Below are 57,671 nucleotides of genomic sequence, written 5' to 3' on the forward strand. Positions count from 1 at the left end.
ACGACGCCCCAGCGGGGGCAGCGCTGCGCTGCTTGGGGGGCTACACGCTGCCCCCGCTGCCACGAGGCGGTGTCATTTCTATTTGGCGGGGAATGTGTCTTTTCTAACTGGCGGCAACACGGTGGACGCGCGATATGGCGGTTGAACGGCTGTTGGCGATCATGGCGCGCCTGCGCGATCCGACGCGCGGTTGCGAATGGGACGTTGCCCAGACCTGGGCGACGATCGCGCCCTATACGATCGAAGAAGCCTATGAGGTTGCCGATGCGATCGCGCGGAACGATGCGGACGATCTGAAGGACGAATTGGGCGATCTGTTGCTGCAAGTCGTGTTCCATGCGCGGATCGCGGAGGAAGCTGGTGCCTTCGCCTTTGCGGATGTCGTCGCCGCCATCAGCGACAAGATGGAACGGCGCCATCCGCACATCTTCGGCGATGCGTCGCAGAGCCCCGGTTGGGAGGAATTGAAGGCCGCGGAACGGCGCGACACGACGCAAGACGACAGCGCGCTTGCCGGCGTCGCGGCGGGTCTTCCCGCTCTGATGCGCGCCGTAAAGCTGCAAAAGCGCGCCGCCCGAACTGGGTTCGATTGGCCCGACCAGACCGGCGCCATTGCGAAGATCATGGAGGAAATCGAGGAAGTTAAGACGGCTTCCGACGATCAGCGTGAGGACGAGATCGGCGATCTTCTGTTCGCCGTCGTCAATTGGGCACGGCATTTGGGCGTTGATCCCGAGGCTGCCTTGCGATCGGGCAACGCCAAGTTCGAGCGTCGCTTCCGGGCCATGGAAGCCCTGGGCGGCGAAGCGTTCGCCGCACTGAGCCTCGATGACAAGGAAGCGCTCTGGCAGCAGGTCAAGCGCGGCTGAGCCGGTTCATCAACGCTGGAGAAAGCGTTCGTAGTCCCGCTCGGCGAGCCGAACCTCGTAGCGGGTCGACAGCCCCTCGCCCTCTTCTTCCTGCCCAAGGACTTCGCCATGCGCGTGCAACCATGCGGCGCCCGCGCCGTCTCCTGCCGGAAGCGTGATCCAATAGCGGCGGTGGCCGGCGGTCAGCTTCGCGGCGACCTGCGCGATAAGCTGGTCCACCCCTTCCCCATCCAGTGCGGACAACGCGACGACATCATCGCGGCGCGCCGCTTCCACCAGCACGTCCTCATGCTGGTCCGCATCGAGCAGATCGAGCTTGTTCCACGCCTCGAACCGCGGCGTTGTTTCGGACACGCCGAGGTCAGCGAGAACGGCTTCGACGTCGGCGCGCTGCGCCTCGTTGTCTGGATGGGCAATGTCACGAACGTGGATCAACAGGTCGGCCGATACCACCTCTTCCAACGTCGCCTTGAACGCTGCGACCAGCTGCGTCGGCAGGTCGGAAACAAAGCCGACGGTGTCGGACAGGATGGCCTTGTCGATGCCGGGTAGCGAAATCTGCCGAAGGGTCGGGTCGAGCGTAGCGAACAGCAGATTTTCCGCCATCACGTGCGCGCCGGTCAGCCGGTTGAATAGCGTCGACTTGCCGGCATTGGTATAACCGACCAGCGCGATCACCGGCCAGGGCGCGCGCTGGCGCCGTTCGCGGTGCAGCCCACGGGTACGACTGACCTGTTCGAGTTCGCGCCGCAGCCGTGCCATGCGATCGCGGATCAGCCGGCGGTCGGCCTCGATCTGCGTTTCGCCGGGGCCGCCGAGGAAGCCGAAGCCGCCGCGCTGCCGCTCGAGGTGGGTCCAGCTCCGCACCAGCCGGCCAGCCTGATAATCGAGGTGGGCGAGCTCGACCTGCAACCGCCCTTCGGCCGTGGCGGCGCGTTCGCCGAAGATTTCGAGGATCAGGCCGGTGCGGTCGATCACCTTGGCCTCCAGCGCGGTTTCCAGGTTGCGCTGTTGCACCGGCGTCAGGCTGGCGTCGAAGACGACGAGGTCGGCTTCGTCCTGCCGGACCTGCACGGCGAGCTGCTCTACCTGACCGCTGCCGATCAGCGTCGCTGGCTTGGGCTGGCGAACGCGCACGGCCACCTTGTCGGTGACGACGAGGCCGATCGCGGCGGCGAGACCAGCGGTCTCCTCCAGCCGCCCCTCGGCATCGCGATGCGCATCGCCCTGATCGGGCAGCACGATCAGCGCGCGACCGCCACGGGCGAACTCGTCACGGTCACGGTTGAAGCCGGTGCTCATCGCTTATTCGTCCGTCTCGCCCTCATCGGCGAGGTTGAGCGCGCGCGACGGCTGGATGGTCGACACCGCATGCTTGTAGACGAGCTGCGCCATGCCTTCCCGCTGGAGCAGCATGCAGAACAGGTCGAACCCGGCGATCTGGCCCTGTAGCATAACGCCGTTGATCAGGAACATCGTTACCGAATCTTCGGATTTGCGCACTGCGTTGAGGAAAATCTCCTGCAACAGCGGTTGCTTGCGCTGCGCTTCTCCCACGGATTCGATGATCCCGGCCAAGTCCATCGGGCCTGATGGCATGATCGTGGAGATGGCGTGCTTGTAGATCAGCTGGGACTGGCCATCGCGGCGAAGCAGCACGGAGAAATTGTCGAACCAGGTGACGATACCCTGGAGCTTGACGCCCTTCACGAGGAACATGGTGACCGGGGTCTTGGAGCGGCGCAGCGAATTCAGGAACAGGTCCTGCAGCGAGCCTTGCTTTTCGGCCATGAGTTGAGCCTTTTTCCGTTATTGGCGGGACGTTCGCCCGCTATCGCGCCGTTTCCCGGCGTCGGGATCGCCACCCATGATAGGCAGCGACCCCGTATCTATGAACGAAGGCCCGTGCCGTAAAGGCGTCAATCCTCGCGCACGTCGGTAATGCCGAGCAGCTTGAGCTTACGGTGCAGTGCCGATCGCTCCATCCCGATGAAGCTCGCGGTACGGCTGATGTTGCCCGAAAAGCGGCGGATCTGAACGCGGAGATACTCGCGCTCGAACGTCTCGCGGGCTTCGCGTAACGGCGCACCCATGATCGCGCCGCCACCCCCACCGGCCAGATCGCCCTGATCGCCCAGGACTTCGGCGGGCAAGAGATCGAGGTCGATACGGCCGATGCGATCGCCCGGTGCGAGGATGATCGTACGCTCCACGACGTTGCGCAGCTGGCGGACGTTGCCGGGCCAATCATAGCTTTGCAGCGCGACCATCGCGTCGGGTGCGATCTCGGGGGTCGGTACGCGGCGTTCGGAGGCGTAATGCGCCATGAAATGCTCGACCAGTGACGGAATGTCCTCGCGGCGTTCGGCCAGGGCCGGCAGCATCACCGGCACGACGTTGAGGCGGTAGTAGAGATCTTCGCGGAACCGCCCCTCGGCAATCTCCTGCGTCAGGTCGCGCGAGGTGGCGGACACGACGCGGACATCGACCTTGACCGTTCGGGTGCCGCCGATGCGGCTGAAGCTTTGATCGGTCAGCACGCGCAGGATACGCGCCTGCGTCGCGATCGGCATGTCGGCGATTTCGTCGAGGAACAACGTGCCGCCATGCGCCTGTTCGAGCAGGCCCGGCCGGACGAGGTCGCCCCCCTCCTCCACGCCGAACAGTTCCTCCTCGACGCGCTCCGGCGTCATCCGCGCGGCGCTGACGATGACGAAGGGAGCCTCGGCGCGATTGCTCCAACCGTGGAGCAGGCGGGCGGCGACCTCCTTGCCGACGCCGGCCGGCCCCATGATGAGCACGCGGCTGCCGGTCGCGGCGACGCGCTTCAGCGTAGCGCGGACGCCGTTGATCGCGCCCGAGCGGCCGGTGAGGTCCGTCTCGCGACCGGCCGAGACGCGCAGGCTGGCAAGTTCGCGACGCAGGCGTTCGGTTTCGGTCGCGCGGGCGACCAGCAGCAGCAGCCGCTCCGCCTCGAACGGCTTTTCGATGAAATCGCTGGCGCCGCGCCGGATCGCAGCGACGGCGGTGTCGAGATTGCCATGGCCCGAGATGACGAGCACGGGGATCGAGGGATCGCGCCGCTTGATCTCGTCGAGCAGCTCGAGACCGTCAAGGCGAGAGCCCTGAAGCCAGACGTCGAGCAGCACGAGCGACGGGCGTCGGGTGGCGATCGCCTCCAGCGCGGCGTCGCTGTCTGCGGCCGAGCGCGTGTCATAGCCTTCGTCCTCCAGAACGCCGGCGACCAGTTCGCGGATATCGTGTTCGTCGTCGACGACGAGGATGTCGAGCGCCATAATCTCTAATTCCGATTGCGTGTGAGTGCAGCAAGCTGGCCGGCACCGTCATGTTCGGTCACCGGTTCGGGTGGGGCTGCCCCCTGATCGAGCGCCGCGAGGGCCGCGGCATCGAATGTCATGCGCACCACGGTGCCGCCGCCATCGCGATCGGCAAAGGCCATGGTGCCGAAATGGTCCTCGACGATCTTCTTGACGATCGCGAGGCCCAGGCCCGTGCCGCGGGCGCGGGTCGTCATATAGGGTTCGACGATCCGATCGCGATCTGGCGGCAGGCCGACGCCCGTATCCGCGACCTCCACGACGATCGTCGTGCCGTCCTCATGGATACCCATGGTGACAGCGCCACCGCCATCCCCCTTGCTCTCGATCGCCTCGACGGCGTTCTTGACGATATTCGTGAAGGCGCGGCCGAGCTGGTGACGGTCGCAGACGAGCTGCGGGGCGGGAAAATCGTGGTCGAGCGTAAAGCGGATCGCGGGATGCGCGACCTCGTGCAGGAACAGCGCCTGGCGAGCGATGTCGACGAGCGATTCCTCGCGGAACACGGGCTTTGGCATGCGGGCGAAGGACGAAAATTCGTCGACCATCCGCCTGAGATCGCCGACCTGCCGGACGATCGTTTCGGTCAACCGCGCGAAGGTTGTATCCGCGGGATCGATCTTGCTGCCGTAGCGGCGTTGCAAACGCTCGGCGGCGAGCTGGATCGGAGTCAGCGGGTTCTTGATCTCATGCGCGATACGGCGCGCGACGTCCGACCACGCCGCGCGGCGCTGATCGAGCAACTGCTGCGTGATATCGTCGAAGGTCAGGATGGGCCCCGCGTCCGTCCGTGCGATCCGGACGGCGAGCGTCCGCGTCTCGCCGCCGCGCACGACCTGCACGATCGCCTCGCGCTGGCCACTCGCCACCAGATCGGCAAGTTCGGGCGCGATGAGGGCCAGCGGCTGCCCGACGACGCTGTCGATGCCCGTGCCGATCAGCTCGGACGCCGAATTGTTGGCGATCCGGATCGTACCGTCTTCGCCCGAGGCGATCACGCCCGCCGACACGCCGGCCATCACCGCCTCGATCAAGGCGCGGCGGCTGTCAGCCGCTGCGTTGGCCTCGACAAGCGCCTTCGTCTGTTCTCCAAGCCTAGTAGTCATGCGATTGAACGCACGGGCAAGCAGTGCGATTTCATCGGAAGATCGCGGCGTCGCGACACGCGAACTCAGATCTCCGCTCGCGACCCTGTCTGCCGCCGTGACGAGCTCCCCAACGGGATCAGCCAACCAATCCGCAACGCGAAGGGCAATCCACATTGCAAGCCCGACAATCAGCAGAGCCACCGCGAACAGCGCGAAATTAAAACGCAATTGCAGGGTTCGAGCACGTTCTTGCAAACTATCATATGCCGCCAGCTGCTCGGTCGCCGCACGGTTCTGGTTATTAAGGAACTCTACGTTGTTAGGCGTGGCGACATACAGGAATATGTTTCGCGATCGATCCACCGGGGTGACGACCCATAACGATTTCGAATCGAAGTTCGTATAAGAATCGCGACCGACAAGCCTATTGAGCACCTCGCCCGACACCCGCTGTTTGAAAACGTCAGGTGTCGGAACTTCATAGCCATACAACGGCTCCATCGTCTTTCCATCGACGATCTGAAATAGAAGTGACTCATAAAGTGATCTATTATAGGTCTGCCGTAGAAAGTATTTTCCTAAAACAGAATTATTGCGTGGAATAGTAGGGAATTCGCCGCGAATATCCTCTGCCATAGTGACGGCTTCACGGGTCCAGCGTTCGATGACCAAGTCTTGGCCCTGCTTTGCCAATGCCATCGTCGTATTGAAGGCACTGCGGGCACGCTCCGATCCCCAAAACTGAATGCCCGATTGAAACAGAATTGAGGCGGCAACCACGGCGAGAACGATCGGAACGCTCGCCATCAAAGAGAAGATGGCAACCAGTCGTACATGCAGACGCCCGCCGCCTTCAAACGCAGAGCGGGCAGTTCGACGAAGTGCAATCCGACGGCCCGCCAACGCGACGAGCAACACCGCCCAGACGAGATTCGCCATAAGCAGCGATGCCGCCACGGCCGGGCTTAGCAAGGAAATTCCGGACCCGCTTCGCGTAATCAATTGCCACGACGCGAGCAGCGTAAGCAGCGCCGCCACGAGCACCAGCGTTTCCACCGCGGGCGTGACGCGCCACCGTCGGTGGGATAGGGTATCATTCAAATCGGGCGTGGGGGCCGCGTGCATTCGTCCCTCCGTACAACGCGGATTGTTGCACGGAAACCACATAATTGCCGGTTGCGGTGGTTTGGGGCCACAGTACGATCAAGTGCGGCGGTCAGCCACTACGGATCAATCGTCGCCCTTGGCGCTGATCCCCAGCGTATCCAACCGCTTGCGCAGCGTATTGCGGTTGAGACCCAGCGCCCGCGCCGCGCGTAGCTGATTGCCGTCGTGGCGGGCCAGCATCGCTTCGATCAAGGGGCGTTCCACCTCTCCGATGACGCGATCGTACAACGTGCCATCGTCCAGGGCGCCGGGACGCTCGCGGGCGATCCGTTCGATCAGGTGGCGTACCGCCTCGGCGATCCCCGCGTCGGGCAAATCGATCTGTCCGCCCGGCACACCGATCATGTCGCGGATCGTCGCCGGATCGATCAGCTCATCGCGCGCCAGCACCGCCAGCCGGCGCATCAAATTTTCGAGTTCGCGGACGTTACCTGGCCAGTCATAGGCCGCGAGCGCGGCTTCCGCCTCCGGCTGCAACTGACGACGGGGCAGCCCCTGGGCGACAGCGCTGTCGAGGAAGTGACGCGCGAGCAACGGAATGTCCTGTCGCCGGTCACGCAGCGCGGGCAGCACGATGGGGACGACGTTCAGGCGGTAGAACAGGTCCTCGCGAAATTGGCCCGAAGCAACCTGCTGCGTAAGGTCGCGATTGGTGGCAGCTACGACGCGAACGTCGGCCCGCATCGTTCGAGCACCGCCGACCGTGGTGAACTCCCCCGACTGGAGTACCCGAAGCAAACGCGTCTGCGCGTCCATCGGCATGTCGCCGATCTCGTCGAGGAACAAGGTGCCGCCCGCGGCCTGTTCGAAGCGGCCGGCGTTGCGCTGGCCCGCGCCAGTAAAGGCACCACGTTCGTGCCCGAACAATTCCGCCTCGATCAACTCGCGCGGGATGGCGGCCATGTTGATCGCGACGAACGGCGCCCCCCGGCGTCGCCCGAGATCGTGGATCGCACGCGCGACCAGTTCCTTGCCCGTACCCGATTCGCCCGAGATCAGCACGGTCAGGTCCGTGGCGACGACACGGGCGATGACCCGGTAGACGTCCTGCATCGCCGGCGAGCGGCCGATCAGGGGGAGCTCGGGGTCCTCCCCCTCCCCTTGCGGCGGCATCGCCGCGTGCCGGACCAGCGCACCGGCGACGGCGCGGGTGAGATCGTCGAGATCGAAAGGCTTGGGGAGATACTCGTACGCGCCAACCTCATTCGCGCGCACTGCCGTCGTCAGCGTATTCTGCGCCGACAGGATGATGATCGGCAGATCGGGGTGGCGCGCATTGACCTCTGCCACATGAACGATGCCGTCGCCGTCCGGCAGTACGACGTCGGTGATCAGCACGTCCGGCAGCCGCTGAGCCAGCGCACGATCGGCCTGCGACAAAGTCTCCGCCGTCTGGACGTCGTGTCCGGCGCGACGCAACGCTTGGGCGACGACGGTGCGGATCGCAGCGTCGTCGTCGACGACCAGAACGCGGCTCACTGGGCGGCCCGTGGCAGCAGGAGGCGCAGGGTCGTCATCTCAGGGAATCCTTCACGGGCATATTGAACGATCCCGCCCATGTCGCGCATCAGTTTGTCGACCAGCGCGAGGCCAAGCCCCTGCCCCTCCGGCCGGCCCGAGATGAACGGATCGAAGAGATATTCGGCAATGTCGGCGGGGGCGCCGGGGCCGTTATCGGTCACGCAGATCTCGATCGGCAAGGGCACGCGCGGGCCTCCCCGCGTCGCCGCTACCGACATGCCGTGGCGATAGGCGGTAGTGATGACGATGCGGGGATCGGCGACGGTCCGCGTCGCCTCCGCGGCGTTCTTAAGCAGGTTGATCAGGATCTGGAGCAAGGCATCGCGATTGATCGCGGCATGCGGCAGAGAGGGATCGAACCGCTCCTCCATCGACACGCCGCGGGCAAAGCCGGCTAGCGCCAGCCGGCGGGCATGGCCGATCAGGGGATAGATATTCTCCGACTGGATCGGCAGCGGGCGCGTGTCGCTGAAATCCTGCATACGGTCGATCAGTGCCGCGATGCGATCGACCTCGGTCACGATCAGCGTGGTCAGTTCGCCGGCATCGAGCAATTGCGCGGCGCCGCGGATGCCCGACAGCGGGTTCTTGATCTCATGCGCCAGCATCGCCGCAGCGCCGCTCGCCGCGCGGGCACTGGCCCCGCGTCCGCCAAGCTGGCCGACGCTGCGCGTACCCGCGACGCTGTGCAGCGTGATGGCGCGCCAACCGGGATAATCGGCGAGCTGCGCCTCGGAAAAGTCGACACGGATCTTGGGGCCGTGCGGCGTCGCAATCTCGGCATCGTAGACGGCAAAGCCGTGCCCCGCCTGCCGATCGCCAGCCGTAGGGCGTGGCAGGATCGCCGATAGCGGCTGCCCGCGCATCACCCGTTCGGACAAATTGAGCAGCAGCTCCGCCTGGGCATTCCCGTGCTGGATACGGTCTTCCCCATCGATCACGAGCACGGCGACAGGCAGCGCCGCGAACAGCTCGGCAAAGCCCGGACGGTCCGTCACAATCCTGTCAGGCGGCCTGGCGGACGGCCGCAGGGGGCTGATTACGGTATGGCGCGTAGAAATCGGCGAGCATCGCCTTTACCTTCGCGGCGCTCGGCTCTTGGTTCACCGCGTTGCGGAACTCGGCTGATCCAGTGAGCCCCTTGGTATACCAACCGATGTGCTTGCGCGCCATGTTGACGCCGGTCATTTCGCCATAATGGTCGAGCATGGCATCGTAGTGCTCGACGATGACGCGATATTGTTCGTCGAGTGACGGGTCGGGGAGCCGCTCGCCCGTCGCAAAATAGTGCATCACCTGCCCAAGTATCCACGGCCGTCCATAGGCGCCGCGGCCGATCATGACGCCATCGGCGCCGGACTGATCGAGGGCGTCCACCGCATCGTCGATCGTGCAGATGTCACCATTGGCGATCACCGGCAGGTCGATGGCATCTTTGACCGAGCGAATAAAGCGCCAGTCCGCCGATCCCTTGTACATCTGGTTGCGGGTGCGCCCGTGGACGGTGATGAGCTTCACCCCAAGATCTTGCGCGATCCGCGAAAGTTCGGGCGCGTTGAGGGTGTCGTGGCACCAGCCCATGCGCATCTTCAATGTCACCGGGGCTTTTACTGCTTTTACCACGGAATCGATCAGGGCGGCGGCGAGTTTCAGGTCGCGCATCAGCGCCGAGCCGGCGTCGCCGTTCGTCACCTTGCGGACCGGGCAACCCATGTTGATGTCGATGATCGCCGCACCGCGATCTTCCGCGAGCTTCGCCGCTTCGCCCATTTCGTACGGGGTGCAGCCGACGAGCTGCATCGAGACCGGCTCTTCCGACAGGTGCCACGCGGCCTTCTGGAGCGACTGCCGCGTCTCGCGGATCGCCGCCTGGCTCGCGATCATTTCGGTGACGTTGAGACCGGAGCCATAGCGGCGCACGAGCGTGCGGAACGGCATGTCGGTGACGCCGGTCATCGGCGCCAGCACGACGGGCTGGTCGATCCGGATGGGACCGATCTGAATGGGCGTGAGATGGGCCATAAATCTGCCTGAAAAACGGGCAGCCCTTACCGTCCTATGCCCGCTCTGGCAAGCATGGCAGGTCTGCGCTAGGCGGCGGCCATGATCCAGGAGCAACGGACGGTCGCGCTGATCGTGGCGGCGGGCAGCGGCTCGCGCGCCGGTGGTGCCATCCCGAAACAATATGCCCACGTCGGCGGCAAGGCCTTGCTGGCGCACGCCTATGCCGCCTTTGCCGGGCACCCGGCGGTGGACGAGGTGGTGGTGGTGATTGCCGCGGGAGCGGAGCCGCTGGCAGCCGCCGCCCTTGGGCCGGTGCGTATGATCGTCGGCGGGGCGACGCGGCGCGAGTCGGTTGCGCGCGGGCTTGCAGCGATCGAGACCGACAGGGTGCTGGTCCACGATGCCGCGCGGCCCTTCGTACCGGCGAAGGTGATCGACCGGATATTGGCCGCACTCGACACCAATGAGGGGGCGATCCCCGGCCTTGCCGTTGCGGACACGCTGGTCCGCGACGGTTCGGTCGTCTCGCGCGACGGGCTGTTCCGCGTCCAGACGCCGCAGGGCTTTCGCCTGCACGCGCTCCGCGCCGCCCATGCGGAATGGCCGGCCGATGAAGAGGCGACCGACGATGCGCAAATGGTGCAGCGGCTTGGCGGGAGCGTCGCTTTGGTGCAGGGCGATGCGATGCTCGACAAAGTGACGCATCCGCAGGACTTCGCCGCGGCCGAAGCCAAAATCGCCTGGGAGACGCGGAGCGCGTCCGGCTTCGATGTTCATCGGCTGGAAGAGGGCGAGGAATTGTGGCTGGGTGGCGTGCTCATCCCGCATGACAAGGGTTTGTCAGGACATAGCGATGCCGATGTCGGCCTGCACGCGCTGACCGACGCGCTGCTGGGCACGATCGCGGCGGGCGACATCGGCACGCACTTCCCGCCGAGCGACCCGCAGTGGAAGGGCGCCGACTCCGCGCAATTCCTGCAACATGCCGCCAGCTTGATCGTCGATAAGGGCGGCCGCATCGACTTCGTCGACCTGACGCTGATCTGCGAGGCCCCGAAGATCGGACCGCACCGCGAGGCCATGCGCACGCGCATCGGCGCGCTGCTCGGGCTGTCGGAAGACCGCGTCAGCATCAAGGCGACGACGACGGAACGGCTGGGCTTTACCGGCCGCGGCGAAGGCATTGCCGCGCAGGCGGTAGCCACCGTGAGCCTGCCGCGATGAAGACCGCGCTGCTCGCCGTCACAGCCCTGCTCGCAGCCGCGCCCGCCGAGGCGCAGAGCCGCTGCATCACCACGCCCGAGGCGGAGGCGATGACGCTGGTCGCCTTGCCCGATATCATCCAGCAGACCGGCATCGTGTGTTCGACGCGCTTGCCCGCAACGAGCCTGATCCGGCGGACCGACAGCGACTTTTTGGCGCGCTACCAGTCCGCCGCGGATCGGGCGTGGCCCAACGCCCGTGCCGCGATCGTCAAACTGTCCGATCCGATGATCGATTCACTGCTGCAATCCGAATTCGCCCGGCCGCTGTTGACGGCGGCGCTGGCACCGTTGCTCGTCGGCCGGATCAACCCCGCCGATTGCGGGACGATCGACCGCTTCGTGACGCAGCTCGCGCCCCTTCCCCCGCAGAATACCGCGGGGGTCATCGTGACGACTTTGCGCTACTTCAAGGCGGAAAAGGCGAAGGGCAAGGCGATCAACGTGCCCGACCTGCCGCTCTGTTCGGAGGCGCGATGATGGACAGCCTGCTCCCCGCCGAACTGATCGATGCCGCACGCCGTGTCGTGGAAGCGAACCGCGCCGCCGGACGGACCGTGGCGCTGGCCGAAAGCTGCACCGGCGGGCTCGTTGCGGCGGCATTGACCGAAATTCCCGGTTCGTCCGACGTCTTCGGCGCCGGCTTCGTCACCTATTCGAACGAAGCCAAGATGCGCCTGCTGAAGGTCAATTCCGACGTGCTCGAGACATTTGGCGCGGTGTCGATCGCCGTCGCCTGGAGCATGGCACAGGGCGCGCTCGCCAATAGCGACGCCGATGTCGCGGTAGCGATCACCGGCATCGCCGGTCCCGGTGGCGGATCGGAAAAGAAGCCCGTCGGCACGGTCGTTTTCGCCCGCGCGGAGCGGGGCGGCGACCCCGCGAACGTCCATGCCGACCGCAAGCAGTTCGGCGACCTGGGGCGCGGTGGAATCCGCCTTCAGGCGGCGCTGGTCGCGCTGGAACTGCTGCTACCGTAAAGGACGCGGGCGCGGTCTTCGAACGCGCCGATCATCTTCCGGAGCGCGACGCCGAAGACCTGCCCCGCCAGCATCTCGAACATCCGGTTCTTGAACTGGAAGTCGACGCTGAAATCGACCGCGCAGCCGCCCTCCTCCGGCCGGAAACGCCAATCGTTGTGCAGGTACTTCAGCGGCCCATCGATATACTCGACGTGGATGCTGCCCGGGCGCTGCTTTTCGACCTTCGACGTGAAGGTTTCGCGCAGGCCCTTGAAGCCGACGATCATGTCGGCGAGCGTCGCGGTGTCGCTGTCCTGGCGCACGCGCATCGCGCTGACCCAGGGCAGAAATTCCGGATAGCGCTTCACATCAGCGACCATGTCGAACATCTGTTCGGTCGAATACGGCAGATGCCGCGTTTCCGAATGCTTAGGCATGGACGGCGAGCTTGGCCTCACGCGCGGCACGCATCTTCGCGAAATCGTCGCCGGCGTGATAGCTGGAGCGGGTCAAAGGCGAGGACGCGACAAGCAGGAAGCCCTTGGCCCGGGCGATCGCGGCATAGCTGTCGAACGCCTTGGGCGTGACGAATTCGGCGACCTTCGCATGGCGCGGCGTCGGCTGAAGATACTGGCCCATGGTGAGGAAATCGATGTCGGCCGAGCGCATGTCGTCCATCACCTGATGCACCTCGAGCCGTTCTTCGCCCAGCCCCAGCATGACGCCGGACTTGGTGAAGATCGACGGGTCGAGCTTCTTGACGCTCTCCAGCAGCCGGATCGACGCATAATAGCGCGCGCCCGGACGGATCGTCGGATACAGCCGCGGCACGGTTTCGAGATTGTGGTTATAGACGTCCGGCCGCGCGGCGACGATCGCCTCGACCGCCGCTTCGTGCTTGTTGCGGAAGTCCGGCGTCAGGATCTCGATCGTCGTTTTCGGATTGGCGCGGCGGATCGCCTCGATCACCTTCACGAACTGCTTCGCGCCGCCATCGGGCAGATCGTCGCGATCGACCGAGGTGACGACGATATGTTCGAGGCCCATCTGCGCAGCCGCATCGGCGACGTTGTTCGGCTCCATCGGATCGACGGCGCGCGGCATGCCGGTCTTCACGTTGCAGAAGGCGCAGGCGCGCGTGCAGGTATCGCCGAGGATCATGACGGTCGCATGCTTCTTCGACCAGCATTCGCCGATGTTCGGGCAGGCGGCCTCTTCGCAGACGGTCGTCAGGCTCTTGGACCGCATCAATTCACGCGTCGCGGCGAAGCCGGCGCTGGTCGGCGCTTTCACGCGGATCCAGTCGGGCTTGCGCTGGCGTTCGGGGCGGGCCACCGGAGTCATCTCGTTCATTCGGGCGAGATAGCGATGTCGGGCGGATGGAACAACCATCGCTCGATTGTGACGTTGCTTTGCTGACGCGCCCGGGCGGGCACCAGTCGGCCGCAAACGCGTTATCCCCGCCGAACCGGACCTAGACCATAACGGAGGCACAATGACCGACTTTTCCGACATGATTGGTGGCTATCATCGGTTTCGCGACACCGGCTGGTCGGAACAGCGCGAGCGCTGGAACGAGCTGAAGGACGGCCAGAGCCCGAAGGTGATGGTGATTGCCTGTTCGGACAGCCGCGTCGATCCGTCGCAGATCTTCGACACGTCGCCCGGCGAAATCTTCGTGGTGCGCAACGTCGCAAACCTGGTGCCGCCCTATGAGGTCGGCGGCGGCTATCACGGCGTGTCGGCGGCGCTGGAGTTTGCGGTGACGCAGCTCGAAGTGCCCGAGGTGCTCGTGATGGGCCACGCATCGTGCGGCGGTTGCAAGGCGGCGCTGACCCATGGCTTCGAGGATGCGAAGGCTGGCGAGGGCAAGTTCATCTCCGACTGGGTCGGCATGCTGGACGCCGCACGCGAGCGGGTGATCGCGAAGCACGGCGATGGCCCGGACGCTTCGCGCGAGATGGAGCATGAGGCGGTGCGCGTCAGCCTGAACAACCTGCGCACCTTCCCCTTCGTGGCAAAGCGCGAGGCGCAGGGCACGCTGAAGCTGCGCGGCGCCTATTTCGCGATCGCCGACGGCGTGCTGCACGTGATGGACGACGACGGCGTGTTCGCGCCGGCCTGAGCCCGAATGAGCCCTCTCCCGACAGCGTCGGGAGGGGGCTTACAGCGAACGCGCGTAGATCACGTCATCGCACAGGGCGCTGCCGACGCGATATTGGCGCGCGCCGACGACCTCGAAGCCTTGCCGTTCGTAAAAGGCGCGCGCACGGGCGTTACGGCCCAACACGCCGAGCAACAGGCGTGTTTTGCCCATCGCAATGGCGTCAGCGATGGCCCGTTGCATGAGGGCGCGACCAAGGCCGGTGCCTTGTGCGAGTGGCAAAGTGTAAATGCGGCGCAGCTCGATATCGCTGCCGTGCGAAGCGACCGGCAAGTCGAGCGTGGTGAGGACGCTATAGCCGACAGGGGCGGCGCCGATCGGATGTTCGGCAAGCGTGACGACGCTGCCGGGATCGCCGATCCATGCGGCAAAGGTCGCAGGCGCGCTGTTTTTCGCGACGTGCGCGACGATGTCGGCGCCATCTAGGATGCCGGCGAAGGTCGCCAGAAAGCTGGCGCCGGCGACCAGAGCGGCCGCGGGCGCATCCTCGACGGACGCACGCCGCAGCCGCCAGTCGGTCATCAGCCGACGATCTCTTCGGGCTTGAAGAAGTAGGCGATCTCGATTTCGGCGTTTTCGTCCGAATCCGAACCGTGGACCGTGTTCGCCTCGATCGACTCGGCGAGCTCCTTGCGGATCGTGCCGGCCTCGGCATTCGCCGGGTTCGTCGCGCCCATGATGTCGCGGTTACGCTGCATCGCGTTCTCGCCCTCGAGCACCTGCACGACGACCGGACCCGAGATCATGAACTCGACCAGATCGTTGAAGAAGGGGCGCTCCTTATGGACCGCGTAGAAGCCCTCGGCCTGCTCGCGGGTCATGTGGATACGCTTCGACGCGACGACGCGCAGACCGGCGTCTTCCAGCATCTTGGTGACCGCGCCGGTCAGGTTGCGGCGGGTGGCATCGGGCTTGATGATCGAAAAGGTACGGGTCGCGGCCATGATGGTCACGGGCTCCTGTGATTTGGGAGGGGTTTGAAAGTGGCGCCGCCCTAGTCGCGGGGCGGCGGCTTTGCAACCGCTTCGGGTTCAGGCGGCCTGTTCCCAACGGCCGGTATCGGACTGTTTCCAATAGCGCCGCTCCACGCCGTCGCGGCCGCCGAGCGCACGCCACGCCTCCCGCGCGGCGCCGATGTGCTCGTCCTCGAAGAAGTGGAAGGCGCGATCGAAGGCCAATGCGTCGTCGCGCCACTGGCCATCGACCAGCGCGACATGGCGGGCCTGGTTGGTCGAGGTGACCGCAGGTGCGAGCAGCACCGGCTGGACGCTGTCGTCCCCAGCCCCCGCCTGTGCGTGCGGCAGGAAGCTGTCGGGGCGGTAGGTCCACAGCAGGCGGTCGAGATCGGCCCGTTGCTCGTCCCGCGCGGTGACGATCAGCAGACGCGCGCCGCTTTCCACGACCTTTGCCGCGATCTGCGGCAGCGCGCGGTCGAGGGGCGTGGCAGTGAGGTGGTAGAAGTCGACCTGCATGCCGGGGGTGTAGCCTGCCGGAGGGCATGGCTCCACCCCCGCATCGCTCAGGTTTATCTTTCGAAATGCTCCGCAACGAGGCGGTCGAGCAGCTTCACGCCATAGCCCGTCGCGCCCTTGTCATAGGTCGCGGCAGCCTTGTCGCTCCACACCATGCCGGCGATGTCGAGGTGCGCCCACTGCACGCCCTCGTCGACGAAGCGCTGGATGAACTGCGCCGCGGTAATCGAACCAGCGCCGCGCGGGCCGACGTTCTTCATGTCGGCGATCGGGGAATCGATCAGCTTGTTGTACGTGTCCGACAGCGGGAAACGCCACAATTTGTCGCCGGTCGCGGTGCCGGCGGCGAGCAGCTTGTCGGCGAGACCGTCGTCGTTGGAGAACAGGCCGCCATATTCGTTGCCCAGGCTGACGATCATCGCGCCGGTCAGCGTGGCGAGATCGATGATGGTCTTCGGCCGGAACGTCTGCTGCGTCCAGGTGATCGCATCGCACAGCACCAGCCGCCCTTCAGCATCGGTGTTGAGGATTTCGATCGTCTGGCCGGACATGGAGGTCACGACGTCACCGGGGCGCTGCGCATTGCCGTCCGGCATGTTCTCGACGAGGCCCATCACGCCGACGACGTTGACCTTTGCCTTGCGCGCGGCGAGCGCCTTCATCGTCCCCGCGACGGCACCGGCGCCGCCCATGTCCCACTTCATGTCTTCCATGCCCGCGCCGGGCTTCAGCGAGATGCCGCCGGTGTCGAACGTGACGCCCTTGCCGACCAGCGCGAGCGTGGGATCGCCCTCGCCTACCCCGTTCCACTTGAGCGCCAGAATGCGTGCGTCGCGCACCGAACCCTGGCTGACGCCGAGCAACGCGCCCATGCCGTGTTCGCGCATCTCGTCCTCGCCGAGGACGATGATCTCGAGGCCCAGCCCCTCGACCGATTCGCGGACCTGCTCGACGAAGGTTTCGGGGTAGAGGATGTTGGGCGGCGCGGCGACGAGGTTGCGGGTAAGTTCGAGGCCCTGCGTCACGGCGTCCTGCGCGGCCCATGCGGCATCGGTGCCGTCGGGTGCCCCGGCGATCGTCAGCGTGGTCAGGCTCACCTTCTGCTTGTCGCTCAGCTTGGTGCGATAATGGTCGTAGCGCCATGCGCGTTGGGCGGCGGCGGCGGCGAAACGCGCGGCGGCCTGCGGGGTGGCGTCCGCGCCGCTCAGGTCGGCAACCAATTCGGTCGCGCCAGAGGTCAGCAACCGCGCGACCAGCGCGCCGCCCGCCTTGCTCCAGCCGGCTTCGTCACCACACCCGACGCCGACCAGCAGCAGCTGCTTCGCCTGACCGTCGTCCGCGACGAACAGTTCGACGATGGCCCCCGCCTCGCCGTCGAACCGTGCCGCCTTGGCCGCGGCATCGGCGATCGCGCGATGACCTTCACCCAGACCGCCCCATTGCCCGCGACCGACAGCATCCTTGTCGATTGGAAGCGCCAGAATGGCGGGCGCGCTCGGCGCAGTGGAGGTGAAGGCGATCTGCATCTTTCGACTTTCCGACAACGACTATGACCATGCCCGATCTAGGATCGCAGGCGGTGAAGCACAACGATTGCAGGTGCGCATCAGGGGTGCGATAGGCGGCAGACGTGCGGCGTCGATCAGGGCGAGGCCGCGGTGTACGGAAAAGGGTGCCGGGATCATCGTGTTGCGTTTCGACCTACTGGCCGGCTGTGCGCTCGCCGCAACCCTGTTCGCCGGATCGGCGCATGCGCAGGACCTGCAGAGCCGCCCCGTCGCGCCGCCGTCCTCCAGCGATCCGGCTCTGTCTGCGCCTGCGGCCAAGCCCAACGATGCCGAACAGGTGCAGTTCAGCGCCGGCAGCCTGGAATATGATACGAACACCGACATCGTCACCGCGCTGACCGACGTGCGGATGTTCCGGCAGGGCGATCGGCTGCGCGCCGACAAGGTGGTGTGGAACCGAAAGACGGGGCGCGTCGTCGCCACCGGCAACATCGCGGTCACCAACCCGGAGGGCGACGTCGCCTACGGCGATTCGATCGAGCTGACCGATTCGATGAAAGACGGCGTCGTCGAGAATATGCTTGTCGTGCTGGAACAAGGCGGGCGCATGGCGGCCGAGCGCGGCCAGCGCTACGCCGACGGCACGCTCCAGCTCGACAAGGCGGCCTATACGCCCTGCACGGTCACCAATCCGCAAGGCTGCCCGAAGGAGCCGTCGTGGAAGATCACGGCGATCCGCATCACCTATCGCCCGGATCGCGAGCGCGTGTATTTCGGCGGCGGGCAATTCCATCTGTTCGGCCTGCCCGCGCTTCCCCTGCCCGCCTTCTCGCTGCCGATCGGCGGCAAGGCGGAGAGCGGTCTGCTGGCGCCCGATTTCCAGCTCGATCGCGTCAACGGCCTCGAACTGGTCGCGCCCTATTATTTCCGGCTCGCGCCCAACAAGGGCCTGACGCTGACGCCGCACGTCTTCTCGGCCGTCTTGCCGATGATGGAGGCGCAATATGAGGCGCTGGGCACCAACGGCGCCTTCCGCATCACGGCCTATGGCACCGAAAGCCGGCGCAGCGACGATCTGGTCACGATCACCCCGACCGATACCGAGCGCGCCTTACGCGGCTATATCGATGGCGTCGCGCGCTACCAGCTGTCGCCCTATTGGAGCGTCAGCGGTTCGGTGCGCCTGGCGAGCGACCGCACGTTCCTGCGCCGCTACAACATCTCGCGCGACGACCGGCTGCGCACGACGGCATCGCTGGAGCGGATCGACCCCAATACCTATTTCGCGCTGACCGGCTGGTACGTGCAGTCGATGCGCGTCAACGATCCGCAGGGGACGCAGCCGATCGCGCTGCCCGAGCTCGATTTCCGCAAGCGGATGGACCTGGCCGGTGGGCGCTTGCAGTTGCAGGCCAACACGCTGGCCCTCACCCGCACCGCTGGACAGGATACGCAGCGTGCGTTCGTCGCCGGCCAATGGGACCTTCGTCGGCTGACCAATTGGGGCCAGGAAGTGACGCTGACCGGCTATGCCCGGCTCGACGCGTACAACACGCAGGATACGCAGCTGACCAGCGTCGCCAGCTATCGTGGGCTGGAGGGGTTCCAGACGCGCGCGATCGGTGCGGTGGCGGTGGATGTGAAGTGGCCGTTCGTCGGTAGCTTCCTGGGCGGCACGCAGCGCCTGACGCCGCGGGTGCAGATCGTCGGCGCGCCGCGGATCGCGAACCTCGCCGTACCCAACGAGGATGCGCGCGCCGTCGATCTCGAGGATTCGAACCTGTTCGCGCTCAATCGCTTCGCCGGATACGACCGGTTCGAGGACAGCAGCCGCGCGACCTATGGCGCGGAATGGTCGGTCGCGCTGCCCGGCGCGACGCTGGATGCGGTGATCGGCCAGAGCTATCGCCTGTCGGAACGGCCGACGATCCTGCCGAGCGGCACGGGCCTGTCGGATCGCTTTTCCGACATCGTCGGCCGCACGACGTTGCGCATCCGCGATTTCGTGTCGATCACGCATCGTTACCGCCTGGACAAGGACGGGCTGGCCGTGCGCCGCAACGAAGTGGATGCGACGATCGGGTCGCGCTCCACCTATGTCATGGCGGGCTATCTGCGGCTCAACCGCAATATCTTCCCCGAGATCGAGGATTTGCAGGACCGCGAGGAATTGCGCCTTGCCGGCCGCGTCCAGTTCGCCCGCTTCTGGTCGGCGTTCGGGTCGACCGTCATCGATCTGACCGACCGCAACGAAGACCCGTTGTCGCTGTCCGACGGATTCGATCCGATCCGCCACCGTATCGGTGTGCAGTACGAGGACGATTGCATCCGGCTGGGGGCGACGTGGCGCCGCGATTATCAGGATACGGGCGACGCCCGCTCGGGCAACAGCTTCCTGTTGACGCTGGCATTGACCAACCTCGGTCGCTAAGCCGAAGTTCAGCTGCGACGGGGCAAGACGGGCCGCAAGGCCGTGCTGCGGCGCGCCCGCGCTTTTTGGGGTAACGGAACGACGTGACGCACAATATTCGACGCAATCTCCGCGGCAAGGCCGTGCGCCTGCTCGGCTGGACCGCGCTGGCCGCTTTCAGCACCGGCGCGATCGCGCAGACGGTCGCCGACCAGCAGGTGCCCGACACGAACCTGAACATCCCCGCGAACCTGCAGATCTTCGGCAAGCTCGACCCTAACATCCGCAAGCCAACCGCGATCGTCAACGATACGGTCATCACCGGCACCGATGTCGACCAGCGCCTGGCGCTCACCGTCTTCAACAACGGCGGCCGCACGCCCCCGCCCGACCAGATCGACGAGTTCAAGCTCCAGATCCTGCGCCAGCTGATCGACGAGACGCTGGAAATCCAGGAGGCGAAGAGCGCCGAAATCACCGTGACGCAGGCCGAGCTCGACCAGAGCGAGGCGGGCCTTGCCAAGCGGTTCAATATGACCGTGCCGCAGCTGCGCGTCGCGTTGCGCAAGGCGGGCTCGTCCGAACGCTCGCTGCGTCGTGCGATCGAGGGCGAATTGGCATGGAGCCGTTACCTGCGCCGCAAGATCGAGCCGTTCGTCAACGTCGGCGACGAAGAAGTGTCGGCGATCCAGAAGCGGATCGAGGCATCGCGCGGCACCGAGGAATATAACCTCAAAGAAATCTACCTGAGCGCCAATGACGCGAATCGCGCGCAGGTGTTCGCCAAAGCCAAGCAGATCATCGGCGAAATCCAGAAGGCGCAGCAGCCCTTCGAACTGTTCGCGCGCAACTATTCCGAAGCGTCGACGCGCGGCGTCGGTGGCGATCTCGGCTGGATCCGCCTCGTCACGCTGCCGCAGCCGCTCGCCGAAGCAACGCAGCAGATGCAGGTCGGCCAGATCGCCGGCCCGATCGAAACGCCGGGCGGCTTCTCGATCCTGTACCTTACCGACAAGCGGACGATCGGTGCGGCCGACCCGCGCGATGCGAAGCTCAGCCTGAAGCAGCTGACCGTCGCCTTCCCGGCGGGCACGACGCAGGCGCAGGCCTCGGCACGCGCCGCGACCTTCGCCAAGACGGTCCAGTCGATCCAGGGCTGCGGCACCGTGGAAAAGATTGCTGCTGGCATCGGCGCCGAAGTGGTCGACAACGATTCGATCCGCATCCGCGACCTGCCCGCGCCGCTTCAGGAAATTTTGCTGAAGATGCAGGTCGGTCAGGCGACCCCGCCGTTCGGTTCGCCGACCGAGGGCGTGCGTGCACTGGTGCTGTGCGGTCGTGACGATCCGCAGGCCTCCGTGGTGCCGGGCGCCGCACAGATCCAGGGCCAGCTGGAGCAGCAGCGCGTCAACCTGCGCGCGCAGAGCAAGCTGCGCGACCTGCGTCGTGACGCGGTCATCGAGTATCGTTGATATGACGGACGGGGCGGCGCTGGCGATTGCGATGGGCGACCCCGCGGGGGTCGGCCCGGAGATCATCGCCAAGAGCTGGGTGGTGCGCACGCTGCGCAGCCTGCCGCCCTTTGCGATGGTCGGCGATGCCGGCGCCGTTGCGCGTGTGTGGGATGGCCCGATCGAGGTGATCGACAACATCGCCGAGGCGCCCGTCGTGTTCGATCGGGCGCTTCCGGTTTTGGCGGTCGAGCCCGCGGGAGACGTGGTGCCGGGCACGGCAACGGTCGCCGGTGCGCGGGCCGCGCTGAGCGCGCTGGAATGCGCGATTGCGCTTGCACAGCGGGGCGCAGCGAAGGCGTTGGTCACGGGACCGGTCTCCAAGGCGCAACTCTACGGCATCGGCTTCAATCAGCCAGGGCAGACGGAATTCGTCGCCGAACGCTGCGGCGTGGCGGCCGAGGATGCGGTGATGATGCTGGCGGGGCCGTCGCTGCGCGTCGTGCCGCTGACCGCGCATGTGCCGCTGGCGGCGGTGCCGTCTTTATTGTCGATCGATCTGCTGGTGACGAAGGCACGGACGACCGCGACCGCCCTGCGGCGCGATTTCGGCATCGCTGCGCCGCGCCTGGCCTTTGCCGGCGTCAATCCGCATGCGGGCGAGAGCGGGACGATCGGACGCGAGGAGATCGACATTCTGGAGCCTGCGATCGCGCAGCTCCGCGCCGAGGGCATCGACGCCACCGGGCCGTTCGCGGCCGATACGCTGTTCCATGCCCGCGCACGCAAACATTATGATGCGGCCCTGTGCTGCTATCACGATCAGGCGCTGGTGCCGATCAAGACGCTCCATTTCGACGAGGGCGTTAACATGACGCTGGGCTTGCCGATCGTGCGAACCTCGCCCGATCATGGCACCGCGTTCAATCTGGCGGGCAGCGACCGGGCGCATCCCGGCGCGATGATCGCGGCGATCGCGATGGCGGGGCAGGCGGCGGACCGGCGCGCTCGGGCATGAGCGATGCCCCTGCGACCGGTGCGCCTGCGCCGGCCCTCCCCCCCTTGCGCGACGTCATCGCCCGGCACGGTTTGAGCGCCAGCAAGGCGCTGGGGCAGAATTTCCTGTTCGACGGGCAGTTGCTCGCCCGCATCGCGGCGGTGCCGGGCCCACTCGCCGGTGCCGAGGTGCTGGAGGTCGGGCCCGGTCCCGGTGGTCTGACGCGAGCGCTGCTGGCGGCGGGCGCACAGGTGACCGCGATCGAGCGCGACCGGCGCTGTATCCCCGCGCTGGCCGAGCTCGGGGAAGCCTATCCGGGCAAGCTGCGCGTCATCGAGGGCGACGCGCTGGAAATCGACGCGCCGACGCTGTTCGCGGGGCGGCCGCATATCGTCTCGAACCTGCCCTATAATGTCGGCACCGCGCTGTTGGTCGGCTGGCTGACCAGCGAATGGCAGCCGTGGTGGCAATCCTGCACGCTGATGTTCCAGAAGGAGGTGGCGGACCGGATCGTCGCCGACGCCGGGGACGATGCCTATGGCCGGCTTGCGGTGCTGAGCCAGTGGCGCTCGACCGCGCGGATCGCGATGCCGGTGCATCGCTCGGCCTTTACTCCACCGCCCAAGGTGATGTCGGCCGTGGTGCATATCGTGCCGGGCGACGCGCCGGACGGCGTCGATGTGCGCGTGCTAGAGCGCGTGACGGCCGCGGCCTTCGGCCAGCGGCGCAAAATGTTGCGCCAAAGCCTGAAGGGCGTGCCGGGCGCGCTCGCCGCGCTCGAGCGGCTTGGTCTGGACGCCACCCGGCGGGCGGAAACGGTGAGCGTCGCGGAGTTCGTTGCGCTCGCGCGGGAGGTCGGCGCCGGCGCTTAGGGCTTGGCGGTCGCCGGCTTCGCGTCGTTCTGTGCCGTCGTCACCGGCGGGCCCTTGGCGATGACGGCGGCGAGTTCGTTGGCCTCCGGGCAGGCGCCCTTGCAGAGCGTGCGGATCTTGGCGAGGTTGCCCTTCGCGACCGCGACGGCGCCCTTCATCACCAGCGCCTCGCCCTGCCCGCGCAACGCGGCGACATCGTTGGGCTCGAGCGTCAGCGCCTCGCGATACAGGCGGATCGCGTTGCCGGGCAGACCGCGCGTTTCGGCGACCTGCGCCAGCGTGATGAACGCCTGACGGTTGCGCGGATCGACCGCGAGGGCGGTTTCGAGCAGGTCGGTCGCCTGATCCAGATTGCCGGCAGCTTTGGCGGAACGTCCTTCGCTGAGCAATTGCAGCGACCGCGCGTCGATCTGATCGTCGGGACGCTGGCCGCTGAGCGAAGTGGACACGCAGACGAGGGTCAGCGCAGCGGCAAGGGCGACGGACGTAACGCGCATGAAGGTCTCCACGGGGGGCACGCCCCGAGGACTAGCAGGCGCGGATCAGCCGCGCGACAAAAAATCCGTCGGTGCCATGGCTTGCCGGATCGAGCCGCAGACCGGCGCCGCGCGGGCTGCCTGCCGGCAGATCGAGCGGTTCGGCGCGCCAGTCGGCATGATCGGCGAGGAACGCCTCCACCTGCCCGGCGCCTTCGGCGTCGAGCAGCGAGCAGACGATATAGACCAATGCCCCGCCGGGTCGGACGAGCGCCGCCCCGACATCCAGCACATGACGCTGTTGCTCGGCGAAACGCGCAAGCCGGTCGGCGGTGAGCCGCCACCGCGCCTCGGGATTGCGGCGCCACGTTCCGGTGCCCGAGCAGGGAGCATCGATCAGCACCGTGTCGGCCGTCCCCGCCCAATCGGCCAGCGCTGCCGCCTCGCGCTTGGGGTCGAGCAGGCGGGTTTCGACTATCGTCACGCCGGCCTTTTCGGCCCGCGGCGCCAGACGGGACAACCGCGCGCGATCGATATCGGTGGCGAGGATGTGGCCCTCGTTCCGCATCGCTGCGGCGAGCGCCAGCGTCTTGCCACCACCGCCGGCGCACAGGTCTACGATACGCTCGCCGGGCTGCGCATGAGCGGCGAGGCTGACGATCTGGCTGCCGGCATCCTGGACCTCGATCTGGCCGGCATAGCCATCGACGTTCGTGCCGGTCGGCAGGCGGAGCGCATCGGGCACGCCGGGGATCGGTTCGCCATCCAAGGCTGAAGCGATCGACGCCGGATCGGCGAACCGGCGATTGACGCGCACGTCCAACGGCGCTCGGTCGATGAGGGCGGCCTGCTGATCGGGTGAGACGCCGGAGGCCGATAAGGCTGCCGCGAGCCACGAGGGCATGACACCGCTGGCTGCCATCGGTTCGTCCGCGGCGATCGGGGCCGGTCCGTGTGCGGAGCCGTCGAAGGTCGCAGCGACCGCGGCGTCGCTTGCCGCGACCGACAGCATGGCGGCGCGGCCGGATACCGGCACGTCCCCTGCCCGCCGGATCGCGGCATAGACGAGGTCACGCACCGCGCGGCGATCCTTCGATCCCGCATAGCGACGCGTCGCGAAATAGCGCGCGATCAGCGTGTCTGCCGCCGCGCCGCCGCTGCGCGCGGCGTCGATCACCGCATCGAGCAGCTCGATCGCGGCCTGGGTGCGGGCGGCGGGCGTCACTTAGCGGGTCGGATAATTGGGCGCTTCGCGCGTGATCGTGACGTCGTGGACGTGGCTTTCCTTCAGGCCCGCGCCGGTGATCTGGACGAATTGGGCGCGCGTCTGGAGGTCGGGGATCGTCGCCGAACCGGTATAGCCCATCGCTGCCTTGATGCCGCCGACCAGCTGGTGGATCACGTCCTTCGCCGGGCCCTTATAGGCGACCTGCCCCTCGATGCCCTCTGGCACCAGCTTCATCTGGTCCTTGATATCGCCCTGGAAATAGCGATCGGCCGAGCCGCGACCCATCGCGCCGACCGAGCCCATGCCGCGATAGGATTTGTAGGCGCGGCCCTGGTAGAGGAAGGTTTCGCCCGGCGCTTCCTCGGTGCCCGCAAGCAAAGAGCCGACCATGCAGGTCGATGCGCCGGCGGCAAGCGCCTTGGCGAGGTCGCCCGAGGTGCGCAGGCCACCATCCGCAATGACCGGCACGCCCGCCTTCGCCGCCGCCTCGGCGCAGTCCATGACCGCAGTGAGCTGCGGCACACCCACGCCGGCGACGACGCGCGTGGTGCAGATCGAGCCCGGGCCGATGCCGACCTTGATCCCGTCCGCCCCCGCATCGATCAGCGCGCGCGTGGCTTCGCCGGTCGCGACGTTGCCGGCGACGACCTGCACCGAATTGCTGAGCTTCTTCACCCGCTCGACCGCGCGTGCGACGTCGCGGTTGTGGCCGTGCGCGGTGTCGATGACGATCAGGTCGCATTCGGCATCGACCAGCGCCTCGGTCCGCTCGAAGCCCTTGTCGCCGACCGTCGTCGCCGAGGCGACGCGCAGGCGACCGGCGGCATCCTTCGTCGCCGAGGGATAGGTGACCGCCTTTTCGATGTCCTTCACCGTGATCAGGCCGACGCAGCGATAGGCGTCGTCGACGACCAGCAGCTTTTCGATCCGGCGCTGATGCAGCAGGCGGCGCGCCTCTTCCTGCCCGACGTCGGTGGTGACGGTGGCGAGATTCTCATGCGTCATCAATTCGGCGACGGGCTGCTTAGGATTGCCGGCGAAGCGCACGTCGCGGTTCGTCAGGATGCCGACGAGCTTGCCGTCGCGCTCGACGACCGGGATGCCGCTGATCCGGTGATGCGCCATCAGTGCCTGCGCTTCGGCGAGCGTCGCGGTCGGCGCGATGGTGATCGGGTTGACGACCATGCCCGATTCGAAGCGCTTGACCTGCCGCACCGCAGCGACCTGTTCCTCGATCGACAGGTTACGGTGGAGAACGCCGATCCCGCCCAACTGCGCCATGACGATCGCCATGTCGGCCTCGGTCACGGTATCCATGGCGGACGAGAGGATCGGGATATTGAGCGCGATGCCGCGCGTCAGCTGCGTGCGCGTATCCGCGGTGCTCGGCAGGATGTCCGACTCGCCCGGTACGAGCAATACGTCGTCGAAGGTGAGACCGAGCCGGATATCCAAGGTGCCATGTCCTCGCGGGAGGGGAGTAAGTGGCGGGCCATGTAACCGCAGTGCAGCAGAAGCGCTAGAGGGCCGTGCATGGCCGGCGGACTGTGCTAACGTCGCACCACAGCGCGGGGCAGATTCGCGCGGCAAGGGGATACGACACCCATGGCCATTACGATCGCCGCCTTCGCCCTCGTCCTGGTGCTGTTCTACCTGATGACGAGCATCAAGATCGTTCGCCAAGGCTATCAATATACGATCGAACATTTCGGCCGATACACGACCACGGCGAGCCCGGGCTTCAACTTCTACCCCGCCTTCTTCTATCGGGTCGGGCGCAAGATGAACATGATGGAGCAGGTGATCGACATTCCGGGTCAGGAGATCATCACCAAGGACAACGCCATCATCTCGACCGACGGCGTCGTCTTCTTCCAGGTGCTCGACGCGGCCAAGGCGGCTTATGAGGTTTCGAACCTCTATACCGCGCTGCTGCAGCTGACGACGACCAACCTGCGCACCGTGATGGGGTCGATGGACCTCGACGAAACGCTGTCGAAGCGCGACGAGATCAACGCGCGACTGCTGTCGGTGGTCGATCATGCGACGGTACCCTGGGGGGTCAAGATCACCCGCGTCGAGATCAAGGACATCCGCCCGCCGGCCGATATCGTCGCGGCCATGGGCCGGCAGATGAAGGCCGAACGCGAGAAGCGCGCCAACATCCTGGAGGCCGAAGGCACGCGCGCATCGGAGATCCTGCGGGCGGAAGGCCAGAAGCAGGCGCGGATCCTCGAAGCCGAGGGACGGCGCGAGTCGGCCTATCGCGATTCCGAAGCGCGCGAACGCGCGGCGGAGGCCGAGGCGAAAGCGACGCGCGTCGTGTCGGAGGCGATCGAGCAAGGCGGGACGCAGGCGATCAACTATTTCGTCGCGCAGAAATATGTCGAGGCGGTCGGCAAGTTCGCCACCAGCCCCAACGCCAAGACGATCCTGTTCCCGGTGGAAGCGACGCAACTGATCGGAACGCTGGGCGGCATCGGCGAACTGGCGAAGGACGCGCTGGCGAAATCCCCTGCCCCCACCACGGCCAAGCCCGAACCAAAGCGCGGGCCGTTCGAATTGCCGCAGGCGTGACGCTCGACACGATCGGCGGGGCCGGCGGTGCGTGGCTGATCGCCGCGCTGGCGCTCGGCATTGCGGAACTGCTGATCCCAGGCGTGTTCGCGATCTTTCTGGCGGCGGCCGCAGCGGTCGTCGGCGCGGTCGTGCTGGTGGTCCCGGAGCTGCCGCTGCCAGCCCAGATCGCGGCCTTCGCCGTCTGGAGCGTCATCGCGGTGCTGGTCGGTCGGCGCTGGTATCGGGACTTTCCCGTGTCGAGCAGCGACCCCAAGTTGAACGACCGGGCGGCGCGCCTGATCGGCGAGATCGTACTGGTCGACGTAGCGATCGGCGAGGCCGGCGGCCGGGTGCGGATCGGCGATGGCAGCTGGCCGGCGAGAGGACCGCATGCGGCAGTGGGGGACCGTGTCCGCATCGTTGCGGTCGACGGCGGCATGGTTACCGTCGAACAGGCGGGCGACTGACCGACGTTCACCGCGCCATTCGTCGCATCCATCCCGATCGGCCCTGTCGGATCGCGCGGGAACTGCTATATCCACAGGTGTGACGCAGAGCATTCCGCATCAATTTCCGGTTCCGATCGATCCGGCCGACATCGACTTCATGGGGCACGTCAACAACGCAAGCTATCTGAAGTGGGTGCAGGACGCCGTCGTCAGCCATTGGCAGAAGCTCGCGCCCGCCGATGCGGTCGCCGCCCACCTGTGGGTCGCGCTGAAGCACGAGATCACCTATCGCAAGCCGACGTTCCTGGGCGACGACGTGATCGCGACGGTCTTGCTGGAAAAGGTTCAGGGCGCACGCGCCTTCTACGACACCGTCATCCGCCGCGGTGAAGAGGTGGTCGCCGAGGTGAAATCGAGCTGGTGCTGCCTCGACGCGGAAACGCTGCGGCCCGCACGGCTCGCGCGCGATATCGTCGAACGCTTCTTTCAGCTCGGCGAAGGGCCCCTGCCCGCCACGGGTCTGGTCGAACGCCGCTGACGACTCAGGCGATCGTCGCTTCGCAGGCGTAACCGCCCCATAACGCCCGCGTATCGGCCTGTCGGTTGGCTAGCGTGGCGAGGCTCGCGACCTCCTCCGCCAGATCGGCGCGCGGCGTCACGTCGAAATGGCGCAGCCAGGCAAGGAACGCCGTGCGCCACCACGCCGGCCAGCCGCCCTGCGTGCCAAAGTCCATCACCGCAAGCCGCCCGTTCGCTGCCGTGACCGCCAGCCCTTGCTGCAACGCGGCGCGCCATGGCGGGATCATCGACAGCGTATAGCTGAAGACGACCCGATCAAACCGCGCGATGCCGAACAGCGCGACGGGATCGAAATCTGCGGCATCGGCCTGTGCCAGCGTGATCCGACCCGACAGCCCCGCCGCCACAACCTTCGCCCGCGCCGTGGTCAGCATCGCGGCCGAGATATCGAGACCGTAGAAACGCGCGTCCGGCCACGCCCGCGCCGCCCGGATCAGATTGCGTCCCGTCCCGCAGCCGACCTCCAGCACGGTCGCACCCGGCTGAAGGTCCAGACGATCGATCATCCGATCGCGCCCGAACAGATAATATTTGCGCGTCAGATCATAGATGTGGCGCTGGCCCGCGTAGATGCGGTCCATCCGCGCGGCATGATCCACCTCACGCATCCTGTAGGATGTAGAGGTGGACGCCGCCGTAGATCGCGGACCGATCCTGCGCGGTGAAGGCTTTCGACGCCTCGGCCTGATACGCCCAGCGCGACAGGACGGCGTCGGGGATGCGGCCGGGGATGATGTCCGCCTCCCCGGCGGTGCGGAACAGGATGCGGGCGCCGGGGCGCGCCGTGCGGGTGATCTGCGTCCACAGCGCGGACAGTTGCGCGTCCGTCATCCAGTCCTGTGCGTCGAGCAGGATGTAGCGATCGCGCGAGGCATCGGGCAGGCTCGCGAGATGCTCGGTCAGATTGGCGTGGGCCAGCGTGATGCGGCCGACGCGATCGACGATGGCGTCATAATGCTCGGCTTGCAGATAGGGCGGCAGCGGCGCGGCGGGGCCTTCGCCGTACCGACGGCCGAAGGCCTGCCAGGCGAAATAATTGTCCTTGAGGTCGAAGCCACAGGCAAGCTTTTCCAGGCGCTGGCGCAGCACGCCGGCCATACGCTCCTCGCCGGCCAGCGCATCGAATTGCGCGGGGGGAATGCCAAGGCCGAACAGCGAGGCCGGCTGGTCGGTCAACCATTTGACGAAGCGCCGGTCGAAGACGGGCGCGAATTTGTGATCGAAGATCGCGCGCTGTTCCTCGATCGATCGCGCATCGAGCAGCAGGCGCGGATCGACACCGTTGAGCTTGGCGAGCATATGCGCGGCGCCGATGAACCGGCCCAGCAGACCGCGCTTGTGAACGCCGTGCGCGAAGCCGCCGATGCGGCGTCGACCGATCAGGTCGCGGCCTTCCCAATAGCGGCGCGTCGGCTCGTCGATATGCGGGCGGATGTAGCGCTGATAGGCGTCGAGATTGTCACGGCTGGCGGCGTGGCCGAAGAAGCGAAGGAAGCTCGCATGATCCGGCAGATGCCGGGCCGCGGCAAGCTTCAGCGTGCCGAGCGCGATATGCGCGGTGTTGAGATCGACCGCGGTGATCGCCGCCGGATTGGCGGTCAGATACGACAGCGCGTTGCAGCCGCCCGACGCGATGGTGACGACGTGGCAGTCCGGCGTGATCGCCAGCGCCGCCATATCGACGACCGGGTCTTCCCAGATCTGCGCATAGACGAGGCCGCGAAACGCCCAGGTAAAAGCGCGCTCCAGCAGGCCCTGTTTGGAAAGATGGCCATGCCGCTGCATCGCTGCGGCCACCGCCTTCTGCGTGTTACCCGTCATCTGCCCACCCCTCGGCTGTGCGTCGAGCGGCGCCATGCGCGCGGATTGTGACGCGCCGGGGAAAGTCCTGCGATGATCGCGTGACAGCGCCGCGAGCCCCCCTGGGCCCGCGGCGCCATGCGCATTAAGCGGCTTCGGTCGCCTTCACCTGCGGCGCGGACTGACGGACGCCTTCATCGACATGGTCGGCGAATTGCGCGAAATTCTCGACGAACAGGTCGACCAGACGCGCGGCGGTCGCGTCATAGGCGTCCTTATCCGCCCAGGTGCTGCGCGGATCGAGGATGGCGGCATCGACGCCCGGCACCGCAACCGGCACCTGAAAGCCGAAATTGGGATCGGTGCGGAATTCCGCGTCCTTCAGGCTGCCGTCGAGCGCGGCGTTGAGCAGCGCGCGCGTCGCCTTGATCGGCATGCGGTTACCGACGCCGTACTTGCCGCCGGTCCAGCCGGTGTTGACCAGCCAGCAGTCGACGCCGCCCTTGGCGATGCGCTCCTTAAGCAGGTTGCCGTAGACCGACGGGTGACGCGGCATGAACGGCGCGCCGAAGCAGGTCGAGAAGGTCGCGTCAGGCTCGGTCACGCCGATCTCGGTCCCCGCCACGCGGGCGGTATAGCCCGACAGGAAGTGGTACATCGCCTGATCCGGCGTCAGCTTCGCGATCGGCGGCAGCACGCCATAGGCATCCGCCGTCAGCATCACGATGTTCTTGGGCACGCCCCCCATATTCTCCTCGGAGGCGTTGGGGATAAAGTCGATCGGATAGGCGCCGCGGCTGTTTTCGGCGAGGCTGTTGTCGTCAAGGTCGAGCTGGCGCGTGACCGGGTCCATCACCACGTTTTCCAGCACCGTGCCGAAGCGCTTGGTGGTCGCGAAGATTTCCGGCTCGGCATCGGCCGACAGGCGGATCATCTTGGCATAGCAGCCGCCTTCGAAATTGAAGACCGCCGTGTCCGACCACCCGTGTTCGTCGTCGCCGATCAGCGTGCGGCTGGCATCGGCGCTCAGCGTCGTCTTGCCGGTGCCCGACAGCCCGAAGAACACCGCAGTCGAACCATCCGCGCCCATATTGGCCGAGCAGTGCATCGGCATGACGCCGGTCGTCGGCAGCAGATAGTTGAGCAGGCCGAATACGCTCTTCTTCATCTCGCCAGCGTAGCGCGTGCCGCCGATCAGGATCAGCTTTTCGGTGAAGTTGACCGCGATCACCGTCTCGCTGCGCGTGCCGTGACGCGCCGGGTCCGCGCGGAAGGTCGGCAGGTCGATGATCGTATATTCGGGCTGGAAGTCGCGCAGTTCATGCTCTTCAGGGCGGACCAGCATCGTGCGGATGAACAGATTGTGCCAAGCGAGTTCGTTGATGACGCGCACGCGCACGCGGTTTTCGGGCTGCGATCCGCCATACAGATCCTGGACGAACAGATGTTCCTTGCTGCCCAGCGCCGTCAGGAAGTCGGCCTTCAGCGCGGCGAAATGCTCCGGCGCCATCGCCTTGTTCGACTTGCCCCACCAGACGGTGCCGTCGGTTTCGGCATCGCGAACAATGAACTTGTCCTGCGCGGACCGGCCGGTATGCGCGCCGGTTTCGACCACCAGGGGTCCGTCAGCGCTAAGCTTGCCCTCGCCGCGCGCGACGGCGGCCTCGACCAGCCGCGCCGTTACCAGGTTCCAATGCAGGTCGGCGCGCGTTTCGATACCCTGTGCGGCAAGACCCGCGTGCGGAATGCGCTCGTTCACAATCATCCTCCCATGACTCGCCGCGGCCTGCACATCCTGGGGAGGGGCTGTGCGCACGCCGCTGATGTCCCATCATATAGGACACGGCGTTTAACACGTCAAACACTTGCCGCAGGGGCGGGTGTTGAGCCGCGACGCGCTTTGCCCTAGGCCACGCTCTATGGATCGAAGGCGCCCCCGAGCATGACCGCGACGATCGCGCTGGTCGACGACGACCGCAATATCCTGACGTCCGTGTCCATCGCGCTCCAGACGGAGGGGTTTCTCACACGCGTCTACTCGGATGGCGAGACGGCGCTGAAGGCCCTGACCGACAACCCGCCCGACCTGGCCATCTTCGACATCAAGATGCCGCGGATGGATGGCCTCGAACTGCTTCGGCGATTGCGCGAAAAGAGCCAGATCCCGGTTATCTTCCTGACCAGCAAGGACGACGAGCTGGACGAGGCGCTCGGCTTGGCGATGGGCGCGGACGATTATATCGCCAAGCCTTTCAGCCAGCGGCTGCTGATCGCCCGCATCCGCGCGATCCTGCGCCGGACCGAGGCGGTGGCGAGCCCCGCCGAGGAAGGCGACACGACGGCGGCGGCGCCGCTCATCCGCGGGCGCCTGTCGATGGACCCGGCGCGGCACCGCACCACCTGGGATGATGCGCCGGTTACGCTGACCGTCACCGAATTCCTGATCCTCGAAACGCTCGCGCAGCGCCCGGGGATCGTCAAGACGCGCAACCAGCTGATGGATGCCGCCTATCAGGACGACATCTACGTCGACGACCGGACGATCGACAGCCACATCAAGCGGCTGCGACGCAAGTTCCGACAGGTTGATCCCGAATTCGACGCCATCGAGACGCTGTATGGCGCCGGCTACCGCTTCTCAGAAGAGTGAAGGCAGCGACCGGCGACGCGAGGCGAGCGACCTCGCGCTCCGCTGGTCGGGCCAGATCTCGCTCACCCGCCGCATCCTCGCGGTCAACATCTTCGCGTTGCTGCTGCTGGCGGGCGGGTTCTTCTACCTCGATTCGTACCGCAGCCGGCTGCTCGATGCGCGGGTGGCGCAATATGTCCGCGAAGGGCGGCTGATCGCCGAATCGCTGGCGATGGTGGGGCCGGAACAGCGGGACGATCTGATCACGCGACTGGCGCGGGACACCGGCGCACGGCTGCGTATCTTCGATGGCGGCGGGCGGACGATCGCCGACAGTCGGGACCTCGGCGTCCGCAACGCCGTGCTGCTCGACCCGGACAAGCAGGCGTGGAACCAGAGCGTCGCTCGCTTTCTCGACGCGGCCATCGATACGATCGTCGGCGCGGTCCGCCCACCTTTGTACCGCGAGCGTGGGGACGGACGCGAATGGCCGGACGTGTCCGTCGCGGCAGCGCAGAGCAAGGTGTCGGGCAGCATCTGGCGGGCGCCCGATCGCACCCCGGTCATCACCGTCGCGGCGCCTCTGCCCGGCAAACGCGTGGTCATGAGTACGATCAACGCGCGCGACATCACGCAAACGGTGCGGATCGAGCGGTTCCGGCTGAGCATCGTGCTGCTCGTCGTGACGCTCGTTTCGGTGCTGCTGTCGTTGTTCCTGGCACGCACGATCGTACGGCCCTTGCGTCGGCTGGCGCGGGCGGCAGTGCGGGTGCGGCTGGGACGCGCGCGCGAGGTCGTGGTGCCGCGCCTGCCCTCGCGCCGCGACGAGATCGGCAGCCTCGCTCGCGCCCTGTCCGACATGAGCCTCGCACTCCGCGCGCGGATCGATGCGACGGAGGCGTTTGCGGCCGACGTGACGCATGAGATGAAGAACCCCCTCGCCTCGTTGCGGTCGGCGGTCGAGGGGCTAGGGCGGGTGAAGGATCCTGAGTTGCAAGCGCGCCTGCTCGGGATCGTGCGCGACGATGTGCATCGGCTCGATCGACTGATCACCGACATTTCGGAGGCATCGCGCCTCGATGCGCAGCTCAGCCGGGCGCATTTCGAGCCGATTGATGTCGCCGCGATGATTCGCGCGCTCGTCGCCCAGCGCGTCGAGCGCGTGGTGGAGCGGCACATCCGGTTGCGGGTCGACGATGATGGCCAACCGCTGGTCGTGCTCGGCGAGGGCGCCCGGTTGGAGCGGGTGTTCGAAAATCTGATCGAGAACGCTCTATCCTTCTCGCCCGACGGTGGTCTCGTCGCCATTGCCGCGGCACGGAGCGACGAAGACGTCGTCGTCCGCGTCGAGGATGAAGGCCCTGGCGTGCCCGAGGAAGCGCGCGAGGCGATCTTCCGGCGCTTCCAGTCAATCCGGCCGGAGAGCGAGGCGTTCGGTCAGCATAGCGGCCTGGGCCTCGCCATTGCGCGAACCATCGTCGAGGCGCATCAGGGCAGCATCATCGTCGAATCGCGCGAAGACCGGCTGGCGGGCGCGCGCTTCGTCGTGCGCCTGCCGATCGCGGGCGCGCCATCTGCGGCGGACTGAGCATCATGACCATCCTTTCGTCGGAAATGCTGCACGCGACCAGTGTCGCGATCGATGGGCATGTCGTGCTGATCCAGGGTGTGTCCGGCACCGGCAAGTCCGATCTGGCGCTGCGCCTGATCGATCGCGGCGCGGTACTGGTCAGCGACGATCGCACCTTGGTGGTGCGGCAGGGAACCGCCCTGCTCGCACGGGCGCCGGACACCATTCGTGGCCAGATCGAGGTCCGGGGCCTCGGCATCGTCAGCATGCCGCAAGTGGATGACCTGCCGGTCGCGCTGATCGTGCATCTGGGCGGCGAGCCCGACCGCATGCCCGAGCGGCGACAACGGCTGCTCGCCGGGATCGCCGTTCGCGAACTTTCCTTCGACGCACATCACGCCTCGACCCCGCTGAAGATCGAATGGGCGGTCCGCCAACCCGGGGCGACGCCCGCGTGACACGCCCTCTCCTCTTTTCCCGCATTGCAGGGACGTATTGATGACCAAGGACATTCTGCTCGTCACCGGTCTGTCGGGTGCGGGCAAGTCGACCGTGTTGAAGACGCTGGAAGACCTGGGGTGGGAGGTGGTCGACAATCTGCCGCTCGCCCTGCTCGATCGACTGTTGGAAGCGCCGCTGGCACAGGGTGCTGCGGATGGCACTCAGCCGTTGGCGCTGGGTATCGGTGCGCGGACGCGCGACTTCGACCCGAAACGGATCATCGAGCGAATCCGCGCGCTGCGCGAAGGCCATGGGCTCGACGTCGGCATGCTGTTCCTCGATTGCGCGGGCTCCGAGCTCGAGCGCCGCTATTCGGAAACGCGACGGCGCCATCCGCTTGCCCCGGACCGTCCGGCCAGCGACGGCATCGCCCGCGAGCGCGAGCTGCTGGCGCCGCTGCGCGAATGGGCGAATCGGCTGATCGATACCACCGACCTCAGCGCCAACATGCTCGCGCAAAAGGTGCGGTCGACCTTCGCCGTGTCGGGCAGCGATGCGCCGGTGCTGTCGATCCAGTCGTTCGGTTTCGCCCGCGGCATTCCGCGCAACGCCGACCTGGTGTTCGACATGCGCTTCCTGCGCAATCCGCACTGGGACCCGCTGCTGCGCCCGGGCACCGGCCTGGACGCCGACGTTTCCGCTTATGTTGCGGCCGACCCCGCCTATCCCGCCGCGATGGAGCAGATCGGCAGCCTGCTCGAACTGCTGATCCCACGCTATCGCGCTGAGGGTAAAGCCTATGTCAGCGTCGCGATCGGCTGCACCGGCGGGCGGCATCGCTCGGTCCATGTCGCGGAACATCTCGCTCGACGGTTGCGCGACGCGGGTTTTTCGCCCACCATTACGCATCGCGACCTGGGGGCCGCACCGCAGGACTCGCTCGAGGGGCCGCCGGCCAGCAAATGAGTAACGTAACCGATATGATTGGCCTGGTTCTGGTGACGCACGGACGGCTCGCCGAAGAGTTCGTGACCGCCATGGTACATGTCGTGGGGCCGCAGGAGCGGATCGCCACCATCTCGATCGGTCCCGACGACGACATGGAAGAGCGCCGCGCGGACATCGCCGCGGCGATCGCCGCGGTCGATACGGGGCGTGGCGTCATCGTGCTGACCGACCTGTTCGGGGGTACGCCGTCGAACCTTGCCATCTCGCTGATGACGCGCGGGCATGTCGAGGTGATCGCTGGGATGAACCTGCCGATGCTGATCCGGCTGGGGTCGGCGCGCAAATCGATGAAGGTGGTCGAGGCGGTCGCCGCGGCACGCGAGGCGGGACGCAAATATATCTCGGTCGCATCCGAGGTGCTGGGCGAGGCGGCGGCATGAGCGCCGGCATCGAGCGCACCGTCCTGATCACCAACAAGCGCGGCCTGCACGCGCGGGCGAGCGCCAAGTTCGTCACCCTCGCCTCCAGCCAGCCGGTCGAGGTGCAGGTGCGCAAGGACGACGGCGCCGTCACCGGCACGTCGATCATGGGGCTGATGATGCTGGGCGCCGCCAAGGGCGATTCGATCACGATCAGCGCGGCGGGCGACGGGGCCGAGGCGGCGGTGAGCGCCTTGTGTGAGCTGGTCGAGGCGAAGTTCGGCGAAGACTGAGCGAGGCGCCGGCGGGATTTCGGCTGGCGTTCCGTTTAGGGCAGCGCCGCGGCAAAGTCGCGTCGTCGGACGCGGCTGTCGGCCGCGCCGGCCGGGCGTGTCGCTTTTGCCTTGCGTCAGCCTCCGGCTAGCGCGAAGGCCCGACACGCCATGCCCCGAGAGATTACCGCCTTTTCCAACCCGCTGGTCAAATATGCCCGCGAACTTCGCGACAAGAAGCATCGTCGCGGCGCGCGGCAGTTCATGGCCGAGGGCCTGCGCATCCTGACCGAAGCGCGCGAGACGGGCCGCCTGCCCCGCATCCTGTTCTATGCGGCAGCCAATGCCGACCATCCGTTGGTCCATGCGCTGTCGATCGACGTCGAGATGGCGGGCGGCGAGTCGATCCAGACGACGCCCGACATCCTATCCAAGCTGTCGGGCAAGGATAACCCGCAGGCCGTCGTGGGCGTGTTCGACGAATTCGACCGCGCGTTGGCCGACCTCGACCGCAACAGTGCCGGCATCTGGCTGGTCGCCGAGCGACTGCGCGATCCGGGCAATCTCGGCACCATCCTACGCACCGCCGATGCGGTGGGCGCCGGCGGGCTGATCCTGATCGGCGAATGCGTCGATCCTTTCTCGGTCGAGGCCGTCCGCGCGAGCATGGGGGCGCTGTTCACCGTGCCCGTGGTTCGGAGCGGTTGGGAGGAGTTCCTCGGGTGGCTGCGGCAGGGACCGGGACAGCTGGTGGGACTGAGCCTCGACACCACCCACGACTATCGCGGGGCGACCTATGCCGCGCCGACGTTCCTGCTGACGGGCAATGAGGCGCAGGGGATGCCGGCGGAGTATGCCGCGGCGTGTGATCTGCTGGTCAAGATTCCGATGCTGGGCAAGGCGGACAGCCTCAACGCGGCGGTCGCGACGGCGGTGATGGCCTATGAGGTGCTGGCTCAGCAGAGCCGGTGATTGCCCGTTTTTACGGCAACATGACCATCTTGGTGAAAACGATCGGGGCTGATCGTTTCGGTTTCTGTACCCATGCTGCCCGCAGACAGGCCGCAGGGTAGAGCAAGCCATCTATCCGCCGATCATGCCACTGACGCGCACCGCGCCGCCATCGTTGAAGACGCTGCCGGATACCATGCCACTGATCCGGGCGCGGGCACCCTCTTCGACATAGACGTCGCCCGCGACCATGCCGCTGATGCGGACGTCGCAGCCGGGACGGATGAAGACATCGCCGGCGACCATCCCGGTGATGCGGCCGTCCTGATCCATCACGATATCGCCGGGGTGCATGCCCTTCATCGCGGGTTCCTCATTCGGCTGCGTCGGGAAGGCGCAGTACGTCATCGCCGTAGCGCGCCAAGGCCTCGACCGGTTCCGCAACGCCGATCTCGCGTGCCCCGGGTTCGATGTTGAGGTCGCGGAACTTGCGTGCGGACACCAGAGCACGGCTCTCAAAGCTCGACACGAAGCTGTTGTAATTGTTCACCGCGGTGGTGAGGCCGCTGCCGACCTTGCGCAGATCCTCGCCGGCCTTGGCGAGACGGTCGTACAGCTCCTTTCCGAGCGCGCCGATCGCACGGGCTTCGCTGGCGAGCTTTTCCTGACGCCACACTGCCGCGACGGTGCGGGCGATGGCGATGAGGTTGGTGGGGGTGGCGAGCAGGACCTTTTTGTCGAAGGCATAGTCCCACAGGCCGGCGTCATGCTCCAGCGCGGCGGAGAGGAAGTGTTCGCCGGGGACGAACATCACGACATATTCGGGCGTATCGTCGAACTGCGACCAATAGGCCTTGGCGCTGAGGCCGTTGATATGCGCGCGCATCGAGGCGGCATGGGCGGTGAGGCCGATATGGCGCTCGTTCTCGTCGACCGCGCCGAACGCGTCCTGGTAGGCGTTGAGCGACACCTTGGCGTCGATGATGAGCGACTTGCCGCCGGGGACGCGGACGATCGCGTCGGGGCGCAGGCGCCCCCCTTCCCCGTCCGCGACGCTGACCTCCATCGCAAAATCCGTGTGCTCGGCAAGGCCGCAGGTTTCGAGGACGTTGCGCAACTGCTGTTCGCCCCAGCGACCGCGGGCTTTGGGTGCATTGCGGAGCGCATTGACGAGCTTGGCGGCTTCGCCCGAGACGCGTTCCTGACCGAGGCGCATCTGTTCGATCTGGCCCTTGAGGTCGCCGAAGGCGTCGCGGCGCTCGGCCTCGACCTTGGCGACGCCCTCTTCATAGCGCGCCAGGCGGTCGTTGACCGGCTGGAGCAGCGACTTGAGATTGCTGCCGGCAAGTTCTTCGGACTGGCGGAAGCGTGCCTCGGCTCGATCGAGGAACGCCTTTTGCGCGTCGGTCAGCGCCTTGTTGGCGAGGTCGTTGAACTGCGTCGCCATCATCTCCTTCGCCTCGCGCATGTCGGCGAGGCGGGCTTCGAATGCCTCGCTCTGTGCCTGCATCGCGGCGAGATCGGCGCGGGCGGCATCGCGATCGGCGCGGATCGTCGCCAGTTCGCGGCGGAGCAGGTCGGCAGCGGCGAGACTCTGATCGATCTGGGCGCGCAGGTCGATCAGCCGGACCTCCGCGGCCTCGACCTGCGCGCCGGCGGCGGCAAGGTCGGCGCGTGCCGCGTCGCGGTCGCTGCGGACGGCGAGGAGTTCGGTGCGCAGCGCGTCGGCGGTGGCGATGCGATCGTCGACCTGGGCTCGCAAACCGGCGAGTTCGCGCATCGCGTCGTTGCGTTCGCGCTCCACCGCGTCGCGCGTCCGGGCGACGAGCTCAGCGTCGGCGACCTTGCTCTGCGCGACCGCCAGATCGGCGGCGAGTCGACCGCTGCGACGGGCCGCCAGCAGCCAACCGATCAGCAGGCCGGCGGCAAGCGCGAGAATGGCAACGACAAGCAACTGGTCCACGAACGTCCCTTCGAAAGGTCACAAAAGTCACGCCGAAGAGGGTGTTTTTCCGTGACGATCCCTTGGCCTATGCCAGGAACATAGATCGAACGAAGCGTGTAGGACAGCCCCTTTTTCAATCCGACCGGCTGAGAGATTGGACACGCGCGACCGGGCGGCTACGATAGCGCTCACAAGAGGTAGGGGAGAATGTCGTGGGCAATGGTTGGCTGGGTGTCATGGGCGCCGCGGTGCTGGTGTCGGGCGCGGTGCCCGCCGCGGCACAGGTCAGCGCCGCCGGCGATCCCTTCGCAAGCGACCCGACCGGGATCGTCGCCGATCCCTGCCCTGCCCATCCCAAGGTTGGCTGGGCCGCGCAGCAGTTGCACACTCTGACCCGCGATTTCGGGCAGCTATGCCGCTATCGCGCCGCCAATGCCGCGCTGACGGAACGGCCGCGGGTGGTATTCGCGGGAGACTCGATCACCGACAATTGGATCAACCTCGATCCCACCTTCTTCAGCGACGGCGTGATCGATCGCGGGATCGGCGGGCAGACGACGCCGCAGCTGCTGGTCCGCTTTCGCCAGGACGTGATCGACCTGCACCCGCAGGCCGTCCACATCATGATCGGCACCAACGACATCGCCGGCAACACCGGTGCAGCAACGATCGAGACGGTGGAAGGGCATATCGCGAGCATGGCGGAGCTGGCGCGCGCGCATGGCATCCGGGTGATCCTTGCCTCCGTGCCGCCGGCGGGCGCCTTCCCCTGGGCGAAGGACAAGCAGCCGGTGCCGCAGATCGCGGCGCTGAATGCGTGGATCCGGGAGTATGCCCAGCGCGAGGGGTTCACCTATGTCGATTATCATCCCGTGTTGGACGACGGGCAAGGCGCGATGAAGCCGGGGCTGGCGAGCGACGGCGTGCATCCGACGGCGGCGGGCTATGCTGCGATGCGGCCCGTGGCCGAGGCGGCGATCCGCCAGGCACTGGGCGAACGGGGAGCGGGCCGATGAAGCGCCTCGCCCTCATCGCCGCGCTGCTGGCCGGCAGCGCGCCCGCCTATGCCCAGCGACTGGCGACCGTCGAGCGCCATGGGGCGCTGGTGTCGGTGGAGCCCTACGGGCCGGGGATCGTACGCGTGACGATCGCGACGGATCGGGGCCAAGCGGAAGGCCTGCCGGGCTATGGCATTTCCGGCAAAAGCGATGCCGCGGGCTGGAGCCGACAGCGGGGGAACGACGGCGGCGACGTCTTCGCCTCGGGCGACCTGCGCGTCACCGTGGCGGCGCAACCCTGGCCCAAGCCGCCGAGCCAGATGGAACGCTATTTCGCTCCGTCTCTGCCGCCCGTGTCGATCCGCTTCGACCGTGCCGACGGCACACCGCTGACCGCGATGACCGGGTGGGAGATGGCGCCGCACGACGTAACGGGCGAGCATACGTTCCGAGTCGGCGCGACCTTCGCCGACACGCCCGACACGCACTACTATGGCTTGGGCCAATATCAGGACGGCGTGCTCGACCTGCGCGGGCGGACGATCGATTGCCGCCACGATTACGATCGCCCCGCCGGCGAAGCGGTGTGCGTGCCGTTCATGGTGACGGACAAAGGCTATGCGATCCTGTGGGACAATCCGTCGGCGACGATCGTCTCGCCCGGCCTGCACAGCCAGACGCATCTGCAATCCAACGTCGGCGAGCGCGTGTCGTTCTTCGTCATCGCCGGGCGGACCAGCGACGATCTGTATGCGGGCTATGCCAGGTTGATCGGCGCGACGCCGCTGCCGCCCAAAGCAGCCTTCGGCCTGATCCAGAGCAAGGCGCGCTACGAGACGCAGGCGGAGCTGACCGCGGTGGCGGACGGGTACTGGCAGCGCCGCTATCCGCTCGACATCATCGTGCTCGACTGGTTCTATTGGACCCGGATGGGGCAGCTGGACATCGACCGGACGGCGTTTCCCGATCCGGTCGCCATGAACGCCCATCTGAAGTCGCAGGGCGTCCGCAGCATCGTCAGCATCTGGCCGCGGTTCGAAAAGGAGAGCCGCTGGTTCGACACGCTCGCCGCCAAGGGCTGGCTGCTGCACGACGCGGAGGGCAAGCCGGTGGACGGACTGTCGATCCGATCGGATCGCGCGGGCGCGCTGATCGACAGCACCAACCCGGACGCACGCGCCTGGTATTGGGGCAAGATCCGCGACGATATCTTCAGCGCGGGCTTCGATTTCGCCTGGCTGGACGAGACCGAACCCGATCTGGTGCCGGACGGCTTCCACTATGCGATCGGCACGGGCGATCGCTATCACAACGTCTTCCCGCTGCTGCATACGCTGAGTGTCGCGGAAGGCTCGGCGCGCGACCGGCCGGATATGCGCAACCTGATCCTGTGCCGGGCGGCCTATCTGGGGACGCAGGCGAACGGCTGCCTGTTCTGGTCGTCGGACGTGCGCTCGACGTGGGAGGCGTTGCGGCGGCAGGTGCCGGCGGGGCTCGGCATGACGGCGAGCGGCATCGCCTATTGGTCGAGCGATACGGGCGGGTGGCAGTGGCCCAATGGCCCGGCGGCGCAGCGCCCCGTGCTGATCGATCCGGCGGGCGCGACCGCCATGGCGCCGTCGTATCGCGACTATCCCGAGCTGTTCGTGCGCTGGTTCCAGTATAATGTGTTCACGCCGACGCTGCGCATCCATGGCCAGCGGCCGGCGACGGCGATCTGGGACTATGGCACGGCGGCCGAGCCGGTGCTCGCCGCCTCGCTGCGGCTGCGGTACGAACTGCTGCCCTATATCTATGCGCTGGGACGCCAGACCAGCCTGACCGGTGCGCCGTTCATGCGGGCGCTGTTCATGGACTTCCCGAACGATGCCACCGCCAAGACGCTGGGCGACGAATATATGTTCGGCCCTGCCCTCCTCGTCGCGCCCGTCACCGAACAGGGGGTGACCAGCCGCCGCGTCTATCTGCCCGCTGGGACGGACTGGTACGATCTGTGGACCGACAAGCGCCACACCGGTGGCCAGTGGATCGACGCGGCGGCGCCGATCGACCGCATCCCGGTGTTCGTGCGCGCCGGATCGATCCTGCCGATCGGGGAGCAGGTGCAAAGCACCGCCCGCGAGCAGGGGCTGGCCAAGGTCCGCGTCTATCCGGGGCGGGACGCGCGCTTCACGCTGTACGACGACGACGGGACGACCAACGCGTGGCGCACGGGGGGTGGACGCAGCGCGACATTGGTGTGGGACGATGCCCGCGGCCAACTGTCGGTTGAGGGACGGCTGCCGACCGGGCAGGCGCTGGATCCACTGGTGATGGTGATCGGGCGGTAGCGGCGCTGCGTCCTTGACGGCGGCGTCCGCGAGGCCAATGATAGCGATAACGAAAGTTGGAGAGGCTATCATGGCACCGCCGTCGCGACGCGATATTTTGGGAGGCGCGGCGCTCGCCGTCGCCGGCATGGCGGCGCCGGCCGCATGCGCCGCGCACCCCGCCGACAGTCTGGAGGCGATCGCCGCGCGCAAGGGGCTGCGCTTCGGATCGGCGATTCCGTGGCAGCCGGGCTCGCCGCCGGGCCTGCCGGTCCGCGACCCGGCCTATGCGCAACTGATCGCCCAGCAATGCGGGCTGGTCGTCGCCGAAAACGAAATGAAGTGGCAGCGGCTGCGCCCCGCGCCCGACGTGTTCGACTTCGCGCCCTTCGATACGATCGTCGCTTGGGCGGAGCGCAACGGCCTGGCGGTGCGCGGACACAATCTGTTGTGGCACCAGCCGAAATGGCAGCCGAAGTGGCTGAACGCCTATGATTTCGGCAGCCGCCCCCGCGCCGAGGGCGAACGGCTGCTGACGACGCATATCCGCACCGTGCTCGGTCGGTATGGCAGCAAAATCCGCAGCTATGATGTGGTCAACGAGGCGGTCGATCCGGCGGACGGCCACCTGTACGAGACCGCACTGTCGAAGGCGATCGGCGGCGCGGCGCCGACGCTGGATTTCGCCTTCCACACCGCGCGCGCAACCGCGCCGGGCGCGCAGCTGGTCTATAACGACTATATGAGCTGGGAACCGCACAACGAGGCGCATCGCGCGGGCGTGCTGCGGCTGCTCGAGGGGTTCAGGCGGCGCGGCGTGCCGGTGGACGCGCTGGGCGTGCAATCGCACCTCATCACCCAGAGCGCGGACGCCCGCGCCGATGTCGGGCGGTTGCAGGGTGAGTGGGGGCGGTTCCTGGATGCGGTGACGGGGATGGGCTATGCGTTGCTGATCACCGAGCTCGACGTGCGTGACAACGACCTGCCGGCCGACACTGCGGTGCGGGATCGTGCGGTGGCGGACTTCACCCGCGGCTATCTGGACGTGACGCTCGCCTATCCGCAGTTGCGCGACGTGCTGGTATGGGGCCTGAGCGATGCGCACAGCTGGATTCCGGGCTTCGAGCCGCGCACCGATCGCGCCGCGCGGCGCCCGACCCCGTATGATGCGGCGCTGCGCCCCAAGCCGATGCGCACCGCCATTGCGGACGCCTTTGCCGCGGCGCGTCCGCGCTGATCCGTTTCCGGACCGGCATGGAGCCGGCCGACCATACAGGGAGACGATGATGAGGGTTATGTTCGCAGCGGCGCTCGCCATGGTGCCGCTGAGCGCCGTGGCGGCGGCACAACAGGCGGCGCCGGCACAGGGGAGCATCTTCGACAAGGCGATCAATCAGCCGGGTATCGGATGGAGCGTCTATGGTCCCGGCCAGACCGCCAAGCAGGTGCCGGCCACGGACGTGCCCGGCGGTGCCGCCGTGCGAGTGCAGGTGAGCAAGGCGGGCGCAAACGTGTGGGACGTCGGCGCGACCTATCCGACGATCAAGCCGATCGCGGCCGGCGATACGCTGCTGGTGATGGTCTATTTGCGCGCGCCGGATGCCAAGGACGGCGCGACTGTGCCGATCCCGGTCAACGTCGGCGGCGCCGACGCCCCCTACCCGCAGATCACCGGTGAGACGGTGAATGTCGGCGCGGGGTGGAAGCGCTATTTCGTGTCGGGCGTATCGGACCAGGCATTCGCGGCGGGCAAGGCGCGGATCGGCGTACAGCTCGCCGGAGCGAAGCAGGTGATCGAGGTGGGGCCGGCGTTCCTGCTCGACCTGGGCGCCGGGTTCGATCGGTCGAAGCTGCCGCACAACTGACGGATACGAAAAAGGCCGGCGCCTCGATCTCGAGGAACCGGCCCGGCAAGTTGGAGGCGGCGGGGATATCCCGCCGCCTTTTTCGTCAGAAGTTGCCGCGCAGGATGAACGAGAAGCGGCGGTCGTTCATGAAGTAGGAGCGCGGGGCGAGCTGGGCGGGATCGCCCGTATACGCCTGCAATGTCTTGGTGACGGTGTTGGTCAGGTTCACGCCTTGGACACCGATCTTGATCGCCTTCGTCACGTTCAGGAACGCAGACGCGTCGAGCTGGCCCGAAGCGTCCTGGAAAATCGACGTGTAGGGGAAGATCACGTCCGCCGCGGTCAGCAGATACTTCGAGCGCCAGTTGTATGCGGCACGCAGCGAGATCGGCCCCTTTTCATAGAAGAGCGTCGCGTTGACGTTGTGCTTCGACAGACCCTCCAGCGGCAGGCTGCCACGCACCGTCTGCGCGGCCACGTTCGTCACCGGCGCACCGCCGTTGAGGAACGAGTTCGGCAGGCCCGAGCTTTCGATATACGAGTAGTTGCCGGTGAAGCCGAAGCCGTTGAGGAAGCCGGGCAGGAAGCTGAACGTCTGCTGGTAAGCGACCTCGACGCCCTTGATCTTGCCGTGACCGTTATAGTTCGCCGGCCCGCGGGTCAGCAGCGGGAAGGTGACGCCATTGTTCTGGAGCGGCAGGCTGACCACCGACTGGTAGAAGAAGTTGGACACGTCCTTGTAGAAGGCGTCGACGGTCAGCGACCCGACCTTCGAGAAGTACCATTCCGCGGTAGCGTCGAACTGCCATGCCGTTGCCGGCTTCAGATACGGATTGCCAACCGTGCTGAGGAAGTTACCGTTGCCGTCAATCGTGATCTGCTGGAAGTTGCGGATCAGCGCTGAATCCGGTCGCGTCAGCACCTTCGATCCGGCCAGACGCGCGATCAGGTTTCGCGTCAGGCCGAACTTCAGGTTCACGCTTGGCAACCAATAGGTGTAGCTGTTCTTCGCTTGATTGTAGAGGTTGACCGAGTTCACCCCGGCGAACTGCTGCAGCAGCGCATAGCCCGTCGGCCCCAGGTTGCAGACGCCGCCAGGCGTGCTGGGCGTCGCACCGGGAGGGGCACCGGCAGGGGGAGCCGCGATGGCGCAACGCGAGCTGTACGGGTTCGAGATGTTCAGCGTCGCCTGGTTGGGCACCGTGGTCGTCCCGAACGAGTCCAGACCCGTGCGGACATAGCGGACGCCGGCGTTGCCGCTGAAGTCGAGACCGCTGCGCGACTTGAACGAGATCATCGCATAGGCGGCGGTGTCGCGCTGATGCACGCGCTGGATTTCGCTGGGCAGATAGGGGGTGCCCGCCACGACGCCGGGACGCTCGGCGAGCGGCAGCCACTGCTGCTGCGTGTTGCCGTTCTGATTGCGCGACACGGCTTCCACCTGCTTCAGGAAGTTCACCGCCGTGCCGTAGCCGTTGATCATGTCGCCATTGTAGAAATAGGCGCCCGGCGGCGAGTTGGTGGCTCCGCGGAAGAAGTTGGGGAAGGTGTAATATTGCGCCTGATTGCCGCCGTATTGGTCGAGCGTGACCGGATAATTACCCGCCCAGATTTCGCTGAGCATGCCCCAGTTATACGTCGAATACTTCACATTCTGGTCACGATCGGCATAGCGTGCGCCGAAACGGGCCTTGTTGAAGAAGCTGTCCTCGGCGAAATCGTAGGTGACGTCCGCCTTGAACTGATATTCCTGACCGACGCTGTCTTCGCTGTGGTCCATCGCGGCGCGCCAATATTGGGCGCGGGGATCAGCAAAATACTGGGCGTCGGTTTCGCCCGCGAGGATCGTATTCGCCGGCTGCGCCCAGCTCGCCGACAGCGTGTTCGGCTTATGTGAGATGACGCTGGGCAGCTTGCCCGTCAGATCCAGCTCCTGATCGGCGAAGGTCGCGCCGAAGATGCTCAGACTGTAGTTGTTGTGTTCCGACCGCGTATAGTCCGCATCGAGGTTGATCGACCAACGCTCGGCCGGATGGATTTCGGCGTTGAGGCCATAATCGCTGACGAGGTTGCGATCGTAGGTCTGCCCGCGCGCGAGCTGAAGCTGCGCACCGCCTGTCGGCAGGAAGGTGGTGGCAGGCGCGCCACTACGGCTGGTGCGATAGCCGGTGCCCGGCGAGGTGATGTAGCCGCTCTGGAACAGTCCGTTCGAATCGTAGACGTAATTCTTGAACTGGCCGACCGGGCATTCCGCCCGCACCGTGCCGTTGCCGTTGTACAGCGGGCCGTCGTTGTTCTGCACGCAGCCGACCGGGAAGGTGCTGTATTCCGACAGATCGGGCGCCGCTTCGAACGTGTGCTCATCCGTCGTGTTGGTGGTGTGCGACCGCAGATATTGCGCGGTCAGCAGGAAGGACTTGTCGCGCGTTTCGAACTGCGCGGCCAGCGCGATGCCGTCGCGCTTACGGTCGAATTCCTGCGTGCGATACTGGCCGCCGAGCGGGGCATAGGCCTTGGGCAGCAGATCGGCGAAGCCATCCGCCCCCGCCGTCGATGCCGTACCGCACGCCGATCCGGCCGGCGGCAGCGTCGTCGTGTTGCTGTTGCTCGGCAACGGGTTGCGGCAGACGAGCACGCCATTGCCGTTCTGGAAGGGCACCTGCGTGTTGTCGCGCGTCTGAAAGTTGGTGATCTGCACGCCGTCGGCGCGGCTACGGATGCGGGAATAGGACAGATCGCCCAGGATGCCGAACGTGCCGATTCCGGTTTCGAAGGTATCGCTGATCAGGATCGAGCCGGTCGGCGTCCACTTCTTGCGGAAGTCGCCGTAATTGCCTTCCGCGTCGACGCCCATGTGGAAGCCGCGATTGTCGAAGGGCTTGCGGGTGTTGAGGTTGACCGTACCCGCGAGGCCGCCCTCGATCGCGGCGGCGGTGACGTTCTTGTACACCTCGACCGAGCCGAGCAGTTCGGCGGGAACGTCCGAGAAGTTGAGCGACTGGCCACCGATGCCCGCCGCGAAGGCATCGCGGCCGTTGAATTCGGACCGGACGAAGTTGAGACCGCGTACGACGACGCCCGATCCTTCGACCGAGAAGTGGTCGGGATCGTTGGCCGCAGCGAATCGGCTGATCGACACGCCCGGCACGCGCTGCAGCGCCTCCGTGACCGAGCGATCGGGCAGCGCACCGATGTCGGTCGCGGTGATGGCATCGACGACGGTATCGGAATTGCGCTTGATGTTCTGCGCATTGGCGAGGCTCTGACGAATGCCGGTGACGACGATGTCGTCGGGCGATGCCGACGTATCGCTCGCCTGCGACGTCGCGGCCGGATCGACCTGTGCGCTCGCGGCGGGCGTGGTAGCCGATGCAGCGCCTGCGGTGCCGGTGCCGGCCTTCGCCGCGGTCGGGGAGGTTTGGTCGGTCTGCTCGACCGATTGCGCATGGGCGACGCCGGTCACGCTGGCAATGCAGAGGGCGCCGACCGAGGCGCCGCGCAGGAGGCGGACGAGCGATGCGGCAGTCGAATGCGATGGCGCGGTTGGGCGCATGATGATCCTCCCCAATGAGCCGCACGGTTTCGAATCCGCGGGTCTCCTGTTGTATTTGTCTGAGCAGAGCGGCGATCCAACTGCAATGGTTGCGGTAACGCGCATTCTGGTGCCATTACATTTTATGTCTCTAGTGTGATTTTCGAGCAACATTGGCGCATCGTCGGAACTGCTGTAGGGACATTGATCAGACAAGACGCCGCACGAGTGGGAGCGCCACCATGCGGGTGTCGGGGAGGGATGAGGATGGCCGGGGAACGGCAACGGACGACCCGCGTGGTCATCGTGGGCGGCGGGACTGCGGGCTGGATGACCGCGGCGGCGATCGCGCGATTGCTGCCGCATCGCGCCGAGGTTCACCTGATCGAATCGGAGGCGATCGGTGTGGTCGGCGTCGGCGAAGCCACCCTGCCCCATATCCGTGCGTTCAACGAACGGCTGGGCATCCCCGAGGCGGAATTCATGGCGCGGACGCGCGCGACGTTTAAGCTGGGGATCGAGTTTCGCGACTGGGGCGCGATCGGCGACAGCTATATCCACCCCTTCGGTACGTTCGGCACCGGATCGGGCGCGGTCGATTTCCACCATTATTATACGCGACTGCTGCGCGAGGGCGCCGAGCTGCCGCCACTCGACCGGCTGTCCTATGCGTGCGCACTGGCGCGCGAGGGGCGGTTCGCCATGCCGGAGACGGACCGGCGGTCGCTCGCGGGGACGTTCGGCTATGCCTATCAGTTCGATGCGCTGCTCTTCGGGCCATATCTGCGCGGTCTCGCTGAAGAGATGGGCGCGCGGCGCAGCGAGGGGATCGTCGTCGACGTGGAGCGCGACAGCGAGAGCGGCGATATCGTCGCGGTGACGCTGGCCGATGGCACGCGGATCAAAGGCGACCTGTTCGTCGACTGTTCCGGCTTCCGATCGCTGCTGCTGGGCGAGGCACTGGGCGAGCCGTTCGAGGACTGGTCGCGCTGGCTGCCCGCCGATCGGGCGGTGGCGATGCCGTGCCGGACGGAGACGGCGGTGACGCCCTATACCAGCGCGATCGCGATGCCGGCGGGGTGGCGCTGGCGCATCCCGCTGCAACACCGCACCGGCAACGGCTATGTCTATGCCAGCGACTTCCTGAGCGACGATGCCGCCGCCGCGGCGCTACGCGGCGTGGTGGAGGGCGAAGCGCTCGCCGACCCGCGGCCGCTGCGCTTCAAGGCGGGGCGGCGGCGGCACAGCTGGTCGCACAATTGCGTTGGGATCGGGCTGGCGAGTGGATTTCTGGAGCCGCTCGAATCGACCAGCATCTATCTGGTGCAGCAGGCGATCACGTTGCTGATCGAGCTGTTTCCGGACGGGCGCACCAGCGCCGCCGATCGCGACGAGTTCAACCGTGTGATCGACCTGGAATATGACCGGATCCGCGACTTCCTGATCCTGCACTATCACGCGACGATGCGAAGCGATTCGCCGTTTTGGGACTATGTGCGGACGATGCCGATCCCCGACAGCCTGTCGGAGAAGCTGGAGCTGTGGTGCCGGCGCGGGCGGGTGGTGAAGTATCGCGAGGGCGTGTTCCTGGATGCGTCGTGGATCGCGGTCTACATGGGCCAGGGCATCGTACCGCAGGGGTGGGACCCGCGCGCCGATGCGGCCCCCGACGGTGACCTGCGTCGTGGCATTGGCAGCCTTGCCGAACAGATTGCCGCAGACGTGGCGCGACGGCCGGGACATCGCGCCTTCATCGATGGCTATTGCCCGATGGCGGAGGCGGCGTGACGCAGGGGTGCGCCATTCGCAGCATTCTGGTGGCGGGTGGCGGGATCGTCGGCTGGCTGGCCGCGGCCGCCTTGAAGCGGCGTGCGCCGTTTCTGGCGGTGACGCTCCTCGATAGCGCGCCGTCGCCGAATGCGCTGGCCGATCGGATCACCTGCACCCTGCCTTCGCTCGCCGGTTTCCATGCCGATCTGGGCATCGGTGACGAGGACGCCGTGGTGCGCACCGGTGCCGGCTATCGGCTGGGCACGCGCTTCGTCGGGTGGGGACGCGACGACGCAGACTATGTCCATGCCTATGATCATTATGGCCAAGCGTTCGGCGCGACGGCATTTCACCTGCACTGGCTGCGCGCCGAGCGGGAGGGGGCGGTGCCGCGGTTCGATGCGTTCGCGCCCGCCGCCGCGCTCGGTCGGGCCGGGCGATACGCACCGCCGACGCCGGGGACGATCTTCGCCCGGCATCAGCCGGGGCTGACGCTGGACCTGCCGCGCTACACGCGGATGATCCGGGCCTTTGCCGCGCATGTCGGCGTGGACGTGGTGGCGGGAGAGATCGCTGACATCGAGAGGGACGGTCGTGGCGGGATCGCGGCGGTGGCGCTCGCCGATGGGAGACAGCTGGCAGCGGACCTGTACGTCGATGCGACCGGGCCCGAAGCGCGGCTGCGCGATGCGATCGACACCGCGCGCGACGATTGGAGCGCGTGGCTGCCGTGCGATCGGGTGATGCTGGCCGATGGGCCGCCGGCCGAGCCGCCGCTGCTGACGCCCGTCACCGCGCATGCGGCGGGCTGGTCGTGGGATGGCGGCACGCAGCGCGGTATCGTCTATGCGGCCGACCGGCTGGCCGATGACGATGCAGTGGCATTGCTGGGGACGGCCGGCGCGGCGCCCGTCACGATCCGACCGGGGACGCGCCGGGAGCCATGGCGTGGCAATTGCGTCGCGATCGGCGACGCCGCGACGGCGATCGATCCGCTGGAATGGTGCAATCTGCACCTGGCGCTGAGCGCGATCGATCGCCTGATCGCGATGCTGCCCGACCGGGACATGGCGCCGGTGGAGGCTGCGGATTTCAATCGCCAGACGCTGGCGGAGGCGGAACGCGTGCGCGACATGCTGGCGCTGCATTATCGCGCGACCGCCCGACCGGACCCGGTGTGGCGGGCGGTGGCTTCCACGGCGCCGCCGGATAGCTTGGCCCATACCCTACGCCAGTTCGAAGAGCGCGGGCGCCTGCCGTTCTACGAAGAGGAAACGTTCACGCGCGACGGCTGGGCGGCGGTACTAATCGGTCAGGGGATACGCCCGCGGCGGATCGATCCATTGGCGGACGCCGTGCCGCTGGCCGACGCGCATGCGGCGATGCACGGCGTCACCGACGCCATCGCGGCGGCGCTGCCGCACGCCCCCACCCATGCCGCCTGGCTGGCGGCGCAAGCGAGGCGCCTGGCCCGATGACCCTGCCCGTCCCCGACCATGCCATCCGCAATATCGTCATCGTCGGTGGCGGCACCGCCGGCTGGATGGCCGCCGCCGCGTTCTCGCGGCTGCTCAACACCGGCTATACGCGCGTCACGCTGATCGAATCGGATGAGATTGGTACGGTCGGGGTCGGCGAGGCGACCATCCCGCCGCTGCTGAATTTCAACCGGATGCTGGGGATCGACGAAAACGAATTCCTCGCGGCGACCGCAGGCACGTTCAAGCTGGGCATCGAGTTTCGCGACTGGGGCGCGATCGGCGATCGCTACATCCATCCGTTCGGCACGTTCGGCCAGGATTTGCAGGGCATATCCTTCCACCAGCTGTGGCTGCGCGAGCGCAGCCGTCGCGCGATTCCGGACATCACCGCCTGGTCGATGAGCGCACAGGCGGCGGCGCGCGGGCGATTCGGCCGGGCGCGCGAGGATGCGCGCTCGCCGGTGCGCGAGCTGTTCTACGCCTATCACTTCGATGCCTCGCTCTATGCGCGCTATCTGCGCGGTTACGCCGAGCGCGGCGGGGTGACGCGGATCGAGGGGCGGATCGCCGACGTCCGGCTGCGGGGCGAGGATGGCTATGTCGAGGCCCTGACGCTCGCCGATGGGCGGCAGGTGGCGGGCGACCTGTTCATCGACTGTTCCGGCTTTCGCGGGCTGTTGATCGAGGAGGCGCTGCACACGGGCTATGAGAGCTATGCGCAATGGCTGCCTTGCGACCGGGCGGTGGCGGTGCCGTGTGCGCTGCCCAATGATCGGGAGCCCGATCCCTACACCCGTGCCACCGCCCGGGCGGCCGGCTGGCAGTGGCGTATCCCGCTGCAGCACCGGATGGGCAACGGCTATGTCTATTGCAGCGATGTTCTGTCCGACGAGGCGGCGGAGTTCGACCTTCTCGCCAGCCTCGAGGGCGAGCCGCAGGGCGATCCCCGCCGGCTGCGCTTCACGGCGGGACGGCGGCGGCAGAGCTGGAACCGCAACGTCATTGCGCTGGGGCTGTCGAGCGGCTTCATCGAACCGCTCGAATCGACCAGCATCCATCTGGTCCAGGCGGGCATTCAGCGGATCGTCGCGATGTTCCCCGACACGCGCTTCGACCCCGCCGAACGCGACGAATTCAACCGCCAGCTGCACGATCTGTATGAGGACATCCGCGACTTCATCATCCTGCATTATGCCCAGACCCGGCGGACCGACACGCCGTTCTGGGATCGCGTCCGCACCATGCCGCTGCCCGACAGCCTGACCCGCAAGCTGGACCTGTGGCGCGGCAAAGGGCGGCTGTTCCGCGAAGGCTATGATCTGTTCAGCGTGCCGAGCTGGGTCGCGGTGTGCCTGGGCCAGGGACTAGTGCCATCGACCTGGGAGCCAGCCGCAGACGCGCTGGACGAAACGTTGGTCGCAGAGGCGATGGAGACGATGCGGCGCGGCTATGCGGACACCGCCGAGCGGCTGCCGACGCATGGCGATTTTCTGCGGATGGTGGCCCCCTCCCCGCTCGCCAATTGGGGGCAGGCGCGATGAGCAAGGCCTGGGCGCTGCTGTTGCCGCTGGCGCTGGCAGGCGCGGCGTCACCACCGCCGGCGGTGCATCTCAACCAGATCGGCTTTCGCCCCGATACGGCGAAATGGGCGATCCTGTCGGACGATGCCAAGGCGCCGCTGCCGTGGCGCGTCACCGATGCAAGCGGCAAGGCGGTGGCAGAGGGCAAGACCCGGCCGTTCGGCGACGATGCGGCATCGGGCGATCACGTCCATCAGATCGACCTGAGCGCCGTGCGGGTGCCGGGCACGTATCGGCTGACGGTGGATGGCGTGACCAGCCATCCTTTTACGATCAAGGCCGACACCTATGCGCCGCTCGCCCGCGCGGCGCTGAACTTCTTCTACCAGAACCGCGCCGGCATCGCGATCGACGCGCGCTATGCAGGCGGCCCGCAATGGGCGCGCGCGGCCGGGCATCCGCATGAGGTTGCGACCTGTTTTGCCGGGCGCGACACCGGCGGCACGGTCTGGCCCGGATGCCGCTACAAATTGGACGTGACCGGCGGCTGGTATGATGCGGGCGATCACGGCAAATACGTGGTCAACGGCGGCATTGCGCTGTGGACGTTGCAAAATCTGTACGAGCTCAATGCCGCGGCGCCGCCGTTCGCCGATGGCAGCGCGATGCTGCCCGAGGCCGGCAACGGCATCGACGACCTGCTCGACGAAAGCCGATGGGAGATGCGGTTCCTGCTGGCGATGCAGGTGCCGGATGGCACGCAACTGGCGCTGCCGGTTGGGCCGCAGCCTCGCCGGCCGATGACGCTGACCAGCGTCGATGCCAGCGGCATGGCGCATCACAAGGTCGCCGATCGCCACTGGACCCCGCTGCCGACCATCCCCGCCGAGGATCGCGAGGATCGATTGCTGTATCCGCCGAGCACCGCCGCCACGCTGAATCTGGCAGCCACCGCCGCGCAATGCGCGCGGATCTGGCGGGTGATCGACAAGGCCTTCGCGCATCGCTGCCTCGTGGCGGCGGGCAAGGCCTATCGAGCGGCGCTGCGCAACCCGGATATCTATGCCGCACAGGATTTCGAGGGCAGCGGCGGCTATGGCGACACGCACCTCGACGATGAGCGCTATTGGGCGACCGCGGAGCTGTACGGGACGACTAAGATGCCAGAGCTGGCCGAGGCGCTGCACCGCATGCCGCTGCATGGCGCACCGCTGTGGGGCGAAGCAGGCTGGGCCAATGTCGGGACGCTGGGGACGATCACGCTGGCTACCGCCGATGGCATCCCCATAGCCGAACGCGATACGGCACGGGCAAAGCTCGTGGCGCTCGCAGACGAATTCCTGGCGGAGCGGGAACGGTCGGGGTATCACCTGCCCTATGCGACCACCGACTATGTCTGGGGATCGAACGGCGCGATCCTGAGCCGCGGCATCGTGCTGGCGCTGGCGGCGCGCTTTACCGGTGAGGCGCGCTATCGCGATGCGGTGGTTGATACCGCCGATTATGTGCTGGGGCGCAATCCGCTGGATCAGAGCTATGTCACCGGCTTCGGATGGAAGCCGATGCGGCACCCGCACCATCGCTTTTGGGCGCATCAGTTCGACGCGCGACTGCCGGAGCCGCCGCCGGGCGTGCTGAGTGGGGGGGCGAACAATACCTCGTTTGCGGATCCCGTCTCGGCCTCGCTGAAGGGGCGATGCGTTGCGCAGCGGTGCTGGCTGGACGATTCGCGCGCATTTGCGGACAACGAAGTGGCCATCAACTGGAACGCGCCATTGGTCTGGGTCGCGGCGTATTTGGCAATGCCGCGCTAGGCATCGGGTTGAGAGGATCAGGCGGATGACGGCGGCATGGCGGGGCCGGGTACGGCGGACAACGATGGTGACGGGCGGCGCGCTGCTGCTCGCCGGCATGGCGGCCACGGGTTGGGCGCAGGGGCCGCGCTGGGTGCCCGCCTGGGGATCGGCACAGATGATCGCCGCCCAGGCCGAAGCCGACAAGCTGGCAGCGCTGGGGCCGGTGACGGTGCGGCAGATCGTCCATCTCTCGGGCGGTGGCACGATGGTGCGCGTGCGGCTGTCGAACAGCGCCGGCACCACGCCGCTCCGGATCGACGCCGCCGCGCTGGGCAAGGGCACGCCCGCGAGCGCCACCGTAAGCGGCAATGCGCGCCTGACCTTCTCCGGCGCGCATGCGGTCACCATCCCGGCGGGTGCCGACGTCTATTCCGATCCGCTGCCGCTTGCGACCAAGGCGGGTGACGATCTGACGATCAGCCTGTTCTTCCCGGACGCGCCCGCCCCACGCACCGGCCATCCCGGCGCCCGCGCGACGACCTTTGCCGCGCGCGGCGACCAGACCGCCGCGGCGACGTTGACCGACCCGCAGACGATCGGCGGATGGTGGAGCCTCGCCGATGTAGAAGTCGGCGGTGGCGGCACGACGGGGACGATCGTCGCGATCGGCGATTCGATCACCGATGGCCGCGGTGTGCGTGACGATGCGAACACGCGTTGGCCCGACGAACTCGCGCGCCGCCTGGCCGCGAACCGCTCCACCGCGGGCCTGTCGGTGGTCAACGCCGGGATCGGCGGCAATCGGGTGCTGCTCGATGGCGCCGGCCCCAATCTGCTCGCACGCTTCGATCGGGACGTGATCGGCCGGCCCAACGTGCGCGCGGCGATCGTTTTGGAAGGCGTCAACGATCTCGGCACATTGACCCGCGACCGACCCGTTGATGCCGCGACCCATCGCGCGATGGTTGCCGCCATCACCGCTGCGTACCGCCAAATTGCCGCGCGGGCTCATGCGCATGGCATCCGGCTGATCGGTGGTACAATCACGCCGCTGGTCGGCAACGCCAATTATCATGCCGGCCCCGAAACCGAGGCGGACCGGCAGGCGATCAATCGCTTCATCCGGACCTCCGGCACGTTCGATGTGGTGGTCGATTTCGACGCGGCGGTCCGCGACCCGGCGCATCCGGACCGGCTGCTGCCCGCGTATGATACGGGGGACCATCTTCATCCGAATGAAGCCGGCTATCGCGCGATGGCCCAGGCGATCCCCCTCTCGCTCTTCGCCGAGCGACGGATCGTTGGCGCCGCCGCCCCGATCACGGTCGGGCCGCGGCCCCCGTCGCCGCAGATCGCGCTGACCTACGACGACCTGCCTGCGCATGGTCCGTTGCCTATCGGGGACGATCGCCTGCGCATCGCGCAGCGCATCATCGCCGCGCTGAAGGCCGAACGCGCGCCCGCCTTCGGCTTCTACAACGGTGGCTTCGCCAGCGATGCGACCGCGCCCCAGGTGGTTGCGGCGTGGCGGCGTGCCGGGCTGCCGATCGGCAACCACAGCTGGAGCCACGGCAATCTGGCGACGATGACCGCCCCCGCCTTCCTCGCCGACGTCGTTCGCGACGAGCCGGCGCTGGCTGCGGTCGGCAAGGGCAGCGACTGGCGTTGGTTCCGCTATCCCTTCCTCAGCGAGGGCAAGGACATGGCGCAGGTCGGCGCGGTACGCGCAGGGTTGCGGGCCAAGGGCTATCGCATCGCCGCGGTGACGATGAGCTTTGGCGATTACGGCTGGAACGATGCCTATGCGCGCTGCGTCGCGAAAAACGACGCCGCCGCCATCACGAGCCTCGAAACCAGCTTCCTCGCCGCCGCACGCGCGCAAGCGCTCCGATCGCGGGCCTTGTCGCGAGGCGCGCTGGGGCGCGACATTCCCTATATCCTGCTGATGCATCTGGGGGCGTTCGATGCGCGGATGATGCCGCGGCTGCTGGCGCAATATCGCGAGATGGGCTTCACCTTCACGACGCTGCAACGCGCGGAGGCGGACCCCTTTTACGCGGCAGCGACCGATCTGGCTTTGCCGGGCCCCAGCCCAACGCTGGAAGCGGCCACGGCGGCGAAGGGGGTCCCTATTCCTGCCGACGCCCCGCTGCCGCCCGCCACGCTCTGCACATGACCGGGCGGCGCACGCGTCAGACCAAGGCGTTGCGGCGGATCAGTTCCTTGTACCACAGAGCGCTCAGCTTCGGCGTCCGCTTCTGCGTCGCGAAGTCGACGTGGTGGATGCCGAAGCGCTTGCCATAGCCATCCGCCCATTCGAAATTGTCCATCAGGCTCCAGAGGAAATAGCCCTTGAGCGGATAGCCTTCGGCGGCCGCGCGGCGGAACTGGCCCAGGTAATTGCGCAGGTACATGATCCGGTCGGAATCATCGACCAGCCCGCTCGCGTTGACGGGATCGTCCGCCGAACAGCCGTTTTCGCTGATGTAGATCGCCTTGGGCTTCCACAATTCGCTGACCGCCCGCACGCCCCAATAGGCGACCTCCGGTCCCACATACAGCCAGGGCGATGCCATCCGCGGTGACGAGGGGAGATGCGGCAGCGGCGTATAACCGCGCGGCACCGACGGATCGGCCTTCACATAGGTCGGCGTATAGATGTTGAGCGCGACGAAATCGATCGGACTGCCGATCACCGCCATGTCGCCTGCCTGCACCTTGGGCGCGTCGGCCCCGGCGGAGGCCAGATAGCTCTCCGGATAGGCCCCCTCCATGATCGCGGTCAGGAACATGGCATTGTCGTCGCGCAGCGCCTTTTTCGCCGCCTCGATATGATCGGGCATCTCGATGACGGGGACGAAGATGTTGGCGTTGTCGGCAAGGCCCACCTCAGTCCCGGCCCGCGCGCTGGCGCGAATGGCCTGCACCCCCAGACCATGTGCCAGCACGCCATGATGGCGGACCTGATTGACCTGTCCCTGGGGCAGCTTCAGCCCCGGCGCGTGGATACCAACCATATGGCCGAGATCGGTGAAGCAGCGCAGCTCGTTGACCGTCATGAAGTGGT

Annotated in this window: 51 protein-coding genes (1 of these 51 running past the window's edge); 28 read left to right on the top strand and 23 right to left on the bottom strand. The window is 66.8% G+C overall.

What is annotated here, in order from left to right:
• Positions 1-134 precede the first annotated feature (134 nt).
• A complete protein-coding gene (gene mazG, locus ACP690_RS11965) occupies positions 135-869 on the top strand; it encodes a nucleoside triphosphate pyrophosphohydrolase (protein WP_426261324.1) in 735 nt (244 codons plus the stop codon).
• 9 nt (positions 870-878) lie between these two features.
• Here mazG and hflX read toward each other — a convergent pair whose 3' ends face one another.
• The 7 genes from hflX to dusB all read right to left on the bottom strand — a co-directional run bounded on the left by hflX (position 879) and on the right by dusB (position 10,005).
• Positions 879-2,171, bottom strand: coding sequence for a GTPase HflX (gene hflX / locus ACP690_RS11970; protein ID WP_426261323.1), 1,293 nt, complete (start codon positions 2,169-2,171; stop codon positions 879-881).
• Positions 2,172-2,174: 3 nt separating this feature from the next.
• The gene (gene hfq, locus ACP690_RS11975; protein ID WP_017978830.1) at positions 2,175-2,660 is read right to left on the bottom strand and encodes an RNA chaperone Hfq; all 486 of its coding nucleotides are present in this window, start codon (positions 2,658-2,660) and stop codon (positions 2,175-2,177) included.
• A gap of 128 nt (positions 2,661-2,788) precedes the next feature.
• A complete protein-coding gene (locus ACP690_RS11980; protein WP_017978831.1) occupies positions 2,789-4,165 on the bottom strand; it encodes a sigma-54-dependent transcriptional regulator in 1,377 nt (458 codons plus the stop codon).
• Positions 4,166-4,170: 5 nt separating this feature from the next.
• Complete coding sequence (locus ACP690_RS11985) at positions 4,171-6,420, bottom strand: ATP-binding protein (protein ID WP_426261322.1); 2,250 nt, start codon at positions 6,418-6,420, stop codon at positions 4,171-4,173.
• Positions 6,421-6,525: 105 nt separating this feature from the next.
• A complete protein-coding gene (gene ntrC, locus ACP690_RS11990; RefSeq protein WP_426261321.1) occupies positions 6,526-7,941 on the bottom strand; it encodes a nitrogen regulation protein NR(I) in 1,416 nt (471 codons plus the stop codon).
• Positions 7,938-8,981: a two-component system sensor histidine kinase NtrB gene (locus ACP690_RS11995; RefSeq protein ID WP_426261320.1), complete on the bottom strand. Its 1,044-nt coding sequence runs from the start codon at positions 8,979-8,981 to the stop codon at positions 7,938-7,940. Before ACP690_RS11995 ends, ntrC begins: the two co-directional genes overlap by 4 nt.
• A gap of 7 nt (positions 8,982-8,988) precedes the next feature.
• On the bottom strand, positions 8,989-10,005 hold the full coding sequence (dusB, locus tag ACP690_RS12000) for a tRNA dihydrouridine synthase DusB (protein WP_426261329.1): 1,017 nt from the start codon (positions 10,003-10,005) through the stop codon (positions 8,989-8,991).
• Positions 10,006-10,086: 81 nt separating this feature from the next.
• Here dusB and ACP690_RS12005 point away from each other — a divergent pair, with 81 nt between their 5' ends.
• Genes ACP690_RS12005 through ACP690_RS12015 form a run of 3 tightly spaced genes read left to right on the top strand, consistent with a single transcriptional unit; the run spans position 10,087 to position 12,229 of the window.
• A complete protein-coding gene (locus ACP690_RS12005) occupies positions 10,087-11,211 on the top strand; it encodes a bifunctional 2-C-methyl-D-erythritol 4-phosphate cytidylyltransferase/2-C-methyl-D-erythritol 2,4-cyclodiphosphate synthase (protein WP_426261319.1) in 1,125 nt (374 codons plus the stop codon).
• Positions 11,208-11,729, top strand: a complete 522-nt coding sequence (locus ACP690_RS12010; RefSeq protein ID WP_294314322.1) for a hypothetical protein — start codon at positions 11,208-11,210, stop codon at positions 11,727-11,729. Before ACP690_RS12005 ends, ACP690_RS12010 begins: the two co-directional genes overlap by 4 nt.
• Entirely contained in the window at positions 11,726-12,229 is a 504-nt protein-coding gene (locus ACP690_RS12015) for a CinA family protein (protein WP_426261318.1), read from the top strand. The genes ACP690_RS12010 and ACP690_RS12015 overlap by 4 nt, the downstream gene beginning before the upstream one ends.
• Here ACP690_RS12015 and ACP690_RS12020 read toward each other — a convergent pair.
• Positions 12,190-12,648: a type II toxin-antitoxin system RatA family toxin gene (locus tag ACP690_RS12020; RefSeq protein WP_426261317.1), complete on the bottom strand. Its 459-nt coding sequence runs from the start codon at positions 12,646-12,648 to the stop codon at positions 12,190-12,192. The two genes, ACP690_RS12015 and ACP690_RS12020, sit on opposite strands and share 40 nt — an antisense overlap.
• On the bottom strand, positions 12,641-13,564 hold the full coding sequence (gene lipA, locus ACP690_RS12025) for a lipoyl synthase (RefSeq protein WP_017978840.1): 924 nt from the start codon (positions 13,562-13,564) through the stop codon (positions 12,641-12,643). The genes ACP690_RS12020 and lipA overlap by 8 nt, the downstream gene beginning before the upstream one ends.
• 142 nt (positions 13,565-13,706) lie before the next feature.
• On the opposite strand from lipA, the gene ACP690_RS12030 reads away from it, so the two are divergent.
• Entirely contained in the window at positions 13,707-14,336 is a 630-nt protein-coding gene (locus ACP690_RS12030; protein WP_426261316.1) for a carbonic anhydrase, read from the top strand.
• Positions 14,337-14,375: 39 nt separating this feature from the next.
• On the opposite strand, the gene ACP690_RS12035 is transcribed toward ACP690_RS12030, so the two are convergent.
• From ACP690_RS12035 to ACP690_RS12050, 4 genes are all read right to left on the bottom strand, one after another.
• Complete coding sequence (locus tag ACP690_RS12035) at positions 14,376-14,897, bottom strand: GNAT family N-acetyltransferase (RefSeq protein ID WP_426261315.1); 522 nt, start codon at positions 14,895-14,897, stop codon at positions 14,376-14,378.
• Positions 14,897-15,319, bottom strand: coding sequence for a nucleoside-diphosphate kinase (gene ndk, locus ACP690_RS12040; protein WP_017978843.1), 423 nt, complete (start codon positions 15,317-15,319; stop codon positions 14,897-14,899). The genes ACP690_RS12035 and ndk overlap by 1 nt, the downstream gene beginning before the upstream one ends.
• Positions 15,320-15,406: 87 nt before the next feature.
• Positions 15,407-15,847 carry a DNA polymerase III subunit chi gene (locus tag ACP690_RS12045; protein ID WP_426261328.1) on the bottom strand — a complete coding sequence of 147 codons (441 nt, stop codon included), beginning with the start codon at positions 15,845-15,847 and terminating at the stop codon, positions 15,407-15,409.
• A gap of 53 nt (positions 15,848-15,900) precedes the next feature.
• The gene (locus tag ACP690_RS12050) at positions 15,901-17,373 is read right to left on the bottom strand and encodes a leucyl aminopeptidase (protein WP_426261314.1); all 1,473 of its coding nucleotides are present in this window, start codon (positions 17,371-17,373) and stop codon (positions 15,901-15,903) included.
• Between the two features lie 160 nt (positions 17,374-17,533).
• Between ACP690_RS12050 and ACP690_RS12055 the strand changes: the two genes are divergently transcribed.
• The 4 genes from ACP690_RS12055 to rsmA all read left to right on the top strand — a co-directional run bounded on the left by ACP690_RS12055 (position 17,534) and on the right by rsmA (position 23,085).
• Entirely contained in the window at positions 17,534-19,786 is a 2,253-nt protein-coding gene (locus ACP690_RS12055) for an LPS-assembly protein LptD (protein WP_043059316.1), read from the top strand.
• Between the two features lie 83 nt (positions 19,787-19,869).
• Positions 19,870-21,237 (top strand): peptidylprolyl isomerase, encoded by a 1,368-nt coding sequence (locus ACP690_RS12060; protein WP_063689291.1) that lies wholly within the window; start codon positions 19,870-19,872, stop codon positions 21,235-21,237.
• A 1-nt stretch (position 21,238) separates the two neighbouring features.
• Positions 21,239-22,234 (top strand): 4-hydroxythreonine-4-phosphate dehydrogenase PdxA, encoded by a 996-nt coding sequence (gene pdxA, locus ACP690_RS12065; RefSeq protein ID WP_426261313.1) that lies wholly within the window; start codon positions 21,239-21,241, stop codon positions 22,232-22,234.
• Positions 22,231-23,085, top strand: a complete 855-nt coding sequence (gene rsmA, locus ACP690_RS12070; RefSeq protein WP_426261312.1) for a 16S rRNA (adenine(1518)-N(6)/adenine(1519)-N(6))-dimethyltransferase RsmA — start codon at positions 22,231-22,233, stop codon at positions 23,083-23,085. The genes pdxA and rsmA overlap by 4 nt, the downstream gene beginning before the upstream one ends.
• Here the strand turns inward: rsmA and ACP690_RS12075 are convergent.
• Genes ACP690_RS12075 through guaB form a run of 3 tightly spaced genes read right to left on the bottom strand, consistent with a single transcriptional unit; the run spans position 23,082 to position 26,244 of the window.
• Positions 23,082-23,582, bottom strand: a complete 501-nt coding sequence (locus tag ACP690_RS12075) for a tetratricopeptide repeat protein (RefSeq protein ID WP_426261311.1) — start codon at positions 23,580-23,582, stop codon at positions 23,082-23,084. The two genes, rsmA and ACP690_RS12075, sit on opposite strands and share 4 nt — an antisense overlap.
• 31 nt (positions 23,583-23,613) lie before the next feature.
• Positions 23,614-24,786 carry an RsmB/NOP family class I SAM-dependent RNA methyltransferase gene (locus tag ACP690_RS12080; protein WP_426261310.1) on the bottom strand — a complete coding sequence of 391 codons (1,173 nt, stop codon included), beginning with the start codon at positions 24,784-24,786 and terminating at the stop codon, positions 23,614-23,616.
• Positions 24,787-26,244 (bottom strand): IMP dehydrogenase, encoded by a 1,458-nt coding sequence (gene guaB, locus ACP690_RS12085; RefSeq protein ID WP_017978852.1) that lies wholly within the window; start codon positions 26,242-26,244, stop codon positions 24,787-24,789.
• Positions 26,245-26,394: 150 nt separating this feature from the next.
• Here guaB and ACP690_RS12090 point away from each other — a divergent pair, with 150 nt between their 5' ends.
• From ACP690_RS12090 to ACP690_RS12100, 3 genes are all read left to right on the top strand, one after another.
• The gene (locus tag ACP690_RS12090; protein ID WP_017978853.1) at positions 26,395-27,366 is read left to right on the top strand and encodes an SPFH domain-containing protein; all 972 of its coding nucleotides are present in this window, start codon (positions 26,395-26,397) and stop codon (positions 27,364-27,366) included.
• Positions 27,363-27,815, top strand: coding sequence for an NfeD family protein (locus ACP690_RS12095; protein ID WP_426261309.1), 453 nt, complete (start codon positions 27,363-27,365; stop codon positions 27,813-27,815). Before ACP690_RS12090 ends, ACP690_RS12095 begins: the two co-directional genes overlap by 4 nt.
• A gap of 79 nt (positions 27,816-27,894) precedes the next feature.
• Positions 27,895-28,335 carry an acyl-CoA thioesterase gene (locus ACP690_RS12100; protein ID WP_017978855.1) on the top strand — a complete coding sequence of 147 codons (441 nt, stop codon included), beginning with the start codon at positions 27,895-27,897 and terminating at the stop codon, positions 28,333-28,335.
• Positions 28,336-28,339: 4 nt separating this feature from the next.
• On the opposite strand, the gene ACP690_RS12105 is transcribed toward ACP690_RS12100, so the two are convergent.
• The 3 genes from ACP690_RS12105 to ACP690_RS12115 all read right to left on the bottom strand — a co-directional run bounded on the left by ACP690_RS12105 (position 28,340) and on the right by ACP690_RS12115 (position 31,941).
• Positions 28,340-28,984 (bottom strand): class I SAM-dependent methyltransferase, encoded by a 645-nt coding sequence (locus ACP690_RS12105; RefSeq protein ID WP_426261308.1) that lies wholly within the window; start codon positions 28,982-28,984, stop codon positions 28,340-28,342.
• Positions 28,977-30,197, bottom strand: coding sequence for a DUF3419 family protein (locus ACP690_RS12110; protein ID WP_426261307.1), 1,221 nt, complete (start codon positions 30,195-30,197; stop codon positions 28,977-28,979). Before ACP690_RS12110 ends, ACP690_RS12105 begins: the two co-directional genes overlap by 8 nt.
• A gap of 124 nt (positions 30,198-30,321) precedes the next feature.
• Positions 30,322-31,941 carry a phosphoenolpyruvate carboxykinase gene (locus ACP690_RS12115; protein WP_017978858.1) on the bottom strand — a complete coding sequence of 540 codons (1,620 nt, stop codon included), beginning with the start codon at positions 31,939-31,941 and terminating at the stop codon, positions 30,322-30,324.
• Positions 31,942-32,118: 177 nt separating this feature from the next.
• Between ACP690_RS12115 and ACP690_RS12120 the strand changes: the two genes are divergently transcribed.
• From ACP690_RS12120 to ACP690_RS12150, 7 genes are all read left to right on the top strand, one after another.
• Positions 32,119-32,826, top strand: a complete 708-nt coding sequence (locus ACP690_RS12120; RefSeq protein ID WP_017978859.1) for a response regulator transcription factor — start codon at positions 32,119-32,121, stop codon at positions 32,824-32,826.
• On the top strand, positions 32,795-34,393 hold the full coding sequence (locus ACP690_RS12125; protein ID WP_426261306.1) for a stimulus-sensing domain-containing protein: 1,599 nt from the start codon (positions 32,795-32,797) through the stop codon (positions 34,391-34,393). The genes ACP690_RS12120 and ACP690_RS12125 overlap by 32 nt, the downstream gene beginning before the upstream one ends.
• 5 nt (positions 34,394-34,398) lie before the next feature.
• Positions 34,399-34,833: an HPr kinase/phosphorylase gene (locus tag ACP690_RS12130; RefSeq protein WP_426261305.1), complete on the top strand. Its 435-nt coding sequence runs from the start codon at positions 34,399-34,401 to the stop codon at positions 34,831-34,833.
• 40 nt (positions 34,834-34,873) lie between these two features.
• A complete protein-coding gene (rapZ, locus tag ACP690_RS12135; protein WP_426261304.1) occupies positions 34,874-35,782 on the top strand; it encodes an RNase adapter RapZ in 909 nt (302 codons plus the stop codon).
• Positions 35,783-35,796: 14 nt separating this feature from the next.
• Complete coding sequence (locus tag ACP690_RS12140; protein ID WP_017978863.1) at positions 35,797-36,204, top strand: PTS sugar transporter subunit IIA; 408 nt, start codon at positions 35,797-35,799, stop codon at positions 36,202-36,204.
• The gene (locus ACP690_RS12145; RefSeq protein ID WP_017978864.1) at positions 36,201-36,476 is read left to right on the top strand and encodes an HPr family phosphocarrier protein; all 276 of its coding nucleotides are present in this window, start codon (positions 36,201-36,203) and stop codon (positions 36,474-36,476) included. The genes ACP690_RS12140 and ACP690_RS12145 overlap by 4 nt, the downstream gene beginning before the upstream one ends.
• A 150-nt stretch (positions 36,477-36,626) precedes the next feature.
• The gene (locus tag ACP690_RS12150) at positions 36,627-37,427 is read left to right on the top strand and encodes a TrmH family RNA methyltransferase (RefSeq protein ID WP_426261303.1); all 801 of its coding nucleotides are present in this window, start codon (positions 36,627-36,629) and stop codon (positions 37,425-37,427) included.
• Between the two features lie 111 nt (positions 37,428-37,538).
• Here ACP690_RS12150 and ACP690_RS12155 read toward each other — a convergent pair whose 3' ends face one another.
• Together ACP690_RS12155 and rmuC are read right to left on the bottom strand one after the other, a co-directional pair.
• Positions 37,539-37,769: a hypothetical protein gene (locus tag ACP690_RS12155; protein WP_294314295.1), complete on the bottom strand. Its 231-nt coding sequence runs from the start codon at positions 37,767-37,769 to the stop codon at positions 37,539-37,541.
• A gap of 10 nt (positions 37,770-37,779) precedes the next feature.
• The gene (gene rmuC, locus ACP690_RS12160) at positions 37,780-39,369 is read right to left on the bottom strand and encodes a DNA recombination protein RmuC (RefSeq protein ID WP_426261302.1); all 1,590 of its coding nucleotides are present in this window, start codon (positions 39,367-39,369) and stop codon (positions 37,780-37,782) included.
• 218 nt (positions 39,370-39,587) lie between these two features.
• Here rmuC and ACP690_RS12165 point away from each other — a divergent pair, with 218 nt between their 5' ends.
• From ACP690_RS12165 to ACP690_RS12180, 4 genes are all read left to right on the top strand, one after another.
• Positions 39,588-40,367: an SGNH/GDSL hydrolase family protein gene (locus tag ACP690_RS12165; protein ID WP_426261327.1), complete on the top strand. Its 780-nt coding sequence runs from the start codon at positions 39,588-39,590 to the stop codon at positions 40,365-40,367.
• Positions 40,364-42,679, top strand: a complete 2,316-nt coding sequence (locus ACP690_RS12170) for a TIM-barrel domain-containing protein (protein ID WP_426261301.1) — start codon at positions 40,364-40,366, stop codon at positions 42,677-42,679. Before ACP690_RS12165 ends, ACP690_RS12170 begins: the two co-directional genes overlap by 4 nt.
• 70 nt (positions 42,680-42,749) lie before the next feature.
• A complete protein-coding gene (locus ACP690_RS12175) occupies positions 42,750-43,895 on the top strand; it encodes an endo-1,4-beta-xylanase (protein ID WP_426261300.1) in 1,146 nt (381 codons plus the stop codon).
• Positions 43,896-43,944: 49 nt separating this feature from the next.
• Complete coding sequence (locus ACP690_RS12180; RefSeq protein WP_426261299.1) at positions 43,945-44,523, top strand: hypothetical protein; 579 nt, start codon at positions 43,945-43,947, stop codon at positions 44,521-44,523.
• An 85-nt stretch (positions 44,524-44,608) separates the two neighbouring features.
• Here ACP690_RS12180 and ACP690_RS12185 read toward each other — a convergent pair whose 3' ends face one another.
• Complete coding sequence (locus ACP690_RS12185) at positions 44,609-48,058, bottom strand: TonB-dependent receptor (protein ID WP_426261298.1); 3,450 nt, start codon at positions 48,056-48,058, stop codon at positions 44,609-44,611.
• Positions 48,059-48,304: 246 nt separating this feature from the next.
• Between ACP690_RS12185 and ACP690_RS12190 the strand changes: the two genes are divergently transcribed.
• The 5 genes from ACP690_RS12190 to ACP690_RS12210 are packed head-to-tail and all read left to right on the top strand — an operon-like array spanning position 48,305 to position 56,780.
• Complete coding sequence (locus tag ACP690_RS12190) at positions 48,305-49,825, top strand: tryptophan halogenase family protein (protein ID WP_426261297.1); 1,521 nt, start codon at positions 48,305-48,307, stop codon at positions 49,823-49,825.
• Complete coding sequence (locus ACP690_RS12195; protein ID WP_426261296.1) at positions 49,822-51,285, top strand: tryptophan 7-halogenase; 1,464 nt, start codon at positions 49,822-49,824, stop codon at positions 51,283-51,285. The genes ACP690_RS12190 and ACP690_RS12195 overlap by 4 nt, the downstream gene beginning before the upstream one ends.
• Complete coding sequence (locus ACP690_RS12200) at positions 51,282-52,829, top strand: tryptophan halogenase family protein (protein WP_426261295.1); 1,548 nt, start codon at positions 51,282-51,284, stop codon at positions 52,827-52,829. The genes ACP690_RS12195 and ACP690_RS12200 overlap by 4 nt, the downstream gene beginning before the upstream one ends.
• On the top strand, positions 52,826-54,622 hold the full coding sequence (locus ACP690_RS12205) for a glycoside hydrolase family 9 protein (protein ID WP_426261294.1): 1,797 nt from the start codon (positions 52,826-52,828) through the stop codon (positions 54,620-54,622). The genes ACP690_RS12200 and ACP690_RS12205 overlap by 4 nt, the downstream gene beginning before the upstream one ends.
• 25 nt (positions 54,623-54,647) lie before the next feature.
• Positions 54,648-56,780 (top strand): GDSL-type esterase/lipase family protein, encoded by a 2,133-nt coding sequence (locus ACP690_RS12210; protein WP_426261293.1) that lies wholly within the window; start codon positions 54,648-54,650, stop codon positions 56,778-56,780.
• 16 nt (positions 56,781-56,796) lie between these two features.
• Here the strand turns inward: ACP690_RS12210 and ACP690_RS12215 are convergent, their stop codons facing one another.
• Positions 56,797-57,671, bottom strand: the 3' portion of a protein-coding gene (locus tag ACP690_RS12215) for a GH1 family beta-glucosidase (RefSeq protein ID WP_426261292.1). 568 nt of this gene lie beyond the right edge of the window; 875 of the gene's 1,443 nt are visible here — the last part of the coding sequence; the start codon falls outside the window, past its right edge; its stop codon occupies positions 56,797-56,799.

The sequence above is a fragment of the Sphingomonas sp. DC4900 genome (assembly GCF_049896485.1).
Classification (GTDB): domain Bacteria; phylum Pseudomonadota; class Alphaproteobacteria; order Sphingomonadales; family Sphingomonadaceae; genus Sphingomonas; species Sphingomonas aquatilis.

Coding starts and splice junctions, on each gene's coding strand:
- ACP690_RS12175 (WP_426261300.1), top strand. CDS start 42,750: ATGGCACCGCCGTCGCGACGCGATATTTTGGGAGGCGCGGCGCTCGCC.
- mazG (WP_426261324.1), top strand. CDS start 135: ATGGCGGTTGAACGGCTGTTGGCGATCATGGCGCGCCTGCGCGATCCG.
- ACP690_RS12030 (WP_426261316.1), top strand. CDS start 13,707: ATGACCGACTTTTCCGACATGATTGGTGGCTATCATCGGTTTCGCGAC.
- ACP690_RS12035 (WP_426261315.1), bottom strand. CDS start 14,897: ATGACCGACTGGCGGCTGCGGCGTGCGTCCGTCGAGGATGCGCCCGCG.
- ACP690_RS12170 (WP_426261301.1), top strand. CDS start 40,364: ATGAAGCGCCTCGCCCTCATCGCCGCGCTGCTGGCCGGCAGCGCGCCC.
- ACP690_RS12045 (WP_426261328.1), bottom strand. CDS start 15,847: ATGCAGGTCGACTTCTACCACCTCACTGCCACGCCCCTCGACCGCGCG.
- ACP690_RS12150 (WP_426261303.1), top strand. CDS start 36,627: ATGCCCCGAGAGATTACCGCCTTTTCCAACCCGCTGGTCAAATATGCC.
- ndk (WP_017978843.1), bottom strand. CDS start 15,319: ATGGCCGCGACCCGTACCTTTTCGATCATCAAGCCCGATGCCACCCGC.
- ACP690_RS12180 (WP_426261299.1), top strand. CDS start 43,945: ATGAGGGTTATGTTCGCAGCGGCGCTCGCCATGGTGCCGCTGAGCGCC.
- dusB (WP_426261329.1), bottom strand. CDS start 10,005: ATGGCCCATCTCACGCCCATTCAGATCGGTCCCATCCGGATCGACCAG.
- ACP690_RS12115 (WP_017978858.1), bottom strand. CDS start 31,941: ATGATTGTGAACGAGCGCATTCCGCACGCGGGTCTTGCCGCACAGGGT.
- ACP690_RS12185 (WP_426261298.1), bottom strand. CDS start 48,058: ATGCGCCCAACCGCGCCATCGCATTCGACTGCCGCATCGCTCGTCCGC.
- ACP690_RS12005 (WP_426261319.1), top strand. CDS start 10,087: ATGATCCAGGAGCAACGGACGGTCGCGCTGATCGTGGCGGCGGGCAGC.
- hflX (WP_426261323.1), bottom strand. CDS start 2,171: ATGAGCACCGGCTTCAACCGTGACCGTGACGAGTTCGCCCGTGGCGGT.
- ACP690_RS12105 (WP_426261308.1), bottom strand. CDS start 28,984: ATGCGTGAGGTGGATCATGCCGCGCGGATGGACCGCATCTACGCGGGC.
- ACP690_RS12120 (WP_017978859.1), top strand. CDS start 32,119: ATGACCGCGACGATCGCGCTGGTCGACGACGACCGCAATATCCTGACG.
- ACP690_RS12190 (WP_426261297.1), top strand. CDS start 48,305: ATGGCCGGGGAACGGCAACGGACGACCCGCGTGGTCATCGTGGGCGGC.
- ACP690_RS12125 (WP_426261306.1), top strand. CDS start 32,795: ATGGCGCCGGCTACCGCTTCTCAGAAGAGTGAAGGCAGCGACCGGCGA.
- ACP690_RS12205 (WP_426261294.1), top strand. CDS start 52,826: ATGAGCAAGGCCTGGGCGCTGCTGTTGCCGCTGGCGCTGGCAGGCGCG.
- ACP690_RS12010 (WP_294314322.1), top strand. CDS start 11,208: ATGAAGACCGCGCTGCTCGCCGTCACAGCCCTGCTCGCAGCCGCGCCC.
- pdxA (WP_426261313.1), top strand. CDS start 21,239: ATGACGGACGGGGCGGCGCTGGCGATTGCGATGGGCGACCCCGCGGGG.
- ACP690_RS12015 (WP_426261318.1), top strand. CDS start 11,726: ATGATGGACAGCCTGCTCCCCGCCGAACTGATCGATGCCGCACGCCGT.
- lipA (WP_017978840.1), bottom strand. CDS start 13,564: ATGAACGAGATGACTCCGGTGGCCCGCCCCGAACGCCAGCGCAAGCCC.
- ACP690_RS12210 (WP_426261293.1), top strand. CDS start 54,648: ATGACGGCGGCATGGCGGGGCCGGGTACGGCGGACAACGATGGTGACG.
- ACP690_RS12090 (WP_017978853.1), top strand. CDS start 26,395: ATGGCCATTACGATCGCCGCCTTCGCCCTCGTCCTGGTGCTGTTCTAC.
- ACP690_RS11985 (WP_426261322.1), bottom strand. CDS start 6,420: ATGCACGCGGCCCCCACGCCCGATTTGAATGATACCCTATCCCACCGA.
- rapZ (WP_426261304.1), top strand. CDS start 34,874: ATGACCAAGGACATTCTGCTCGTCACCGGTCTGTCGGGTGCGGGCAAG.
- ACP690_RS11980 (WP_017978831.1), bottom strand. CDS start 4,165: ATGGCGCTCGACATCCTCGTCGTCGACGACGAACACGATATCCGCGAA.
- ACP690_RS12020 (WP_426261317.1), bottom strand. CDS start 12,648: ATGCCTAAGCATTCGGAAACGCGGCATCTGCCGTATTCGACCGAACAG.
- ACP690_RS12165 (WP_426261327.1), top strand. CDS start 39,588: ATGGGCGCCGCGGTGCTGGTGTCGGGCGCGGTGCCCGCCGCGGCACAG.
- ACP690_RS12075 (WP_426261311.1), bottom strand. CDS start 23,582: ATGCGCGTTACGTCCGTCGCCCTTGCCGCTGCGCTGACCCTCGTCTGC.
- rsmA (WP_426261312.1), top strand. CDS start 22,231: ATGAGCGATGCCCCTGCGACCGGTGCGCCTGCGCCGGCCCTCCCCCCC.
- ACP690_RS12130 (WP_426261305.1), top strand. CDS start 34,399: ATGACCATCCTTTCGTCGGAAATGCTGCACGCGACCAGTGTCGCGATC.
- ACP690_RS12050 (WP_426261314.1), bottom strand. CDS start 17,373: ATGCAGATCGCCTTCACCTCCACTGCGCCGAGCGCGCCCGCCATTCTG.
- ACP690_RS12110 (WP_426261307.1), bottom strand. CDS start 30,197: ATGACGGGTAACACGCAGAAGGCGGTGGCCGCAGCGATGCAGCGGCAT.
- ACP690_RS12140 (WP_017978863.1), top strand. CDS start 35,797: ATGATTGGCCTGGTTCTGGTGACGCACGGACGGCTCGCCGAAGAGTTC.
- ACP690_RS12155 (WP_294314295.1), bottom strand. CDS start 37,769: ATGAAGGGCATGCACCCCGGCGATATCGTGATGGATCAGGACGGCCGC.
- ACP690_RS12145 (WP_017978864.1), top strand. CDS start 36,201: ATGAGCGCCGGCATCGAGCGCACCGTCCTGATCACCAACAAGCGCGGC.
- ACP690_RS12200 (WP_426261295.1), top strand. CDS start 51,282: ATGACCCTGCCCGTCCCCGACCATGCCATCCGCAATATCGTCATCGTC.
- hfq (WP_017978830.1), bottom strand. CDS start 2,660: ATGGCCGAAAAGCAAGGCTCGCTGCAGGACCTGTTCCTGAATTCGCTG.